39 protein-coding genes and 1 other annotated feature are annotated in these 44,322 nt (G+C 46.4%); of the genes, 38 read left to right on the top strand and 1 reads right to left on the bottom strand.

Going from position 1 to position 44,322, the window contains the following annotated elements; translation table 11 throughout:
• Nucleotides 1-202 precede the first annotated feature (202 nt).
• From NSB28_RS24110 to NSB28_RS24010, 21 genes are all read left to right on the top strand, one after another.
• A complete protein-coding gene (locus NSB28_RS24110; RefSeq protein WP_109627245.1) occupies nucleotides 203-1,528 on the top strand; it encodes an ABC transporter substrate-binding protein in 1,326 nt (441 codons plus the stop codon).
• A gap of 15 nt (nucleotides 1,529-1,543) precedes the next feature.
• Nucleotides 1,544-2,401 (top strand): carbohydrate ABC transporter permease, encoded by an 858-nt coding sequence (locus tag NSB28_RS24105; RefSeq protein WP_109627243.1) that lies wholly within the window; start codon nucleotides 1,544-1,546, stop codon nucleotides 2,399-2,401.
• The gene (locus tag NSB28_RS24100; RefSeq protein WP_109627241.1) at nucleotides 2,402-3,232 is read left to right on the top strand and encodes a carbohydrate ABC transporter permease; all 831 of its coding nucleotides are present in this window, start codon (nucleotides 2,402-2,404) and stop codon (nucleotides 3,230-3,232) included. It begins immediately after the preceding gene.
• Nucleotides 3,233-3,339: 107 nt separating this feature from the next.
• Nucleotides 3,340-5,127: a sensor histidine kinase gene (locus NSB28_RS24095; protein ID WP_109627239.1), complete on the top strand. Its 1,788-nt coding sequence runs from the start codon at nucleotides 3,340-3,342 to the stop codon at nucleotides 5,125-5,127.
• 485 nt (nucleotides 5,128-5,612) lie between these two features.
• Complete coding sequence (locus tag NSB28_RS24090) at nucleotides 5,613-6,212, top strand: transposase (protein ID WP_257497743.1); 600 nt, start codon at nucleotides 5,613-5,615, stop codon at nucleotides 6,210-6,212.
• A 51-nt stretch (nucleotides 6,213-6,263) separates the two neighbouring features.
• Nucleotides 6,264-6,761: a transposase gene (locus NSB28_RS24085; protein WP_257497744.1), complete on the top strand. Its 498-nt coding sequence runs from the start codon at nucleotides 6,264-6,266 to the stop codon at nucleotides 6,759-6,761.
• 550 nt (nucleotides 6,762-7,311) lie between these two features.
• A complete protein-coding gene (locus NSB28_RS24080) occupies nucleotides 7,312-8,274 on the top strand; it encodes an alpha/beta hydrolase (protein ID WP_109627237.1) in 963 nt (320 codons plus the stop codon).
• Between the two features lie 168 nt (nucleotides 8,275-8,442).
• Nucleotides 8,443-8,670, top strand: a complete 228-nt coding sequence (locus NSB28_RS24075) for a hypothetical protein (RefSeq protein WP_109627235.1) — start codon at nucleotides 8,443-8,445, stop codon at nucleotides 8,668-8,670.
• A 437-nt stretch (nucleotides 8,671-9,107) separates the two neighbouring features.
• Nucleotides 9,108-10,346 carry a hypothetical protein gene (locus NSB28_RS24070; RefSeq protein WP_109627231.1) on the top strand — a complete coding sequence of 413 codons (1,239 nt, stop codon included), beginning with the start codon at nucleotides 9,108-9,110 and terminating at the stop codon, nucleotides 10,344-10,346.
• A gap of 10 nt (nucleotides 10,347-10,356) precedes the next feature.
• Nucleotides 10,357-10,905: a histidine phosphatase family protein gene (locus NSB28_RS24065; protein WP_109627229.1), complete on the top strand. Its 549-nt coding sequence runs from the start codon at nucleotides 10,357-10,359 to the stop codon at nucleotides 10,903-10,905.
• 643 nt (nucleotides 10,906-11,548) lie between these two features.
• A complete protein-coding gene (locus tag NSB28_RS24060) occupies nucleotides 11,549-12,622 on the top strand; it encodes a carbamoyl phosphate synthase small subunit (RefSeq protein WP_109627227.1) in 1,074 nt (357 codons plus the stop codon).
• On the top strand, nucleotides 12,622-15,819 hold the full coding sequence (gene carB, locus NSB28_RS24055) for a carbamoyl-phosphate synthase large subunit (protein ID WP_109627225.1): 3,198 nt from the start codon (nucleotides 12,622-12,624) through the stop codon (nucleotides 15,817-15,819). The genes NSB28_RS24060 and carB overlap by 1 nt, the downstream gene beginning before the upstream one ends.
• Before the next feature lie 240 nt (nucleotides 15,820-16,059).
• Nucleotides 16,060-16,659: a zinc dependent phospholipase C family protein gene (locus NSB28_RS24050; protein ID WP_109627223.1), complete on the top strand. Its 600-nt coding sequence runs from the start codon at nucleotides 16,060-16,062 to the stop codon at nucleotides 16,657-16,659.
• 145 nt (nucleotides 16,660-16,804) lie between these two features.
• Nucleotides 16,805-19,063 carry a helix-turn-helix domain-containing protein gene (locus tag NSB28_RS24045; protein ID WP_257497745.1) on the top strand — a complete coding sequence of 753 codons (2,259 nt, stop codon included), beginning with the start codon at nucleotides 16,805-16,807 and terminating at the stop codon, nucleotides 19,061-19,063.
• A gap of 280 nt (nucleotides 19,064-19,343) precedes the next feature.
• On the top strand, nucleotides 19,344-21,002 hold the full coding sequence (locus NSB28_RS24040; protein WP_109627219.1) for a type 2 periplasmic-binding domain-containing protein: 1,659 nt from the start codon (nucleotides 19,344-19,346) through the stop codon (nucleotides 21,000-21,002).
• A gap of 77 nt (nucleotides 21,003-21,079) precedes the next feature.
• Nucleotides 21,080-22,048: an ABC transporter permease gene (locus NSB28_RS24035; RefSeq protein ID WP_109627217.1), complete on the top strand. Its 969-nt coding sequence runs from the start codon at nucleotides 21,080-21,082 to the stop codon at nucleotides 22,046-22,048.
• 12 nt (nucleotides 22,049-22,060) lie between these two features.
• Nucleotides 22,061-22,975, top strand: a complete 915-nt coding sequence (locus NSB28_RS24030; RefSeq protein ID WP_109627215.1) for a carbohydrate ABC transporter permease — start codon at nucleotides 22,061-22,063, stop codon at nucleotides 22,973-22,975.
• 22 nt (nucleotides 22,976-22,997) lie between these two features.
• Nucleotides 22,998-26,174, top strand: coding sequence for a malectin domain-containing carbohydrate-binding protein (locus NSB28_RS24025; protein ID WP_109627213.1), 3,177 nt, complete (start codon nucleotides 22,998-23,000; stop codon nucleotides 26,172-26,174).
• A 141-nt stretch (nucleotides 26,175-26,315) separates the two neighbouring features.
• On the top strand, nucleotides 26,316-26,519 hold the full coding sequence (locus tag NSB28_RS24020; protein ID WP_109627211.1) for a helix-turn-helix transcriptional regulator: 204 nt from the start codon (nucleotides 26,316-26,318) through the stop codon (nucleotides 26,517-26,519).
• On the top strand, nucleotides 26,516-27,004 hold the full coding sequence (locus NSB28_RS24015) for a hypothetical protein (protein WP_109627209.1): 489 nt from the start codon (nucleotides 26,516-26,518) through the stop codon (nucleotides 27,002-27,004). Before NSB28_RS24020 ends, NSB28_RS24015 begins: the two co-directional genes overlap by 4 nt.
• Before the next feature lie 28 nt (nucleotides 27,005-27,032).
• Nucleotides 27,033-27,851 (top strand): sugar phosphate isomerase/epimerase family protein, encoded by an 819-nt coding sequence (locus NSB28_RS24010; protein WP_109627207.1) that lies wholly within the window; start codon nucleotides 27,033-27,035, stop codon nucleotides 27,849-27,851.
• Nucleotides 27,852-28,000: 149 nt separating this feature from the next.
• On the opposite strand, the gene NSB28_RS24005 is transcribed toward NSB28_RS24010, so the two are convergent.
• Nucleotides 28,001-29,638, bottom strand: a complete 1,638-nt coding sequence (locus tag NSB28_RS24005; protein WP_109627205.1) for an ABC-F family ATP-binding cassette domain-containing protein — start codon at nucleotides 29,636-29,638, stop codon at nucleotides 28,001-28,003.
• A gap of 140 nt (nucleotides 29,639-29,778) precedes the next feature.
• Nucleotides 29,779-30,074, top strand: a binding site (T-box leader).
• Nucleotides 30,075-30,174: 100 nt separating this feature from the next.
• Between NSB28_RS24005 and trpE the strand changes: the two genes are divergently transcribed.
• From trpE to NSB28_RS23920, 17 genes are all read left to right on the top strand, one after another.
• Nucleotides 30,175-31,584, top strand: coding sequence for an anthranilate synthase component I (gene trpE / locus NSB28_RS24000; protein ID WP_109627201.1), 1,410 nt, complete (start codon nucleotides 30,175-30,177; stop codon nucleotides 31,582-31,584).
• Nucleotides 31,581-32,150: an anthranilate synthase component II gene (locus tag NSB28_RS23995; RefSeq protein ID WP_109627198.1), complete on the top strand. Its 570-nt coding sequence runs from the start codon at nucleotides 31,581-31,583 to the stop codon at nucleotides 32,148-32,150. The genes trpE and NSB28_RS23995 overlap by 4 nt, the downstream gene beginning before the upstream one ends.
• A gap of 18 nt (nucleotides 32,151-32,168) precedes the next feature.
• Nucleotides 32,169-32,960 carry an indole-3-glycerol phosphate synthase TrpC gene (gene trpC / locus NSB28_RS23990; protein ID WP_109627196.1) on the top strand — a complete coding sequence of 264 codons (792 nt, stop codon included), beginning with the start codon at nucleotides 32,169-32,171 and terminating at the stop codon, nucleotides 32,958-32,960.
• Nucleotides 32,950-33,570, top strand: a complete 621-nt coding sequence (locus NSB28_RS23985) for a phosphoribosylanthranilate isomerase (protein WP_109627193.1) — start codon at nucleotides 32,950-32,952, stop codon at nucleotides 33,568-33,570. The genes trpC and NSB28_RS23985 overlap by 11 nt, the downstream gene beginning before the upstream one ends.
• Entirely contained in the window at nucleotides 33,563-34,744 is a 1,182-nt protein-coding gene (gene trpB / locus NSB28_RS23980) for a tryptophan synthase subunit beta (protein WP_109627190.1), read from the top strand. The genes NSB28_RS23985 and trpB overlap by 8 nt, the downstream gene beginning before the upstream one ends.
• Before the next feature lie 43 nt (nucleotides 34,745-34,787).
• The gene (trpA, locus tag NSB28_RS23975) at nucleotides 34,788-35,585 is read left to right on the top strand and encodes a tryptophan synthase subunit alpha (RefSeq protein WP_109627188.1); all 798 of its coding nucleotides are present in this window, start codon (nucleotides 34,788-34,790) and stop codon (nucleotides 35,583-35,585) included.
• Nucleotides 35,586-35,830: 245 nt separating this feature from the next.
• A complete protein-coding gene (locus NSB28_RS23970; RefSeq protein WP_109627186.1) occupies nucleotides 35,831-36,640 on the top strand; it encodes a class II aldolase/adducin family protein in 810 nt (269 codons plus the stop codon).
• Between the two features lie 12 nt (nucleotides 36,641-36,652).
• Nucleotides 36,653-38,071, top strand: coding sequence for an aldehyde dehydrogenase family protein (locus tag NSB28_RS23965; protein ID WP_109627183.1), 1,419 nt, complete (start codon nucleotides 36,653-36,655; stop codon nucleotides 38,069-38,071).
• An 18-nt stretch (nucleotides 38,072-38,089) separates the two neighbouring features.
• A complete protein-coding gene (locus tag NSB28_RS23960; protein WP_276538796.1) occupies nucleotides 38,090-39,301 on the top strand; it encodes a zinc-dependent alcohol dehydrogenase in 1,212 nt (403 codons plus the stop codon).
• A 13-nt stretch (nucleotides 39,302-39,314) separates the two neighbouring features.
• Nucleotides 39,315-39,620 (top strand): BMC domain-containing protein, encoded by a 306-nt coding sequence (locus NSB28_RS23955; RefSeq protein ID WP_109627179.1) that lies wholly within the window; start codon nucleotides 39,315-39,317, stop codon nucleotides 39,618-39,620.
• Between the two features lie 83 nt (nucleotides 39,621-39,703).
• Nucleotides 39,704-39,979 carry a BMC domain-containing protein gene (locus NSB28_RS23950; protein WP_109627176.1) on the top strand — a complete coding sequence of 92 codons (276 nt, stop codon included), beginning with the start codon at nucleotides 39,704-39,706 and terminating at the stop codon, nucleotides 39,977-39,979.
• Between the two features lie 33 nt (nucleotides 39,980-40,012).
• Nucleotides 40,013-40,309, top strand: a complete 297-nt coding sequence (locus tag NSB28_RS23945; protein WP_109627173.1) for a BMC domain-containing protein — start codon at nucleotides 40,013-40,015, stop codon at nucleotides 40,307-40,309.
• 127 nt (nucleotides 40,310-40,436) lie between these two features.
• On the top strand, nucleotides 40,437-40,712 hold the full coding sequence (locus NSB28_RS23940) for a BMC domain-containing protein (RefSeq protein WP_109627172.1): 276 nt from the start codon (nucleotides 40,437-40,439) through the stop codon (nucleotides 40,710-40,712).
• A gap of 110 nt (nucleotides 40,713-40,822) precedes the next feature.
• Nucleotides 40,823-41,467 carry a phosphate propanoyltransferase gene (locus NSB28_RS23935; protein WP_109627169.1) on the top strand — a complete coding sequence of 215 codons (645 nt, stop codon included), beginning with the start codon at nucleotides 40,823-40,825 and terminating at the stop codon, nucleotides 41,465-41,467.
• Nucleotides 41,468-41,492: 25 nt separating this feature from the next.
• Nucleotides 41,493-41,771, top strand: a complete 279-nt coding sequence (locus tag NSB28_RS23930; protein WP_109627167.1) for a EutN/CcmL family microcompartment protein — start codon at nucleotides 41,493-41,495, stop codon at nucleotides 41,769-41,771.
• A 15-nt stretch (nucleotides 41,772-41,786) separates the two neighbouring features.
• Nucleotides 41,787-43,115: an SLBB domain-containing protein gene (locus tag NSB28_RS23925; protein ID WP_109627165.1), complete on the top strand. Its 1,329-nt coding sequence runs from the start codon at nucleotides 41,787-41,789 to the stop codon at nucleotides 43,113-43,115.
• Nucleotides 43,116-43,218: 103 nt separating this feature from the next.
• Nucleotides 43,219-43,773 (top strand): BMC domain-containing protein, encoded by a 555-nt coding sequence (locus tag NSB28_RS23920; RefSeq protein WP_243134752.1) that lies wholly within the window; start codon nucleotides 43,219-43,221, stop codon nucleotides 43,771-43,773.
• Nucleotides 43,774-44,322 lie beyond the last annotated feature (549 nt).

Raw genomic sequence — 44,322 nt, 5'->3', positions numbered from 1 at the left:
CGCGATGCACAGAAACGGCAAAAACCGCCGTTTCGCGCTGCAGCCCTCGGGATTTTCGTGCAAATACGCACGAAAACACCTCGCGGGATGGTGAAGTGTGAACAGTAACCTGGATATTACATACGGACGGGCTTAATAATCCATGTATACAAAAGCCCTTAAATGTTATTATCATATCATCAAATAAAGGAGGGTTTTTAGTATGAACTGGAAGAAAAATGGGGCGGCTGCGCTGGCAGCAGTGATGGCATTAACAGGAACAGCGGCAATGACAGGATCAGGGATCCTGGCTGAGGCATCTGACGGAGGGACAGCAGGGCAGGAATGGGAGTATAAGGAGGATACGATCACAATGCTGATCGATACGGATACTTCTATGGCAGGGATCCAGGCAGTGTGTGATCTTGCAGAAGAAAAGCTGGGCATTACAGTAGAGATCGAGACGAGAGTTGGAGGGCCTGACGGAAGAAATATTGTGAAGACAAGACTGGCTTCAGGTGATATGGCAGACCTCTGCGGGTTTAACAGCGGCTGTCTGTTAAAGGAGCTGAACCCCTCTGAGTATTTCATTGATCTCTCAGAAGAGGAATGGGCTAAGAAGCTGGATGACACATTTAAGGATGCCGTAACTGTAGACGGGGCAGTTTACGGGATACCGCTGACAGCCACATCGGCGGGGCTGGTGCTCTATAATAAGGATATCTACAGGGAATATAACCTGGAGGTGCCAAAAACCTGGGAAGATTTTATGGCTAACTGCAGGACACTCAAGGATGCAGGAGAGACGGCCCTGATCGGGTCCTTTGGCACAATGTGGACAGCCCAGGTGCCTTATCTGGGGGACAATTATAATGTATTGTCACAGGAGCCGGATTTTGCACAGGATTTTGAGAACGGCTCAGCAAAATATGCAACTACTCCGGCGGCGCTCAGGAGCTTTGAAAAACTGGCAGAGACAAATGAATACTACAATGAGGATTATCTGGCAACCACCTACGATGACGGCTGTGATATGCTTGTAAACGGTGAGGGAGCACACTGGATCATATTGTCTCAGGCTCTTTCTAATATCTATGAGATCTATGGGGATGAAGTAAATAAAATTGGGGCATTCGCTGTCCCGGGAGATGATGCCAATGACAACGGGCTGACTGTCTGGATGCCGGGAGCATGGTACGGAAATAAGAATTCAGAGCACATTGATACCATCAAACGGTTCATGGAATTCTACATATCGGAGGAAGCCATCCATGCGTACAGCGAGGCGATTCTGCCGGAAGGGCCGTATGCCATAAAGGGAATGGAACTTCCGGACAATGTATACGGTGCAGTAAAAGATATGCAGAAATATTATGAAGAAGGAAAAGTGGGGACTGCCATGGAATTCCAGTGCGCTGTCAAAGGAGCCAACTGCGGCGCCATCTGTCAGGAATGTGTGTCAGGTCAGACGGACGGAAAGACAGCGGCACAAAAATATGATGACGACTGCAGAAAGCAGGCGATGCAGCTTGGAATAGACTGGGAGTAAGAGGGAAGTGAGCAGATGAATAAAAAGAAAATATATTCTGCCTGGTTCCTGGTACCCACACTTGTGATCTTTACAGGACTTTTTATCCTTCCCATGGTGACTTCACTGTTTTTCAGCCTGACTGTCTGGGATCTGAAAAATTTCACTTTTGTGGGACTGGAAAATTTTAAGATGTTTTTTTCAGAGGGCTCACTGAATATCGGCATCAGGAATACGCTGCTTTATGCGGTCATCGGATGTTCCCTGAAAGTTACAGCAGGTTTTCTGATTGCGGTATTTCTGACAAGCAATATCAGGACAAAGAATATTCTGCGCTCTGTCATATTTTTTCCCAATCTGGTGAGCACCATCGCTGTGGGCATCACCTTCAAAGCACTCATGCACCCCACAAAGGGGCTGATCAATTCAGCCCTGGGCGCTGTGGGGCTGCGGGGCGCTGACTGGCTGGGAAACGCCCGCACAGCCCTGTTCTCTGTGCTCTCAGTTGAAGCGTGGAAGGGAGTGGGTGTTGCAACGGTGATATTTATTGCGGGAATGCAGGCTATAGACAAGACATACTATGAGGCAGCTTCCATTGATGGGGCGGACGGATGGCAGAAGTTAAAAAACATCACTCTGCCGCTGTGCAGGCCGGCAATGAATTCTGTCATACTTCTTGCTTTTATAGGAGGCATGCGCTCTTTTGACCTGATCTGGTCAATGACAGGAGGCGGCCCCGGTTTTGCCACAGATGTGCTGGCATCTGTCATCTATAAGCAGTATGCCGAGGGGTTTTATGGTTTATCAACAGCGGGAAATGTCATCATGTTTATCTTGATAGCATTTATAGCATTTCCTCTTCAGAAGTTCCTGATGAAAGGGGAGGTGGACTAGATGAAAAACAGAAAACGTCTCTGCCTGCTGGGGGATATTGTTGGAATGCTGGCGGCAGGAATCATATTTATTATTCCGTTTCTTTTCATTTTCTTAAATTCGCTGAAGGGAAGAAGGGAAGCAAACCTTCTGGACCTGTCGCTTCCCTCAGTCTGGGAATGGGGGAATTATAAGGCAGTATTTGAGGCAAATAACCATATTATACTGACGGCTTTTAAGAACAGTTTTCTTATAACACTGGGCGCCATTATACTGCTGATCTCTTTTTCATCAATGTCCGGGTATGTGCTCCAGAGGAGAAAGGACAGACTGACCAGGGCAGTAAATGTGATGATCATGACAGGCCTGATGATCCCTCCGGCTATTCTGCCGACTATCTGGATCATGAAGGGGATACATATCTATAAGACGCTTGCTGGGATCATCCTCATAGAGGTGGCCCTGCAGACACCGTTCACGATCATGCTTTTCAGAGGCTTTATGGGATCTATCCCCACAGAGCTGGAGGAAGCGGGGGTGATTGACGGCTGTTCGCCCTTTTCACTGTTCAGGCAGGTGATCTTTCCCCTCCTGAAGCCTGTGACATCTACAGTGGTCATACTGAATTCTGTCACTATATTTAATGATTTTATGAATCCGCTCTATTTCATGCCGGGCAGCAAAAATGCAACTGTACAGCTGACCCTGTATAATTTTATGGGGCAGTATTCCAGCTCCTATAACCTGCTTTTTGCGGATGTGATGACGATCACGGTTCCCATGCTTATACTGTTTATCATTTTCAATAAAAAAATAGTGGATGGGATGGTTGCCGGGGCTGTCAAAGGCTGAAGCAAGAACCAGAGGCGGCCCGGACGGATGGCGGATGATCACCGGGCCGTGAGCTGAAATGTAATGCAGACATTGTGGATAAATGAAAAAGGGGGAAGGCAGCAGTAATGAAATTCAGGAGAAAGCTTATTATTACCTATACAGCTTTTATGCTGGCAGTTTCAGTGGTGGTGGGTATAGGATATCAGGGCTACAGCATGAAACAGTACAAGTATAATGAATACATGAATATGGAGATCCTGGCACGCCATATGATACAGAATGCAGATTTTACGCTTCAGTCTATGGAAGATGTCATGAGTTATTTCCTTTCAGATATGGAAGTGCTGGGGGCGATCAATACGCTTTCGAATACTGCTGCAGGTGATGGCGGAAGGCTTAGCTACAGGGAAGAAGCCAGAAATATTGTGCGCTCAAAATTAAATACAGACTACATCATAAACAGGTTTTACAGGGTGATCTATTTTAATCAGGCGGGAGATATTATTGCCAGCAACGATGATGGCAGCATGCTGGTTGACAGCGGGAGGGCCATTGAGGACTACCCCTGGCTTAGGTATATAGAGGGGACCAGGGGAAAGCCTGTACTGATTCCGGATCATGAGGATTACTGGGGGTTAAAGCAGAATCCTCATGTTTTTTCGCTTGTAAAAGAGATACAGGGACCGCGTCTGGGATTTCTTGAAATCCAGAAAAAGGACGATGATCTGGAGGAGCTTTTTAAGGCAGAAAAGCAGGGAATGGATGTGGTTGTATTCCACGGAAGTGATCTGTTTTATTCCAGCAGGAAAGATATTTCCCGGGAATTTTATTCGGCAGCAAGAGACTCGGCAGAGAACGGAATACAGGAAGCTGTTAATCCCGGGACGGGGAAAAAGGAAGTGATTTTTGACTATACATCGGACGAAAACGGCCTGACGATACTTGTTGTGGAAGAAAAAGTGAAGATTACAGAAAGCCTGCCTGCTATCCTGCCGGTCACAGTCCTTGTGTCAGGATGTTTCTTTCTGGCAGCCATCTTTATCATTGTAATTTTGTCCAACAGGCTTACAAGGCCGCTGATACAGCTGAAGGAGACAATGGAAAAGACACAGATAGACAATCTTGCAGCCGAGCTGGTGAGCGATGATGTCACCGATGAGATTATGGCAGTTAATCAGGCGTACCAGAATCTGATCGCCAGGCTGAATGAATCTATGGTGCGGGAGAAGCGGCTGTCACTTCTGCAGCTGCAGGCACAGTTTGATCTGCTCCAGACTCAGATCAATCCCCATTTTCTTTATAATGTGCTGAATATCCTGGGTGACAGAGGTGTGGAGAATGAAGATGACATGACTTGTGAAATTTGCGGCAGTCTGGCTTCCATGCTGAGGTATTCCCTGAATACAAAGGAAAGGTATGCTTCTGTGGAGGATGAGCTTGCCTATCTCAGGCAATATTTTTTTCTGCTTAAATGCAGATATGAACATAAGCTGGAGTATACTATAGATGTGGAAAAAAATATTATGAAAGTGATCATACCAAAGATAATCCTGCAGCAGTTTGTAGAAAATGCTGTCACTCACGGATATGAAAATACAGCGGAGATAATGAAAATAGAAGTGAAGGGATGGCAGGAAAATGGTTTCTGGTACCTGCTGGTGAGGGACGGCGGCGCAGGATTCGGGGAGGATATTATTCGCAGGACGGAGCAGAAGATCGGGAAGATCAGATACCAGCTCACCAGGAACAGAAATAATCTGGAGGCTGAGATTGGCGGACTTGGACTTGTAAATACATATGCCAGGCTGTATCTTATCTATGGGGAACAGCTGGTCTTTAAAATCACGGACCTTCAAAAAGGAGCTGAGGTATTGATAGGAGCGCAGATTTCACAGTTACTGTTCACTCCGTGACCATTAACACGCTCCGCGATGCACAGAAACGGCAAAATTCGCCGTTTTGCGCTGCAAAACTCGGGATTTTCGTGCAAAATACGCACGAAAACACCTCGCGGAATGGTGGCGTGTGAACCAATGTCATTTAGATAAGCTTTCAAGATATATGGTTAGATTCCAAAATATAGGGGTCTAACCATTTTTTTAAATTTAACTATTGACATATCACCTCAAATGTGCGGCCGCTCTCGTTAACGATTGTTTTTCGGTAACGAGAGCGGCCCATGATTTAGAACTATATTTTCTAACTCATGGAGGTATCTATTATGTTTCATCATAAAATTAAGTCACTTTTTCAATCCGCTGTCTCTTGTGTTACACGCAACATTTCGGACTACGCTGTCCATCCCGGCAGGGACTTTACACGTAACAAAAAGCTCCCTCCCGATCTGTTCATTTCCTTTCTTGTTTCTCAAGGTTCTTCCTGCACCGGTAACGAGCTTTTGGATTTTTGGCATTTACAGGATTCCTGCCCTTCTGTTTCGGCTTTCAACCAGCAGCGCTCCAAGCTCAAGCCTGAGGCCCTCCAGGCTGTTTTTAAACAGTTTAATTCTCTGGCCCTTCCTTTGGAACCTCCCACAAAATACCGCTTTCTGGCGGCTGATGGTTCTACCTTTGCTTTCTTTAGTAAGCATTCCTTTGCCTCAGACGCTTATTATGTGTCAGAAGGCCATTCTAAAAAGGGCTTTTATAACATGCATTTAAATGCTCTTTATGATCTACAACGCCATACTTACGCTGATGCCATCCTGCAGCCTGTACATGATAAAGATGAGTTCCGTGCTTTCTGCGATATGGTAGACAGGCAGGAGAGCCTTCCCGGCACTAAAAATATCTATATTGGAGACCGGGGATACTGCTCTTACAATAACATGGCCTATGTCATCCAATCAGGTGAGTACTTTCGGTTCCGCACCAAAGATATCCATTCCAAAGGGCTCGTCGGGAATTTTGATCTCCCCGGCGAGGAAGCCTTTGACATGACAGTCACGGTTACCCTGGTACGCAGCCGTTCAAAGAAGCTGGCTGCGGCACAGGGTTAAAAACGTTTTATTGATAAAGCTATTTCCTTTGCTTTTATAACCTATGGTTCCATGGATACTTATGAATTATCCTTCCGGATCGTGCGTTTTCCGCTGCAGGATGGTTCCTGTGAATGTATCGTCACGAATCTTCCCAGGGAGGAATTTCCGGCAGAACGCATTAAGCAGATCTACGGCTCCAGATGGGGGATCGAGACCTCCTTCCGAAAATTAAAATATACGATTAGATTGAGTAACTTTCACGCTTATAAACCGGAATACATCCAACAGGAGATATGGGCAAAACTATTAGCGTATAATATCACGGAGATCATGATCAACCACACGGTCATAGAGAAGAAAGAGACGAAGCATGCATATAAAATAAAGTTTACAGCAGCCGCACATATTTGCAGAATCTTTCTCCGTCTGACCACAGAGAAAGATTCCATAGATGTGATGTCTCTGCTAAAAAAAGAGCTGATCCCGATCCGGGATGAACGCCAATACCCAAGGCTAAAAACAGCTCATTTCAGGAAAACACGATATTTTATATACCGGGCTGCATAAACAGATCCATCCTCCCTATCATACCCTTTTTTGAAGCAGATGTAAATCTGCTTATTTGTAGTACCCAAAAAATCTGTTAACAATGATGATCTCCCTAAAATGGGATTGAAAGCATAACCCACCTTCCACAGTAGGGTGAAAATAAAACTGTTTGTATTGTTATCTAAATGACATTGCGGAGTGAACAGTAACCTTTCATTTGTCCTTAATATCGTACAGGGTTGGGAGTGGTTTGTCAAATAAGAAATAAACAGATATAATAATACAAAGAAAAGTTATTTGCCATGACGGCTTATTTTATAAACCCGTGTGTAGCACGTTTATGGGTGATTCTGGGAGCGGTAAAGAAATTTCAAGATAACTGTTATAAAAAATTTATTTATATGATAATATAAACAATTCTTAAACATTTATCTGATATACTCAGATGGTAATATGGATTATATGTAGAAAATTATAAGATAAAGATATCTGGTGTGGAGGACGATGCAAAACTGAAATAATAGTCGTTCATACTTAGGTGATAACAGATTAAACAAGGAGTATAGTTATGAAGGTTTCCATGGATATGATTGACAGACAATATAGAAGAAACGGGCGTTTTATGAAAGTATTTTTGCGTTATAAGGATGAGAAGGCATTGGTCACAATGGGACGTTTTTTACAAAAAGTTTTAGGAAATAAAAAGAGCCTGAAACTGAATAATGATGTATATTTTATTGAAAGGGAGGACTCCAGAAAGCTTCGTCTTTGTGTGTATTCACCCAAAAAGAAAACAGGCGGCGGAAAGTTGCCGGGTATTCTTTGGCTGCATGGCGGAGGTTATGCGCTTGGCAGTGCAACAATGGCAATACCCTATGCCGAGAGATTGATATTGGCTTCAGAGGGTATTGTAGTATCACCGGATTATACTTTATCAGGGGAAAAGCCTTATCCTGCCGCGCTTGAAGATTGCTATGCCGCGCTTCTGTGGATGAAAGAACATGCGGATGATTTGGGGATATATAATAATCAGTTTTTTGTCGGTGGAGACAGTGCAGGCGGAGGACTGGCGGTTGCCGTTTCTCTGTATGCCCGTGATAAAGGAGAGGTGGGGATTGCGTTTCAAATGCCATTATACCCTATGCTTGACGACAGGATGACCAGTGGATCTATGATAAATAACGATGCTCCTATGTGGAATGAACACGCGAACCGATTAGCATGGAGGCTATACTTGGATAATATGTATGGAAAAGATGACGTTTCCGTTTACGCAGCACCAGCCAGGGAAATGAATTATAAGAACCTGCCTCCTGCATTTTCTGTTGTAGGCTCGCTTGACCCGTTTCATGATGAAACAGTATGCTATATGGAAAATTTGAGAGCCACTGGAATTGAGGTTGAATTTTATGAATATGAAGGTTGCTTTCATGCATTTGATCAGGCAAATGCTAAGGCGGATAAGAGCCAGGATGCATTAACAAAATTGGCGGCCGCTTATAAAAAAGCCGTCCTCAGCATATTTAAATAACAGAAATGTTATTATGAATATACGGAAGGAAACGATGGAAAAGACGCAGATCAATCCGCATTTCCTTTATAATATGTTGAAGATCCTGACTTTGATCGGAGCGCAGATTTCACAGGACAATGTATAAGATATATCCAAGTGGGAAAAACTGATGCTGAGGTGATGAAAATGATAGATAATCAGGAGCTTCCCATTGGCTTTACAATGGAACTGGCTGAACATTCTGATGTGCTGAATTATTTCGCAGGCCTGCCAAAAAGCCAGCAGGACCAGCTGGTGGACGGGGCCAGGAATGTAAACAGCAAAAGTGAGATGCGCAGCTATGTAGAGAATATCGGCAGGACAGCTGGTGTGAGCACAGAGGAAAATCCAGCGGGAAATCCCATGAAGGGATAAAGCCTGAGGGGAGGCAGCGGCGCTGTATCCCCCGGCAGCTGCCGTATGTGAATATTCAACGGTTGTGAATATCTGTCCTTTGAACAAGATTTTCTGATATGGTACATACATTAAGTCATATTTTATTCACAAACATTTTAAGAAATAGTCATGAAAATCTCATATCTGTGTCTTATAGTGATAATTGAACATAGCCAAGAAACTTGTTGCTATAAAATTTTCTTTGTAACTGTTCAGTACCTTCACAGTTACATGCAAAAATCCATTTAAAATCGCTTGCGGCGATAGGATTTTTGTACCCTTGATTCAGTTTCTTACGGTCTGTGCAGTAAATGCACAGACCTGCTGAATAGTTACTTTTCTTTTTCATACTGCCAGTGCTTTTTAGCACTGGCTCTCCTTTTTTAGGGGAAAATATCAGAGAGGGAGTTATTTAGATGAAAACAGCCAGTATGTCTGATCCAGGCGCCCGGTCAGTTCCATTTATTCCGGGCAGTACTGTTTTACATTATGAAGACCTTTTTGATGCAGATAATCTGCTGAGGGGCCAGAATGATGCGTCACAAAAGGTGCTTCTGCCATATCTGCAGGAGACAGGAAGAATGTTTAATGAAGCAATAAAGAAATATGACAGCAGTGAATGCAGCGGCTGCAGGGTATTTCCTTCATTAGACCTGGGATTTCCAAATAATGTATGCCGCCTTGCGGGAGGATTTGCAACAGGGATGCTCCTTGCGTGGAAGTGTGAGGTCCCAGTTGTGCCTGTGGATGCTACTGTTAATGTGTGTACCAGCAGCGTCTTCAGGCTTAAAGAGTTTGATCCGGGGCGCCTGAAGAGGCCGGAAGAATTAAACAGATCCCTGGAACAGATATTCAGAGATGCATATGAGGAAAAGGGATATTCGTTCAGCTTTACTTCAGGCAATCATTTCCTGATGATAGGAAGGAATGAGAGCAGCCAGACAGGGGATGAGTATTATCTTGTCCTCCATTCATCGGCAAATGACCTGAAAAAATCATATATGGGGCTTTATCCGGCAGAGGGAAACTGGTATGCGGACAGATTAGAAAAACTCAATGGAAAAAACGGCCGGTATATCAGATATCTGACGGGTGATGATGCCAGATATTTTATTACTATGGCCCACCATTTTGAGGAGTATAATGAGAAGATACACAGGTGGCTGGCGGATAAAATAGACAACGGCAGGAGTATTTCCGGCGAAGGAGGTCAGGAGTGGGTGAAACATCACTATTATATGCCTACCGACAGCTCTGTCGCAATTGGGACATTTGCTGAACCTCCCGGAACACAGGTACCTCTGTTCTCAGCGCCGGGAAAACCAGTATACATATTTGAGACAGGAAAAGACAACTGGCAGGCAGATCTTGGCGGAAGGAAAGGGAAGGTGTGTCTCGTCCCTCATGGCTGGGGGCAAAAGATAGAGAGAATAAGATCAGTAGGCACAGACGGAGAAAATCTGCTTCTGGGTGTGGGTGAGGGAGTGAAGAAGATCCGCATCGATTCCAAAGCCCGGATAACCTGCCCGGAGAAACAGCTCAGGCAGTTTGGGGATGGAGAAGAATTTCTGCGGATAGGGTCCAGAATGGTACGCGGAGAAATAAAACTGACCCTGACTCCAGTATTCGAGTACTCAGGCAGCAGGGGAAGGTGAGGCGGAAAAAATGACAGAGATATATGCCCTGAGGCACTTCAGGACAGATAATAATATGAAAGATGTGTTAAACGGAAGAAGTATCCGGCTGCCTGTATCAGAAGCCAGACAAGTGGAGTGCGGTGTACAGATAGACAAGGTATATTGCTCAGAAGCTCTAAGATGCAGGCAGACACTGGAAAAATTCCTGGAAACGAATAAAGCCGGGGAAGTTGAATATACTATTGAATTGCTGGAGCGTGATCTGGGAGACATGGAGGGCAGGCCAAGGCAGGAGATGATTTCTTTATATCCTGATAAATTTACAGGCAGCAGGCTTGATGTATTCGCCGCCCCTCCGGGCGGAGAATCATTTGAAGAGCTAAGGGAGCGAGCATCCTCCTTTCTCAGAAGAACAGGTCTGGACAAGGAGGATATAAAAGAAAAAAGCAATATCCTGATCTGTTCACACAACCAGTTTTTAAAAATGCTGTATTTTACCATACATAAAAAAGAGATAAAAAAAGCCGCCTGGAACGCCCTGTCCTTCCCGTTCGGAGAGGTCATTAAAATAAGCTGAAGATATCTTTTCCGGCATTCACTAAAAAAACAGTTGAAAACTGTCGATGTATGTGGTAAAATCTTTTCAATTTGAGAACCTATAGTCATACTGGTCTGCTATACATTAAAATGTACAGCCAAGCAACACAACACCAGTTCAAGGGGGAGCGCACAGGTAAAGAGTTTGCGGCTATAGGCAGCCTGAATTCCTGATGGCGTTCTCTTTTTTTGCGCGAAATCGATGAGCTGTGCGTCCAGGCTCAAAAGGACACCGGCAGCTGCTTGCAGATGCCGGCGCCCTTTTAAGCCTGGACATAGGGCGAACGCCCGCGACATCTAAGATGCTCTGCATCTTAGATGTGCACAGCTCAGGTGTAGTGAGAAGCCACCCAGAAATTAACGTGACTTCCGCCCCCAACCCCCAAAGCACGCTCGAAGAGCCGTGCGGCCTGCAAAATCCAAAGCAGTGTCCCGCCCCCAGCCCCAAAGCACGCTCGAAGAGCCGTGCGGCCTGCAAAATCCAAAGCAGTGTCCCGCATCCAACCGCAAAGCACGCTCAAAGAGCCGTGCGGCCTGCAGAATCCACAGAGCATCCTGCCCCAAGGCCGCGCCCCCCAAAAACAAACCCTCAAAATTTCACCATAGAAAGGAAAAGATGCCCCATGAAAGCATTTCTAATACTAGAAGACGGCACAGTATTCACCGGAACCAGCATCGGTTCCCAAAAAGAGATCATCAGCGAGATCGTATTCAACACATCGATGACAGGATATTTGGAGGTGCTGACCGATCCGTCATATGCAGGACAGGCAGTAGTCATGACATATCCGCTGATCGGCAATTACGGCATCTGCCATGAAGATATGGAATCGGCAAAACCCTGGCCGGATGGTTATATTGTAAGAGAATTATCCAGGATGCCCAGCAATTTCCGCAGTGAAGACACTATCCAGAATTTCCTCACAAAGCACGATATCCCCGGTATAGCCGGCATCGATACACGTGCCCTCACCAAGATTCTTCGTGAAAAAGGTACCATGAACGGTATGATCACCACTAATGAGAATTATAATCTAGATGAAATACTTCCCAAATTAAAAGCTTATACAACCGGAAATGTAGTAGAAAAAGTGACCTGTAAGGAAAAATATGTCCTGGAAGGGGACGGTCCTGCGGTAGCTCTGCTCGATCTGGGGGCGAAGAAAAACATAGCGGGAAGTTTAAATAAAAGAGGCTGCCGGGTCACTGTTTATCCTGCCTTCACTCCGGCTGAAGAGATAATCGCATCACATCCTGACGGCATTATGCTTTCAAACGGGCCCGGGGATCCAAAAGAATGTACAGCTATTATAGAAGAGATACGCAAACTGTACAACACAGATATCCCTATCTTTGCTATCTGCCTGGGACACCAGCTGATGGCCCTGGCAAATGGTGCGGATACCCACAAGATGAAATACGGACACAGGGGGGGAAACCATCCGGTGAAGGACCTGGAGACAAACAGGGTCTATATCTCCTCACAGAATCACGGTTATGTGGTGGATACTGATAAGCTGGATGCATCTGTGGCAGTACCGGCGTTTGTGAATGTAAATGACAGCACAAATGAAGGACTGGCTTATACAGGGAAAAATGTATTCACTGTGCAGTTCCATCCGGAAGCCAGCCCCGGTCCGCAGGACTCAGGTTATTTATTTGACAGGTTTATGAAAATGATGGAGGTGACTAAATAATGCCCAAAAATCCGGATATTAAAAAAGTACTAGTAATAGGTTCAGGCCCGATCATAATCGGGCAGGCGGCAGAGTTTGACTATGCCGGGACACAGGCATGCCGTTCCCTGAAAGAAGAGGGGATAGAAGTAGTCCTCTTAAACTCAAATCCGGCTACGATCATGACAGATAAAGACATTGCGGATAAGGTATATATAGAACCTCTGACAGTAGAGGTGGTGGAGCAGCTTATCTTAAAGGAAAAGCCGGACAGCGTGCTGCCGACTCTGGGAGGCCAGGCCGGGCTGAACCTGGCAATGGAGCTGGAAGAGGCAGGCTTTTTAAGGGATAATGATGTGAAGCTCATAGGCACTACATCTGAGACGATCAAAAAAGCGGAGGACCGCCTTGAGTTCAAGAGCACAATGGAAAAGATCGGCGAGCCTGTGGCAGCGTCACAGGTAGTTGAAAATGTGCCGGACGGCGTGGCGTTTGCGAAAAAGATAGGCTATCCCATCGTTCTGCGCCCTGCTTATACACTTGGGGGCAGCGGCGGCGGAATCGCAGCCTGTGAAGAGGAGCTGGTAGAGATACTGGAAAATGGACTCCGCCTTTCAAGGGTGGGCCAGGTACTTGTAGAGCGCTGTATCGCAGGATGGAAGGAAATTGAGTATGAGGTGATGCGCGACAGCCTGGGCAACTGCATCACAGTCTGCAATATGGAGAATATCGACCCTGTTGGTGTTCATACAGGAGACAGTATCGTTGTGGCCCCTTCACAGACACTGGGGGACAAAGAGTACCAGATGCTGCGTACTTCCGCATTAAATATCATCAGTGAACTGAATATAACAGGCGGATGCAATGTACAGTATGCTTTAAACCCGGACAGCTTTGAGTACTGTGTCATCGAGGTAAACCCCCGTGTGAGCCGTTCATCTGCCCTGGCGTCAAAGGCCACAGGTTATCCCATTGCAAAGGTGGCAGCCAAGATCGCTCTGGGCTATACACTTGATGAGATCAAAAATGCTATCACAGGCAAGACTTATGCAAGCTTTGAACCAATGCTGGACTACTGTGTTGTAAAGATCCCAAGGTTACCGTTTGACAAATTCATCAGTGCAAAGAGAACGCTGACTACACAGATGAAGGCTACAGGCGAGGTCATGAGTATCTGCGATAACTTTGAGGGCGCTCTTATGAAGGCTGTCAGGTCCCTTGAGCAGCATGTGGACAGCCTTATGTCATATGATTTTACCGGACTGACGGAAGAAGAACTGGTAAAGCAGCTGCATAAGGTAGATGACAGGCGTATCTGGACGATCGCTGAAGCCCTGCGCCGGGGGATGACATATGAACAGATACACGAGATCACCAAGATCGACCTCTGGTTCATAGATAAGCTGGCTGTCCTTGTGGAGATGGAGAATGCGCTGAAGACTCAGGAGCTGACAGCAGAGCTTTTAAAAGAAGCTAAACGCATAGAGTTCCCGGATAATGTGATAGCGGACCTGACTGGAAAGACAGAAGAAGAGATCAAGAAGATGCGCTATGAAAACGGCATCGTAGCCGCATATAAGATGGTAGATACATGTGCAGCAGAATTCGAGGCGTCCACTCCATATTATTATTCTGTGTTTGGCAGTGAAAATGAGGCGAAGGAGACTAAAGGCCGCAAGAAAGTGCTGGTGCTCGGCTCTGGTCCTATCCGTATCGGCCAGGGTATTGAGTTCGACTTCTGTTCTGTGCACTGTACCTGGGCATTTGCAAAAGAGGGATATGAGACTATCATCATCAATAACAATCCGGAGACAGTCAGTACAGATTTCGATATAGCAGATAAGCTGTATTTTGAACCGCTCACACCTGAAGACGTGGAAAATGTAGTAAATATTGAGAAACCGGACGGAGCCGTAGTGCAGTTCGGAGGCCAGACAGCCATCAAGCTGACAGAGAGCCTGATGAAAATGGGAGTTCCCATCCTGGGCACTTCTGCTGAAAATGTAGATGCAGCTGAAGACAGAGAATTGTTTGACAAGATACTGGAAGACTGCGGCATCCCAAGACCAGCCGGACATACTGTATTTACAGCAGAGGAGGCCAAGAAAGCTGCAAATGAGCTGGGATATCCTGTGCTGGTAAGACCCTCTTATGTGCTGGGCGGACAGGGAATGCAGATCGCCATCCAGGATGAGGATATAGACGAATTTATCGGTATTATCAACAGGATCGCACAGGAGCACCCCATACTTGTAGACAAATATCTGGTAGGCAAGGAAATCGAAGTGGATGCCGTGTGCGACGGCGAGGATATCCTGATTCCGGGTATCATGGAGCATATCGAGCGCGCGGGGATACATTCAGGTGACAGTATCTCTGTATATCCCGCGAAGAGCATCAATGAGAATGTAAAGAGGACAATTGAGGACTACACAAGGAAATTGGCACGCTCCCTGCATGTTATAGGGCTCATCAATATCCAGTTCATCGTATGCGGTGAAGAAGTCTATGTGATAGAGGTCAATCCCCGTTCCAGCCGTACTGTGCCGTATATCAGCAAGGTTACCGGGATACCTATCGTGCCCCTGGCCACAAAGGTCATATTGGGCAGGAAGATCAGGGAACTGGGATACACACCAGGACTTCAGCCGGAAGCAGAATATTATGCCATCAAGATGCCTGTATTCTCATTTGAAAAGATCCGCGGCGCTGATATCAGCCTGGGACCGGAGATGAAATCCACAGGTGAATGTCTGGGAATCGCAAAGACCTTTAACGAGGCGCTCTATAAAGCCTTCCTGGGCGCGGGGATCAATCTTCCCAAATATAAGAACATGATCATCACTGTGAAGGATGCTGATAAGCCTGATGCAGTGGAGATCGGAAGACGCTTTGAGGCCATAGGCTATAAGATATATGCCACAAGAAGCACGTACAAGGCTCTTCAGGCTGGCGGTGTGCACTGCAGCAGGATCAATAAGATCGAGCAGGAATCACCAAATCTGATGGATCTTATCCTTGGTCATGAGATCGATCTGGTCATTGATACTCCGGCACAGGGGATCGAGCATGCAAAGGATGGCTTCCTGATCAGGAGGAATGCAATAGAGACAGGAGTCAATGTGCTTACTGCCATGGAGACGGCAAAAGCTCTGATCACGAGCCTTGAAAACACAGATATAAAGAAACTGACATTGATCAATATTGCAGAAATTTAAGATATTTTAACAAGATGTTGTGTCCGGGCTTAAGACAATTAATAAATGTGGGATTGAGGAATTGTTAAAAATTCCTTAATCCTGCCGTCAGCCCGGGATTTTTTTGGTTAAATTAAAAGTAAATTCTGCTTGCATTTTGGGAACTGAACGAATACAATGAAGAAGGTGGGTAAAAATTAATAATCCGGTATCAGTTTGGGGAAACGGGATTGCCGGTCATTGTATTTTGGAGGTTTTATATTGAGAAAGAAATCACATATTTCACTGGCGAAGTATATTGTTAATGATATCGATACACTGGAACTGGATAACCACAGGAAAGCATTCTATCTTGGAAGCATCCTGCCGGACTGTAAGCCGTCTTTTCTGACAAAAAAACATGAATTTGCCGGGACCTTTACAGAAGTGCAGAAATCCCTCAGGAATCTCACAGTTGACTGTGACCTGAATGAGCGGAATGAGAGAGTTTACTGGAGAAGACTTGGAGAGGTCATCCACTATGTGGCGGATTACTTTACATTTCCTCATAATACCACATATGACGGCAATCTGAAAGACCACTGCATGTACGAGAAGGAGCTGAAGCTCCGTTTGAAAGAATATATCAGAAGCGGTGAAGCTCAGGAAAACCAGCCGGAGATCATGAAATTTTATACAGTGGAATCATTGATTAAATTTATAGAGAATTCTCATGCAGAGTACTTAAAATTCAAACGCAGTGTGGAAGAAGATGTGAGATATATCGTTGACCTGTGCAGACAGGTGGTGGCAGCAGTAGTGGAGCTGCTCTACAGAAGGATCGCATCCCTCAGCCTGATTCAGCAGGCAGTATTTGCATAGAAATTATAAAAACATAAAATTGAAAATAATGGAGCCTTTTACAAAAGGCTCTTTTTTGTTGCACCATTTCAGATTTTATTTTACAATAGTATTATTGAGGATGGCTGAATTACAACAAAGTACAGGCGGGATGGTGTGTCAGAAGATGAAGAATAAAAAACTGTTTTTAAAATATCTTGGAAGGTACTGCGGAATATTTGTAATTGTATTGATCAGCAGCCTTTTGCTGGTAATGCGTGCATACCAGATCACAGAGCGGAATGTGATGGAGGAGAATACCTGGAGGCTGCAGAGCGGTCTGGATAAGCTGGAGAACCAGCTGACAAGAATGAGCAGCATGACGGAGACCCTGAGGCAGGTCACCAGCCTGAATTATTTGAAATCAGTTGAAGGTGAACTGAAGATCTCAGAGTATGTATATCTGAATGCACTGGAAGAGCAGCTAAAAAATATCAGTATCCTCTATGATTTTGCGTCCATGGAATTTATGATGTTTCAGAATAATGACTGCTATATCTCCAATACCCAGGTGACGGATGCCTTCCAAAACTATTATGGGGAATTTTTTCAGTTTGAGGGCATAAGCGCCCGGGATTTCAAACAGATAGTATTCGGACAGGAACAGAAAATGTATCTGATGCCGGGAGAGTATTTAAAATATAATAAGTATGGGATTATGACTGAAACAGAAAATCCCATCCTCTGCGTGATCAGACCTTCTCTGGGCGGGCAGGCCAGCCTTGTGGATGAAAGTGTGGCAGTTGTATTTGTCATAGAGCAGGAAAAGATACTGGATCTGCTGCTTGGAAATGAAGGGGACAGGAAGGCCGTCCTTCAGCTGTATGATTCCGGGGATAATCTGGTGTTTGGCAGCGGGGCAGCCCAGGATGGCGACGGGCAGCGGGCTTTCAGTGAGGGAGATAAGAGCTACCGCTATGCAGTCTACGAAGGTTCAGAAAAGATACTGAAGGTGAGGGCAGGATTTTCAAGTGAGACAGTGCAGCGTTATATCCTGGAGCTGATGGGCATGCTGATCCTCTATGTCTTTCTGGGACTGGGTGCGGCAGTTGTCCTCTCCCTCATTCTGGCGGGCAGGGAGTACCGCAGTATGCATGGTCTGATCACTGATGTAGTATCAAAGAGTGACGCAGAGGTCACCACAGCGAAAAATGAGTACGACCTTTTGAGCCAGTCTTTCAGCCAGATGGCTCAGACGAGAGAGGAGTACAGGACTAAGGTAACTCTTCTGGAAAACCAGATGAAAAACAGTATACTGGAAAATGCTCTTCTGCAGGGACTCTATACAGAAGAGAGCAGGCAGAGGTTCAGACAGGTGTTTTCTGTGGATATTGAGTATTATTGTGTGGCTGTGATGAAGATAGATGCAGAGTGTGCAGGACTTTCACCTGAGATATCCCTGGAAGCCAGGACAAGGATGGATGAGCTGCTGGGGCTGGAGCATCCATTTATGAGTGTCCTTTCAGGAAGCAGCCAGGAGATATTTCTGATACCCCGCAGCCTTAATGATGTGACAAATGTAAACCAGCTCCAGGAGAAATTTGAGAAGCTGATAACCGGCCTGTCGGCAGAATATGGCATAACATTTCCGGCGGGCATAAGCGCCATAGGGAAGGGGCTGGAAAACCTGCACTCCTGTTACGTTCAGGCTATCCAGGTGCTTCAGGCCTTTGAGGTGGAGCACACAAACACAGTGGGAAATTATTATCTGCTGAAAGGGGAGAGCCGCCTTCCGGCATTGGTGGATCTGGAGTTTATGCAGAAGCTGACAAATCTTGTGCTGTGTGCTGAAGAGGAAGCTGCAGGGCAGCTGTTTGATAAAATAATTAAAAATTTCAGGAGGAACGCCCCGCTGTATGAGATACACAGGGAAGAGGCTTTTTACGCAGTCAGAAATGTGGAAGCCGGGCTGCTGGAACAGCAGATCTTTTCGGGCTGCCAGCTGAAGCTTCCTGAATACAGGGCTGATATAAAGTTCGAGGTCCTGATGGAATCCTTAAGAGAGCTGGCCCTGAAGCTGTGTGAGGTAGTCAGGAATAATAAAAAGAGTAAAAACGTGGAATTGAAGGAGTCCATCATCGGTTATCTGGAATCTAATTTCTGTGATCCGGGTTTGACGGCCGCCCGGCTGAGCCAGGATATCGGGATATCGGAGAAATACCTGTACCAGTTCATCAAGGAACAGACAGGGACCACATTTGCGGCATATCTGGAGCAGCTGCGTATGGGGCGTGCGGAGGAACTTCTTCTGACCACCGGGCTTTCTAATACGGCAGTAGCGGAAAAATCCGGCTTCGGGTCGGCGAATACATTTTACAGGGTCTTCTCAAAAAATAAAGGCATTTCACCTGGAAAATTCAGAGAAAATTTTAAAAAAGATGAGTAGGAGATTCCGGCGCATTTATCTGTGACAAGAAAATGGCGCCGGAATTTTTATTCCTGCGGGCAACGGGCCAAAGCCAGGCGGCGAATCGAAAAGCCGCCCAGACCCCTGAAAACCTCAGTAAATCCGGGGATCTGGGAGTGCGGGAGGAAAATGGGAGTGTGGAATTCTTACCATGTGGGAACGAATTGGGGAAGTGAAACTTTACGTTTAAGTTTAAAACTGGCATTATAATGGCATCACCGGTGCACACCGGATAACCAAATCAATAAGGAGGGTAATTATGAAGAAACACAATGGTATGAGAAAGGCTACGGCTTTTGCACTTGCACTTGCAATGACAGCAGGACTGTTCGTTCCAGGTACTCAGGCGGAGGCAGGCGAGGAAAAGGAGACTCTTACAATAGGTCTTGCACAGAACAGTAATGTAGAGGATTATGAAACTAATTATCTGACACAGCTGATTGAGCAGGAATGTAACGTGAATCTGGAATTTGTCTATCTTCCAAGTGCAGTTGATGATGCAAAATCCAAATTTGCGATCATGGCATCCTCAAATACAACGCTTCCTGATGTAGTGGTAGTCGCAAATAATCAGTTTACTGACCTGGAGATAGCTGATTATGGAAGCAAGGGGATATTCATTCCATTAAATGAATATCTGGAAAATAAGGATCTGGCAGTAAACTTCTCCCAGATTCCTGAGGAGGACCAGGAGAAGATGATAAGTGCATCAACCAGCCCGGATGGGAATATCTACTGCCTGACCCAGAATACTCCTGAGGACTGGAATATGACACCGTTCAGGTTCTGGATCAATAAGGCATGGCTGGAGAAACTGAATCTTGAGACACCTACGACTACAGATGAGTTTTATGAAGTTATGAAAGCGTTTGTTGAACAGGACCCGAATGGAAACGGAACTGCCGACGAGATCGGAATCACCGGCTGTACAGACGGCTGGGGATGTAATCCTGCTTATTATATCATGAATTCCTTCGTATTCTACAACGGAGACCAGTCTAACGGCGGGCTTGCCTTAGATGAGGATGGAACAAAGGTAACTGCTCCGTTTGCATCAGAAGGATGGAAGGCAGGGCTTGAATATATGAATAAGCTCTGCAGTGAGGGGATCCTCTCTCCTGCAATGTTCACTCAGGATGCTACACAGTTTACAAGTGTGCTGAGCAATGAGACACAGATCACTGGCTCATGTGCTGCCGGCGGGTTTGGATATTGGAGCGGTGCACAGGAAAATGCAAATTTCCAGGAAATGGAGCTGCTGGCGCCTCTTAAAGGGCCTGAAGGAATTGCATATGCTGCATACAATGAGTATACGCCAACACCGGCCTACCTGATTACGAAAGACTGTAAAAATCCGGAACTGGCATTTAAGGTAGGAGACTTCTTCTATAGAAATGATGTATCTCTCACAGTACGCTATGGTGAGGAAGGGGTAGACTGGACGACTGATGCAGAAAAATGTAAAGAGTACAAGGGTCTCTATGAAGATCTCTGGGATATCCCATGTTCACTTGTACAGCTCAACACAGTGTGGTCAAGTGTACAGAACAAACACTGGTATAATGTAGGACCCCGCTACACAAGCCTGGAGGATTACCGCGGAATCAACAGTGACCAGATGGCAGGTTCAGATGCAGTGGATTATACATCTCTTACAAGACAGCAGTCTGCAGAGTATTATATGGAAGCCCATCCTGAGAAAGTGCTTCCTGTTCTGAAGTATACAAATGATGAAGCTGAGAAGCTGGCAGAGATCCAGGAAAATGTTCTGACATATGTGAAACAGAGCCTGGCAGAATTTGTCACAGGAAACCGTCCGTTAAGCGATTGGGATAATTATCTGAGTGATCTGGAGAACATGGGGCTCCAGGAATGGCTGGATGTAGCTCAGACAGCTTATGACAGGATAGAGAAATAAGGTACTGAACAGTAAAAAATAGCAGATCAGGGAGGGGAGCCAGTAAAACGGTTCCCCTTTCAAGAAGGAGGATATAAATGAAAACCTGTGCGGTTACGGCAGTTGATAAAAAGCGGCGGAAGGCAGCCCAGAGGGATCTGCTTAAAAAGCAGATAAAAGCGAGGTGGCAGATTTACCTTCTGTTACTCCTGCCTTTGGCCTATATTCTGATTTTTGCATATATTCCCATGGGCGGACTTGTCATGGCTTTCAAAGATTATGATATGACTAAAGGGATATGGGGAAGTGATTTTGTAGGTCTGGCCAATTTTCAAAAATTCTTTTCTTCATACAAGTTTACCCAGGTCCTGAAGAATACGCTTACAGTATCTGTATACAGCCTGCTTATCACATTTCCGGTCCCGATTATATTTGCGCTCATTCTGAACTCATTTCCGGGGAAACGCTTTAATAAAGTGGTGCAGACTACTACTTATATACCATACTTTATTTCTACTGTAGTTATGGTAGGGCTTGTAATGCAGGTGCTCAATTACAGGACAGGCATATACGGCGCCCTCTATTCCCTGTTTACAGGAAAAGTGGCGCCCGATATTCTGGGAAAAGCCTCATCCTTTAAACATGTCTATGTATGGTCCAGCGTCTGGCAGACAACAGGATACAGCGCAATTATCTACATCGCTGCGCTTGCAAATGTAGATCCGTCACTCCACGAAGCCGCAAAGATCGACGGTGCATCCAGATTCCAGCGGGTGCGCTACGTGGACTGGCCAAGTATCATGCCTACAGCAACTATCATGCTGATACTGGCAGCGGGAAATATTATGAATGTGGGATTTGAGAAGGTGCTCCTCCTGCAGAACGACTTAAATATTGCTTCCAGCGAGGTTATCTCCACCTATGTATACAAAGTGGGACTTGCAAGGGGAATCGGTGATTTCTCATTGTCTACGGCGATCGGTATGTTTAATTCCGTGATAAATTTTGTTCTGCTAGTCTCTGTCAACTGGCTGAGCAAGAGGCTGAGCGGAAATGGGATCTTTTAGAGGAGGAGTATGATGGAGAATAAATCAGTGAAAAAGAAAAGACTGCGCGGGACAGGGGGAAGCGACAGGACCTTTTATATAATTTCAGGGATCGGTCTGTCCCTCTTTCTTCTGGCAGTGCTGTACCCTATTGTCTTTGTGGTGGCGGCATCATTTTCATCAGGCCAGGCAGTGTCTGCCGGAAAAGTATTTCTCTGGCCTGTGGATTTCAGCCTGGAGGGATACAAGACAGTATTCCACAATAAAGATATTCTGATCGGCTTTAAAAATTCAATCGTGTATACAGTAGTAGGTACACTGATAAATCTTGTAATGACTATGATATCAGCTTATGCGCTTTCCAGGGACGATGTGCCGGGAACGAATAAGATCATGCTTATATTTACTTTTACCATGTTTTTCAGCGGCGGTATGATACCTACATATATGCTGATACGTTCCCTGCATATGCTGGATTCTATCTGGTCCATGGTTATCCCGGGAGCTGTAGGGGTCTATAACCTTATAATAGCCAGGACATTTATTAAAAACAGTATCCCGGGTGAACTGCTGGATGCAGCAAAGATCGACGGGTGCAGCGACATCAAATATTTTACAATGATCGTGCTGCCGCTGTCCAAGGCTATCATCGCCGTGCTTGTACTTTTTTATGGGGTGGGACACTGGAACTCATATTTTAATCCCATGCTCTACCTGAATTCCCGGGAGCTGTTTTCACTGCCTATCTTCCTGAAGGAGATCCTCATAGCAAATCAGATAGATCCGTCTACTGTCACAGACCCTGAGCTGCAGATGCAGATCGCCCAGATAGCAGATGTAATAAAATATGCCCTGATCGTAGTGAGTACAATACCGGTGTTAGTGATATATCCATTTATACAGAAATATTTTGTGAAAGGAGTCATGATCGGATCTGTAAAGGGCTGATCATGGATGCAGGATACATACTATGGAATACAGAGAAAAGCAGTACATAAACGAGGGCTGGCGTACCAGGTTTGAGTCTGTGCCTTGTGAGGAATTGCAGGGCAAAGCATTTAAGGATGAAGACTGGGACAAGACAGTGGATCTGCCCCACAACTGGGAGGATTACCAGGGATACCGCCGTCTCTCTCACGGAAACCTGCACGGCACGGCCTGGTATAGCAGGAAGCTTGAGATCCCGGAAAGCATGAAATACGGCGGAGAAGAGAAACATACATTTCTGGAATTTGAAGGCGCAGGCTCCTATATGTCGCTCTGGGTGAATGGAAAATATATTGGCGGGCACAAGGGAGGCAGGACATGTTATACTGCTGACATTACCGGGGCGCTAAAATGGCAGGGGGAGAACCAGATCCTTGTGAGGACTGACCATCCGGAAAAAATCGATGACCTTCCATGGGTGTGCGGAGGCTGCTGGGGCACGCCGAATACAGAAGGCTCCCAGCCGCTGGGGATTTTCAGGCCTGTATCATGTTATCAGACAGGCAGTGTACGAGTTGAGCCGTTTGGCGTGGCCGTCATCTGTGAAAAAGAAGAAGACGGTCTTGTAAAGATCACAGTCACCACAGAAATATGCAGCTTCAGGGAGCAGGAGGCCGAGGTTACTATTGTCCACAGGATCAAAGGGCCGGACGGCAGTCTGTGTGCCGGGCTTGAGAAAGAGATAAAACTGGAGGCGAAAGGCAGTAAGACAGATGTACAGTCAGTAAAGCTGGATAAATATGAGCTGTGGGATTTGGATAATCCGGCTGTATATGAGGTCAGTACAGATGTCATTGTAAAAGACGGCGTATCAGACCATGTCAGGAACAGTTTTGGGATCAGGTTCCTGGAGTGGGAAAATTTTGGGGATGATGAAGGACAGGTACTTGATCAGGAGCTGCTGACAGCCAGACCCGGCAGAGAGAACCACTACTTTAATGAAGTGGTAAAATGCAGCAGCAGCCCAAAAGTCCGTATCACGGACGGAGGAGTCAAAATAAGGATATCTGACCTGGCATCGGAGGATACTGTCATTGAAATAGAGACAGAGGTGGAGAATCTGGATACTGTCCCCCACCGGGTGGAACTGGAATCCTTTGTCCAGACATATAACAGGACGAAGTCCATCGCGGATCTGAAGCAGAGTGCTGCGCTGCAGCCGGGAGAAAGAAAAGTGATTTTCCAGAAGACAGAGAGCCTGCAGTTCCTTGACAGATGGTCGGAAACGGCACCTTATTATCATCAGGTGGCAAGCACCCTGAGGGATTTGGAAGGACGCCTTACCGAACCTATGCAGGTAAAGACACCCTTTGGAGTGTATAGGACTGCGGAGACAGCCAACAAGGCATATCCCTATAAGCAGCCGGCCAGGGCCGGGGAGAAGCCCCACCGTTTCTTCCTTAACGGAAAGCCCGTCCTGATAAATGGTACATGTGAATATGAGCACCTTATGGGGAATGACCATGCATTTGATACAGAGCAGATAGAAGCCAGGATGCGCCAGATCAGGGCCGCCGGGTTCAATGCTTTCAGAGAGGCACATTGTCCGCATAACCTGCGGTATATGGATTATTGTGACAGGAACGGAATACTCTACTGGGCACAGATGGGGGCACATCTCTATTTCGATACGGAAGAATTCAGAGAGAACTTCAGGAACCTGACAAGAGAATGGGTGAGGGAGAGGCGCAACAGTCCCAGCCTGATCCTCTGGGGGATCCAGAATGAGTCTATGCTGCCGGAATCTTTTACTGCTGAACTGACTAGAGAGATCAGAGAGCTGGACCCAACCACATCAGGGCAGAGGAAGACTGCCACATGCAACGGGGGAAGCGGAAGCGACTGGAATATTCCACAGAACTGGAGCGGCACTTATGGGGGAACCGTATCTGATTACGGTGCTGATATCAGAAGACAGAAGCTGGTAGGTGAGTACGGCCAGTACAGGGTTCTGGGGAAACATGAGGAAGGCAGCATGGAAGAGCGCCAGAATACAGGCGGGGATGTGAGTGAGGAGCTTTTCTGTTACTGCCTGCAGAAGAAGGTGGAGGAGATAGAAAAACAGAAAAATTATGTGGCAGGTCATTTCCAGTGGATATTTAACGCACATGCCAATCCCGGAAGAGAGACGCTCTACTGTCTGGACGGCAGGGGCAGCAATGCAGTGGGGGTAGTGAACAGCAAGGGTCTGCTGACCAGCTGGGGAGAGCCCACAGACTGTTTTTACATGTACCGCTCACATTATACAAGCGGCAGGTGTGAGCCTATGATCTATATTGTCTCCCATACATGGCCTGACAGGTTTATAGATGGACCACGTACATGCGATGTGACTGTCTATTCCAACTGCGATGAGGTGGAACTCTATAACGATTATGAGAGCAGGCTTCTGGGAAAGAAGAGGAGAGGAAGTACAGGTGTACCGTTCCTGTTTGAGAATGTCAGTGTGGAGAGGGGGATGCTGTATGCCGTCGGGTATGTGGATGGACAGCCGGCAGCCCGGGACACTGTTCTGCTGGAAGGGCTTTTGGAGCCTGAAAATGCAGGAAGGCTTTATGAGGGGGCGCTAAATCTGACGCTTCCCGATGAGGGCAGAGAAGACGGATATCTCTACAGGGTCAACTGCGGAGGCAAAGATTATGAGGATGTCAACGGCAATAAGTGGTATTGTGACAGAAAATGGACCGGCAGAGGATATGGGTGGACTTCCTGGGGAATGGAGTATGACAATGTGGAGGATGAGATTGGAAGTGAAGGAAGGACATATGATCCAATCATAAATTCCCGGGATCAGGAATTATTCCAGTCCTACCGCTATGGCAGGGAAAAGCTGGCTTATCATTTTGAGGCAGAGCCTGGCGAATACGAGCTGGAGCTGTACTTTACAGAACCCTGGTATGGTATCGGCGGAGGCATGGACTGCAGAGGATGGCGGATATTTGATGTGGCCGTTAATGGCGAAAAGGTCATAGAGAATCTGGATATCTGGCAGGAAGCAGGATGTCTGAAGGGTCTGAAAAAGTCTGTAAAGGTAAAGATAAAAGAAAAAGAGCTTGTTCTGCATTTCCCAAGAATAAGAAGCTATCAGGCAGTTATCTGTGCTGTGGCTGTCAGAAGATGCCTGGAGCAGTCCAAAAACGCCGCAGGCAATGAGATATAAAATATATTAAAACGCCCGGAGTGTGCTTTGTGCACCCCGGGTAATTTTTTTTGTTTTAATGGAAAGCTTACTTGACATTCTGCGGATCTGTGGTATACTCAAGATATGGAAAGCAAACTTTCCATAGAAGGAGGTGGCTGTGTGAAAAATCGATTGGAGGAAATCAGGAAACAGCGGGGGATCAACCAGGAAGAATTGGCTGCAGCCCTTGAGGTATCGAGACAGACGATCGGTTCACTGGAAAACGGAAGATATAACCCGTCAATCATACTTGCTTTTAAAATCGCACGTTTTTTCGGAACGACCATTGAGCAGATTTTTATTTATGAGGAGGAGACAAAATGAAAAGGTATACACCTACGTGCATCCCAAAATTCAGATCCTTACGGATGGGCGTGCTTCGCACGAAAAGGTATAAAAATTATCTTATTACTGCAGCCGGGCTGATTCTGATCATTGGCGGGCCAGCCTTATCTTACATCGAGTTTTTCCAGGAGTCGCTGAAGGGCCTGCCCTATGGCCTTATCGGTATTGGCTGCGGGATGTTCGGCTATGGATTCGGGGAGTTGTATACAAAGCGCGTATACAGGAAACATCCTGATATAGAGCATCAGAATGAAATAAACAAAAATGACGAGAGAAATATTACACTTGGAAATATCGCAAAAGCAAAGGCATTTAATATCATGACATATGTTTTCGGCGCAGTTATTCTGGCGTTTGGGTTTATGGGGATATCTCCAGAAATCGTGCTCACCCTGGTAGCGGTTTATCTGTTTGTGGAAATATATGCAGTATACAACAGGATCAGGCTGGAAAAAGAATTATGAAGATTAAGAAGAAAAAGGAGATCAGAGTATGAAAATTGGTGTACGGGCACATGATTATGGAAAAATGGAAATAGAAGATCTGGCGCGTGTCCTTCATGAAGAAGGATATGATGCGGCGCAGCTTGCGCTTCCGAAGGCATTTACGGGAATCGACAGCTATGAGGATATCACGCCTGCTCATCTGGAACGGATCAGACGGGCATTTGAATCCCAGAAAGTGGAGATTCCGGTGTTTGGCTGTTATATGGATCTGGGCAATCCCGACGATGAGATCCGTGCAAATGCACTCGCAACGTTAAAGAAGTGTCTGGCATACAGCAAAGAGGCAGGAGCGAATGTTGTCGGCACAGAGACTGCGTATCCGCATCTGGATGCCCAGCAGAAGAAAATCTGGTATCCGCATATGCTGGACAGTTTGCAGCGCGCGGTGGAAGAGGCGGCCAGGCTGGAGGTAAAGCTTGCGGTTGAGCCTGTATACTGGCATCCCCTTGAAAGCCTGGAGGTACTGATGGAGGTGCTGGAAAAAGTAAATGACGAAGCACATTTGCGTGTGATTTTCGATGCCTCTAATTTACTGGAATTTCCGGATACCACAGACCAGGAGAAGTACTGGAGCGGGTGGCTTTCGCATATGGGCAAATATATAGAGGCCATGCATATCAAAGATTTTGTATTTGGGGAAAACGGGGAATATCAGCCAACCCTGTTAGGTGAAGGCTGTATCCAATATGATGCAATAGCTAAATGGCTTCGTGAAAATGCGCCGGATATGTATCTGCTCCGCGAGGAAATGAATCCGCAGACAGCGCAGCATGACATCATGTTTATGAAAGAAGTTCTGTGTTAAGATTGTGGAAAGGTATACTGCCTGAATCCTGAAAAGGAGAAACTGTAAAATATCAGGGGAGCCAATGACTTGCACGAGTCATTGGCTCCCCTCTTTAAGTCTGCCTGTTTCCGGCAGCCTCCTTTTTATAGGAATATCCTGTCAGTACATTAATTATCTTCCAGAGAGGCATCTGCAGTATAGACCTGGCGCTTTCTGGCCATCTCGTCACTTGCAAGATACTCATCGTAGGAAGTGATCTTATCGATCAGGGCGCCGCCCGGCATGATCTCCATAATGCGGTTGGCTGTCGTCTGGACAAACTGGTGGTCATGGGAGGCGAACATCAGCACACCTGGGAATTTTATAAGCCCGTTGTTGAGGGCTGTGATTGATTCCATATCCAGATGGTTGGTCGGCTCATCCAGGATCAGTACGTTTGCCCCTGAAATCATCATCTTGGAAAGAAGGCAGCGCACTTTCTCACCTCCGGAGAGGACTTTGACCTTCTTCACTCCGTCTTCACCTGCGAAGAGCATACGTCCCAGGAAACCGCGGACATATGTCACATCCTTGATTTCAGAATACTGGGTGAGCCAGTCCACGATGATCAGGTCATTGTCGAATTCAGCAGTGCTGTCCTTGGGGAAGTAAGCCTGGGTGGTTGTGACTCCCCATTTATAAGTCCCTTCATCCGGCTCCATCTCACCTGTCAGGATCTTGAAGAGAGTAGTTTTTGCAAGTTCATTTCCGCCCACAAATGCCACCTTATCCTCATGGCCAAGGGTGAATGTGATGTTGTCCAGGATCTTCACACCGTCGATAGTCTTAGAAAGGCCTTCAACAGCCAGAACTTCATTTCCGATCTCGCGGTTTGGACGGAAATCAATGTAAGGATATTTTCTGCTGGAAGGACGGATCTCATCAAGCTGGATCTTCTCAAGGGCTTTCTTACGGGAAGTAGCCTGCTTTGATTTTGAAGCATTAGCGCTGAACCGGGAGATGAAGTCCTGCAGTTCTTTGATCTTTTCTTCCTTTTTCTTGTTGGCTTCCTTCATCTGTTTGATGAGGAGCTGGCTGGATTCATACCAGAAATCATAGTTTCCGGCATAGAGCTGGATCTTGCCGTAATCAATATCTGCTATGTGTGTACATACCTTATTCAGGAAGTAACGGTCATGTGATACTACGATAACAGTATTTTCAAAATTGATCAGGAACTCCTCCAGCCATTCAATGGCATCCATATCCAGGTGGTTGGTAGGCTCGTCCAAAAGAAGGATGTCGGGATTTCCGAAAAGCGCCTGTGCCAGAAGAACCTTCACCTTTTCGCTTCCGTTGAGCTCTGACATCATGGAATAGTGGATGGAAGTGTCGATCCCAAGGCCGTTGAGGAGCTGTGCTGCGTCAGATTCTGCCTCCCAGCCGTTCATCTCTGCAAATTCGCCTTCCAGTTCGCTGGCTCGGATACCGTCTTCATCTGTAAAGTCTTCTTTTGCATAGATAGCTTCTTTTTCCTTCATGATGTCATAAAGGCGCTGGTTTCCCATGATGACAGTGTCAAGTACTGGGAATGAATCATATTTGAAGTGGTCCTGCTGCAGGAAGGAAAGACGCTGTCCGGGAGTGATCACCACATCGCCGTTCGTAGTTTCCAGCTGCCCGGAAAGAATTTTCAGGAAAGTAGACTTGCCGGCACCATTGGCGCCGATAAGGCCATAACAGTTGCCCTCTGTAAACTTAATATTTACATCCTCGAACAACGCTTTTTTGCCGACCCGGAGGGTCACATTGTTTGCACTAATCATATCTCAACCTCATTTTCTTTGTTTCTTATCGGTAATTATCAGCATAGTCCCTTATATTGTAACCGAAAAATAAAAAAATGCAAGGAAAAAATTGCTTGACATCATAAAATTCCTATGCTAGAATTTATCCAATTAAATAGCTAAAGTCTAAGAACAAAAGGAGTACTGACGGAAGGTACATTACAGAGAGCCGGTCATGGTGGAAGCCGGCATGGAGAGCTGTCAGGAATGGATTTGGGAGATGCAAGGTGAAATTTCAGTAGCTGCAGCCGTGTCCTCACGTTACAGAGGGAAGATATCGAGAGCGGATGCTCTCCGTATTGGAAATGAGCCGGCTTTTATCACAGCGGGAACAGTTTCTGTGAACAGGTACTGTAACCGGAAGTGGATAAGAATCGGGAAAAAGGGTGGCACCACGTTTATATACGTCCCTGGTCAGAGAAGACCAGAGGCGTTTTTTTGTTCAGCTAATCAGCCAAACAAGTCCCTGGTCTGAAAGCAGATGTTAATAGTAAAGAGAAAACAGGAGGAACACTATGAAACGAATACTCAGAGCTTATAAGAAGACTGTCAGCATTGTAAATGAGACCGCAGTGGGACTGTATGAAGGGCTGGCGCAGGGAAAAAAGGGCTTTCTGCTGGAGAGCTATGATAAAAATAATGGAAGATACACTTTTTTTGGCGCAGAACCACAGGAAATCATCACTTCCAAAGGAAACAGCCTTGTTATTAAAAAATCTGATGGGAGTGAAGAGGTGAGGGAAGGCAATCCCCTGTCCCTTCTGAAAGAATATTATGATTCGTTTGAAGTAAGAAAAGATGAAGGGGAGCTGGCGTTCACAGGAGGACTTGTAGGCTGCCTCGGCTATGATTTTATACGGTATACGGAAGATCTGCCGGACAATAATTTTGATGAGATAGGGATCGAGACAGTCCAGTTTATGCTGGCAAAGGAATATATTGTGATCGACCATGTGGCAGAAACGCTCACGGGAGTCTGTCTGGAGGAAGACAGCCAGGAAGGGCGTGTAAGCGGCCTTGCAAGGGCGGAGGAGCTGATCAGCACTGCCAGGGTGAATATGACAGATGGAAGCGGGAGCATGGAGCATGACGGCATAATTGTAAATAAATCAGACGGACCCTGCCAATATGGTGAAAAGGTGGAGCGGATCAAACACTATATCAGGGAAGGGCATATTTTCCAGACAGTGCTGTCCCAGCGGTGGACTCTTGAGACGAAAAGAAAAGGGATCGACCTGTATAAGGAGTTGAGAGTCTTAAATCCCTCACCATATCTTTATTATTTTAATTTCGGAGAATTTGAAGTTATCGGCAGCTCACCTGAGATGCTGGTCAAGAAGACAGATAATAAAATATATACATGCCCGATCGCTGGAACAAGGCCGAGAGGGGCAGATGCGAAAGAGGATGAGAGGCTGAAAGAAGAGCTTCTGGGAGACGAGAAGGAGAGGGCAGAGCACGTAATGCTGGTAGACCTTGCCAGAAATGACATGGGACGGATCTCAGAGTTTGGAACTGTCAAGGTGAGCCAGTTCATGGATGTACAGAATTATTCTCATGTGATGCATATCGTGTCGCTTGTGGAAGGCAGATGCAGGAAAGGAATAAAGCCGCTGGACCTGGCAGCGTCGTTTCTGCCTGCGGGGACTCTCAGCGGGGCGCCCAAGATCAGGGCAATGGAAATCATTGATGAGCTGGAGGATATGAGGAGAGGGCTGTACGGCGGGGCTACGGGATATATTGACTTCAACGGCAATATGGACCTGTGCATTACCATCCGCACTATGATAAAGAAGGGCGAACTTGTCTATCTGCAGGCTGGCGCCGGCATTGTGGCAGATTCAGTGCCTGAGAAGGAATATCAGGAGTGCTGCAATAAGGTGATGGCGCTTGCCAAGACACTGGAAAGGGAGGAGAAATTATGATATTATTAATTGACAACTACGATTCATTTACTTACAACCTCTATCAATACGCAGGCACTTTTAATGATGATATCAAAGTTGCCCGGAATGACATGATCACAATTGAAGAGATAGAAGAAATGGCGCCGGAAAAAATCATTCTCTCCCCCGGTCCTAAAAGCCCTAAGGAAGCGGGAATCTGTATGGAAGTGGTAAGGCGTTTTTACAGGGAATTGCCGATCCTGGGCATCTGCCTGGGACACCAGTGCATCGGTGAAGCCCTGGGCGGGAAAGTTTCCTACGCAAAGGAACTGTTCCATGGAAAGCAGTCAGAGATCTGTCACGATATGACGAGTGTGTTTACGGGAATAGACACACCTATAAAGGCAGCCAGATATCATTCCCTTGCTGTCCAGGCTGAGGGACTCCCGGAAGAACTTAAGATCCTGGCCAGGACAGAGGATGGAGAGATCATGGCCATGAGGCACAGAGATTACCCGGTGGTGGGTCTGCAGTTTCATCCGGAATCTATTTATACAGAGCATGGGAAGAGGATCATTGAAAATTTTGTGAATGGGATAATATAATATAGAAGGAGTACCTGTATGATATTAGATGAGATTGTGCAAGATAAAAGGAAGAGGCTGCCGGAACATAAAGCCCTTGTCAGCCCTCAGAGGATGAAAGAGGAAGCGCTGGCCTGCACCAGAAAGCCTGTAAGCTTCCGGGAGGCCATAAGAAAGCCGGGGCTTTCTATCATCGGAGAATTTAAAAAGGCCTCCCCCAGCATGGGCGTCATTGAGCAGAAGATAGAGCTCACCGACAGGATCGGCCAGTACAACGCTTCAGTGGACGCGGTATCTTGTTTAACGGAGGAGGATCATTTCCTTGGAAATGTGGATTATTTAAAGCAGATAAGGAGGATTTCCCCGCTGCCCATCCTGAGGAAGGATTTTGTGATAGATGAATATCAGATCTATGAGGCAAAGGTCATCGGGGCTGACGCGGTCCTGCTCATAGCGGCCATTCTGGATGACAGTCAGCTGAGGCGCTTCTATGACCTGGCGCATACGCTGGGGCTGGATGTGCTTACGGAGGTGCACGATGAGTGTGAAATGGAGAGGGCGCTGAAACTGGATGTGGATATTATAGGAATCAACAACAGGAATCTGAAGGATTTTACTATCTCCCTGGAGACGACAGGAAGGCTTTCCAAGATGGTGCCGGAGGGCAGGCTTCTTGTTTCTGAAAGCGGAGTGGGTGAGGATGGGGACATTCTTTATCTGAAGGAATGCCATGTTGATGCCCTGCTGATCGGGAGGGCGTTTATGGAATCGGTAAATCCCGGGAACCTGGCCACAAGGTGGAAGGAGATATATTTGGGACATGAAGGATGAAAGTTTGGTAAAAGTTAAAATATGCGGTCTGACCAGCACAAAGGAAGCTTCCCTGCTCTATAAAAGCGGGGCGGACTATACAGGCCTTGTTTTGTTTTATGAGAAGAGCAGACGCAATAATACTGTGGCGAATGCCTGGCAGATACTGAGGTATGTACCCCGCGAGATACAGAGGGTAGCGGTCACAGTATCGCCTACTTTGGAGCAGTTAAAGCTGATTGAACAGATGGATTTCCATATCCTGCAGGTACACGGAGAACTGCGTGAGGAGGTGGCCAAAGCCGCAGGGCTGCCAATATGGAGGGCTTATAACATTTCAGGAGGCGAAATTCCTGCGCCTGGTGCATATGATGAAAAAATCACGGGCTATGTGCTTGACGGAGCAGTTCCGGGTGCCGGCAGAAGCTTTGACTGGAGCGCGCTGGCTGACTTTGACAGACGCGGCAAAAAACTCATCCTCGCAGGCGGTCTGAAGGCGGATAACGTATGCCAGGCCATAGAGGCGCTTCACCCTGATGTGGTGGATGTGAGCAGCGGGGTTGAAACAGATGGCGGAAAAGACGCTGCAAAGATAAAAGAATTTGTGAGGAAGGTAAAACAATATGGATAAGTATTATGGAAAATTCGGCGGTCAGTATGTATCTGAATCGCTTATGAATACACTTGATGAACTGGAAAAAGCATTTGATGAGGCAATGGCTGATCCCTCATTTATTGAAGAATACAATTATTATCTGAAGGAATATGTAGGGCGTGAGACACCGCTGTATTTTGCACAGAGGCTGAGCAGAAAGTACGGCACTAAAATATATCTGAAGAGGGAGGATCTGAACCATACAGGCGCCCACAAGATAAATAATGTGATCGGACAGATCCTGCTGGCAAAGAGGATGGGAAAGAAAAAAGTGATTGCTGAGACAGGGGCCGGTCAGCATGGCGTCGCAACGGCTACAGGAGCGGCACTCTTTGATATGGAGTGTACAGTATACATGGGCGAGGAGGATATCAAACGCCAGGCCCTCAATGTGATGCGCATGGAGATGCTGGGGGCAAAGGTGGTCAGTGTGAGATCAGGCAGCAATACCTTAAAGGATGCCACAAATGAAGCCATCCGCACCTGGGCAAAGACGGCGGAGGATACTTTCTATATTATTGGTTCGGCTGTGGGCCCGTACCCTTATCCTAAAATGGTAAAAGAATTCCAGAGGGTGATCAGCAGGGAATCTAAGAGGCAGATACTTGAAAAAGAAGGACGCCTGCCTGATGTGGTGATGGCATGTGTGGGCGGAGGCTCTAATTCCATCGGCATGTTCGCTGATTTTATAGATGACAGGGGTGTTGAACTGATCGGGGTGGAGGCTGCCGGACTGGGGATAGAGACAGGAAAGCATGCCAGCGCCATGGCGCTGGGACAGCCGGGGACTCTCCACGGCATGCGTTCCTACCTGCTGCAGGATGATGACGGGAACGTCCAGCTGGCCCACTCCATATCCGCAGGTCTGGATTATCCGGGAGTAGGTCCTGAGCATGCTTATCTGAAGGATTCCGGCAGGGCCAAATACGTATCCATCACAGATGCGGAGGCTATGGATGCACTGATGGAGCTGTGCAGGCTGGAAGGGATCATCCCGGCAATTGAGAGCGCCCATGCTCTTGCATATGCGTTCAAAAAGGCAGGCAGTATGAAGGAAGATGATATCATGATAGTCTGCCTGTCCGGCAGAGGAGATAAGGATGTGAACACCATCGCGGATTATCTGGCAGGCAGGGGTTATCTGAATTAAGGAGAATATGTTGGCGCAAAACAAAAGCAGGAGGAGAAATGTCATGAACAGAATCGAAAATGCGATGGCTGCCCTTAAGGAAAAGGGTGAAAAAGCTTTTATTACATATATGACGGCAGGTCTTCCGGATATGGAGAAGACAAAGGAGATCATAAAGGTGCAGGAGGAGGCAGGGACAGACGTTATTGAACTGGGCGTCCCGTTCTCAGATCCGGCGGCGGACGGGCCTGTCATCCAGGATGCTTCATACCGTTCTATACAGCTGGGGACGAATATACATAAAATATTTAAGGCGGTGGAGGAAGTGAGAAATGAGGGATGTGAGATCCCCATCGTGTTTATGCTCTATTACAATACGATACTTCACTACGGAGTGGATGCGTTTGTGAAAAAATGCACCCAGGCCGGAGTGGACGGAATGATCATCCCGGACCTGCCTTTTGAAGAGCAGGGAGAAATAAAGGAAGCTCTGCGAAATACGCCTGACGCGCCGGTCCTGGTGCAGCTTGTATCGCCGGTGTCAAAGAAAAGAGTGCCCATGATACTGGAAGACGCCAGAGGGTTTGTTTATTGTGTTTCATCCATGGGTGTCACTGGACAGGCGGCTGATTTCCACAAGAATGTAATCAGCTACCTGGAAGAGGTGAAAGCAGTTTCAAAGATCCCTGTGATGATGGGCTTTGGCATCAGGACTGCTTCTGATGTGGAGCCTATGAAGGACATCATCGACGGGGCTATCGTAGGGTCACATTTCATCAGGCTCATGGAAGAGAGCGGCTATGATGCGGAAGCTGTGAAGGAGTACTGCGGTTCGTTTAAAAGTGAACTGAATCAGAAATAAAACCCGGTTCCGGTCCGGGCTTCCCGGTATGGAATACGGTAAATTTGGTATTGGTTGGAATTATGTGGCTTTCCGGTACGGAATGGCCGCGATCCGTCTAAAATGCGCTAAAGCCTTGAGTTTTCAAGGCTTTTCTGCGTTATAAAAATCTTGAGAAATATGTTGATTTTTAAGATGAATCGTGGTAGAATAAATTAAACCAAAAATAAAACAACACAAACAAACATGTAAGGAGGATATTTTTCATGGCTAACGAGTATGAAATCAAAAAATTGATGTGTGACATTGGTAAAAGAATCTACGACAGAAACATGGTAGCTGCTAACGACGGAAACCTTTCTGTTAAGCTGAATGACAACGAATTCCTTTGCACACCAACCGGTGTATCAAAAGGATTTATGACACCAGAATATATCTGTAAAGTAGATGCAAAGGGAAATGTGATCCAGGCTAACGGAAACTTCAGACCTTCATCTGAGATCAAGATGCACATGAGAGTTTATGAAAAGAGACCTGATGTCGGAGCAGTTGTACATGCTCATCCTACATTTGCAACAAGCTTTGCAATCGCAGGGATCCCTCTGACACAGCCGATCATGCCGGAAGCTGTTATCGCGCTTGGATGCGTTCCTATCGCTGAGTACGGCACACCTTCTACAGTTGAGATCCCGGACGCAGTTGAAAAATACCTTCCGTATTATGATGCAGTTCTTCTTGAGAATCACGGAGCGCTTACATGGAGCACAGACCTTCTGGCAGCTTACCTGAAGATGGAATCTGTTGAATTTTATGCAGAGCTGTTATACAAATCAAAAATGCTTGGCGGACCGAAGGAATTCGATAAAGAGCAGATCGCTAAGCTGTACGAGATCAGAAGAAAAATGGGACTTCCGGGAAAACATCCGGCAAATATCTGCGCAGAGCTGAACGGACCTTGCAAAGGATGTCATTCTACAGACGGACAGTGCAGCTGCGGAAGCAAAGATGCTGACAAACCAGATGTTGAAGCTATTGTAGCAGAAGTTACAAGAAAAATCCTTTCCCAGATGAAATAAGGAGGCACCATAATGGCTATTAACGAACAAGATATTCAAGACATTGTTCGGAGCGTCCTCAAAAACATGGTTACAGCCTCAGATACTTCTAAACCTGCCGGAACAGACAAAAAGCTCCTGGGCGTATTCGATGATATTGAAGATGCCATAGCGGCAGCGAAGGCAGCTCAAAAGGAAATCCAGCCAATGCCGCTTGAATTCCGTGAGAAGATCATCTCCAACATCCGCAGGAAGACTCTTGAAAACGCAAAATTATTTGCGGAACTGGGAGTGGAAGAAACCGGAATGGGCAATGTGGGACACAAGATCCTGAAACACCAGCTGGTGGCTGAGAAGACACCTGGCACAGAAGATCTTTCAACTATTGCCTGGTCAGGAGACAGAGGACTTACACTTGTTGAGCAGGGACCGTGGGGAGTGATCGGGGCCGTATGCCCGTCTACAAATCCCACAGAGACAGTCATCTGCAACAGTATCGGTATGATCGCAGCTGGAAATACAGTTGTATTTATGCCGCATCCGTCAGCCAAGAATGTTTCAAATCTGGCCATTGATATGGTGAACAGAGCCAGTGTGGAATCAGGCGGACCGGAAAACATCGCTGTTGCGGTGAAAGAACCGACAATGGAAGTAAGCAATATTGTGTTTAAACATAAAGATGTCAGCTTATTAGTGGCAACCGGAGGCCCGGGAGTAGTTACCAGCGTGCTTTCCTCAGGGAAGAGGGCGATGGGAGCGGGTGCAGGAAATCCGCCTGTACTGGTTGACGAGACAGCCAATATTCCAAAGGCTGCCGAGGACATCATCAACGGATGTACATTTGACAACAACCTGCCCTGCATAGCGGAGAAGGAAGTTGTAGCTGTGGATATGATAGCGGACGAGCTTATCTATCATATGGAGCAGGTTGGCTGCTACCATGCCAGCGAAGAAGAAGTGCAGAAGCTGATCCAGACAGTTTTCATTGAAAAGAATGGAAAGAGGACTCTGAACAGGAAATGTGTTGGCCGCAGCGCCAAGGTCCTTCTGGAGAAAATAGGCGTAGCTGTGGGCGATGAGATCCGCTGCATCATCTTTGAAGGTGAGAAGACAAACCCGCTTATCTGGGAAGAGCTGATGATGCCTATCCTTGGTATTGTGAGGGTGAAGAATGTAGATGAAGGAATCGCAGTTGCAGTCGAACTGGAACATGGGAACAGGCATTCCGCTCATATGCACTCTACAAATGTCAACAATCTGACAAAATTCGGAAAAGCAATCGACACGGCAATCTTTGTAAAGAATGCTCCGTCTTATGCAGCTCTGGGATTCGGCGGGGAAGGATATCCGACCTTTACGATCTGCAGCCGTACAGGTGAAGGCCTGACATCAACGAAGAACTTTACTAAGATCAGAAGATGTGTCATGGGCGATGCACTTTGCATCAGATAAGGAGTGATAGACGTGGAAATGAATATAGAAGCAATCGTTAAACAGGTGCTTGAAGAAATGCAGGGCAAGACACCGTCAGCTGCTCCGTCAGCACCGGCTGCATCAGCAGCTCCGGCAGCAGGCAGTATCCCGAAAACTTCAAGGGTTGCAATGCTGACAGCATTAGAGCACTATGATATTAAAGAATATCCCATCCCGGAGATCGGTGATGATGACATTCTTGTAAAAGTTGAAGGATGTGGTGTCTGCGGTACAGACGCACATGAATTCAAGAGAGATCCGTTCGGACTTATCCCGGTTGTTCTTGGCCATGAAGGAACAGGCGAGATTGTCAAAATGGGTAAGAATGTTAAAAAGGACAGCGCAGGAAAAGCACTTGCACTTGGTGACAAGGTTGTAACCTGCATGATCTTTAAAGATGATCCTGAAATTACAATGTTTGATTTGAATAAGCAGAACGTTGGCGGCGCTGATGTATATGGTCTTCTTCCAGATGATGATATCCATCTGAACGGATGGTTTGCAGATTACCTGGTAATCCGCGGCGGATCCAGCGTATTCAACGTAAGTGACTTAGATCTTGACAGCAGAATCCTGATCGAGCCGTGTGCCGTTCTGATCCACGCTGTTGAAAGAGCTAAAACTACAGGCATCCTGAGATTCAACAGCAGAGTTGTTGTTCAGGGATGCGGACCGATCGGCCTTATCTGTATCGCTATTTTAAAGACAATGGGCGTACAGAATATCGTTGCAGTTGACGGAGAGCAGAAACGTCTTGACTTCGCAATGGAGCTGGGCGCCAGCGCTACAGTAAACTTTAAAGATTTCAAGGGCACCGAAGCACTTGCAGGCGGAGTAAAAGATGCATTTGGCGGACATCTGGCAGATTTTGCATTCCAGTGTACAGGTTCACCTGTGGCTCATGCAAATATCTACAAATTTATCCGCAACGGCGGAGGACTCTGCGAGTTAGGCTTCTTCATCAATGGCGGAGACGCTACGATCAACCCGCATTTCGATATCTGCTCCAAAGAAATCACCATCGTAGGCTCCTGGGTATACACTCTGAGAGATTATGCTACAACATTTGATTTCTTAAAGAGCGCCAAAGCAATAGGACTTCCGTTAAATAAACTGATTACACATAAATTCCCGTTAGATCAGATCAATGAAGCTCATCAGACAAACCTGGCTATGTCAGGACTGAAGATTGCTATCGTAAACGAATAAGGAGTGAGGACCCATGCAGGAAGCAGCAGGAATTTTAGAAGTGTTTGGATGTGTGGCGGCATTTGTGGCAGCAGATGCAGCGGCAAAAGCAGCAGACGTCCGGATTGAATCTATAGATAAGAACAAGCCTGCCAATGCCGATTCATTGCCGGTTCCGCTCATCACCTGCCTGAAGATCAGGGGCAGCGTGGCAGCAGTAGAAGCTGCTATGGATGCCGCCGCAGAGGCAGCTAAGGGAGTCACAGGTGTCATCACGAGACATATCATTGCGGCGCCCACAGAGGATACGGAGAAGATGCTCCGCATCAGTGCCATCTAAGCGATAATTATTTACAATGACGCCCGGATGGTGTAAAATTAAAAATAGTTGAAGGTAAGCGTATATTAAGGAGGATTATAAAAATGACACAGGAAGCTTTAGGAATGGTTGAAACAAGAGGTCTGGTTGCAGCAATCGAGGCATCTGATCAGATGGTAAAGGCAGCAGACGTTGAATTAGTAGGAACAGAAAAAATCGGATCAGGACTTGTAACTGTTATGGTTCGCGGAGATGTGGGAGCTGTTAAGGCAGCTACAGAAGTTGGCGGAAACGCTGCAAGCAGACTTGGCGAGCTGGTAGCTGTACATGTGATCCCGAGACCGCATTCAGATGTAGAAAAGATTTTACCGACCATCTAATTTTAGTGGCGGCTTAAAGCAAAGGGAACGCGTATGAAATCGATAGGATTAATTGAATTGCCTAATATTACAGATGCGATTCAGGCGCTGGACGTTATGATGAAAACAGCGGAAGTCAAATTTCTTACTTGGGAGAAGAAATTGGGCGGGAGGCTTGTCACGATTATTGTTCAGGGAGAAGTTTCTGCGGTGACGGAAGCTGTGGAGGCTGCTAAGAGAAATGCAGTCGGCAATATCGTGGCTTCAGCAGTAATTGCAAATCCGCATGAAGAAACAATGAAGCTTGTGGCAGTAAGTGCGAGAAAATACGCATTCCTGCAGGAAAAATAAGCGTTCATCGGTTATTGCATGTGGAAGCCTGTAATAGCAGACTTATAGTTACTGTGACTGAGTGGACAGTAACGGTTTGTATGGTAACGCAGTAGAACAGTCAGGAAATATGAAGGAGGAATTCATAATGGATCTTCAGGCATTAGGTATGATTGAAACCAGAGGTCTTATTGCCTCTATTGAAGCAGCTGACCAGATGTTAAAGGCTGCTAATGTAGTATTGATCGGAACAGAAAAAATTGGTTCCGGGCTTGTAAGTGTTATGGTCCGCGGCGATGTAGGAGCTGTTAAATCAGCTGTTGAAGCCGGAAGCGCAGCAGCAGGCAGGCTTGGAGAAGTGATTGCTGTACATGTAATCCCGAGACCGCATTCAGATGTGGAGAAAATTCTTCCGCAGCTGTAATCAGTGAGTGAGACATAGGGTGCCAGGCGCGCGTCTGCACGCCAGGCACCCTTTCTTCTGTGAAAAGCCCTGCGGGGCTTTTATAAGAGCGGGATGAGAGAGGGAAAATCATGCAGGAACAACAATTAGTAGATGCGATTGCGAAACTTGTGATTGAGCAATTGAAGAATGTGGATGTATATAATCCGGAAGACAAGATTCCGGTGGGGATTTCTGCAAGGCATGTACATTTGTGCAGGGAAGATCTGGAGACACTGTTCGGTAAAGGCTATCAGCTGAATAAGAAAAAAGATCTCATGGGAGGCCAGTTCGCAGCCCAGGAATGTGTCACCTTAATAGGCACAAAACTCCGCGCAATAGAAAATGTCAGAGTTCTGGGACCGGAAAGAAGCAAGTCTCAGGTGGAAATATCCAGGACAGACGCAATTAAGTTAGGACTTACCGCACCGGTACGCCTTTCAGGTGATCTGGCCGGTTCTGCACCGATTGCCCTTGTTGGGCCAAAAGGTGTCGTTTATTTAAAAGAGGGTTGTATCATTGCTAAAAGACATATCCATATGTCCCCGGCAGATGCAGCTAAGTTTGGCGTTGAAGACAAACAGGTTGTAAAAGTCAGGTTTGAAAGCGGAAGAGGAGGCATATTGGAAGATGTGCCGATTCGTGTGGATGATTCATTTACGCTTGAAATGCATATTGATACTGACGAGGCAAATGGTTTAGGTATCGGCAAGGACATGGGTATCCTGATTAAGTAGTCAGGACCCTGGAAAAGAGGAAGACATGATTATAGGCAAAGTTGTAGGAACAGTAATTTGTACAAGAAAGAACAGTGATCTTGTAGGAAGCAAATTTCTGATTATAGATCCCATGGAAAAGATGAAAGCGCCGGATAATGAGCGCCTGGTGGCCGTGGACAATGTAGGGGCAGGTATCGGTGATATCGTACTGGTAACTACAGGGAGCTCGGCAAGACTTGGATGTGGAGATCAAGAATCGCCGATAGATGCCTGTGTTGTAGGTATTGTAGATGACCCACAAAAAATAGTCATAGTAGAATAGGTTGGAGTGAACTCAATGAACTTAGTAGATATGAAAAAAGCTTTATTCGATGGCGGGATTGTAGGAGCGGGCGGCGCTGGCTTTCCAACTTACGCAAAGCTTTCAGACCAGGCGGAGACCGTGATCCTTAACTGTGCGGAATGTGAACCTTTGATCAAAGTTGACAGGCAGCTGATGACGGATCATGTAATCGAGGTTCTTTCCGGAATGCAGATGCTGGTTGAGGCAATGGGCGCTAAAGAAGGAATCATTGCCGTTAAAAAATCCTACACAGCCTCAATTGAAGCTATAAACAGCAATATTGGAAGCTATAAGAGTCTGCGTCTTCATATCTTACCGGATATCTATCCGGCGGGTGATGAAGTCGTATTGATTTATGAAACCACAAAGAAGATCGTTCCCCAGGGAAAGATACCTATTATGGTAGGCTGTGTGGTTGTCAATGTGGAGACAGTGCTCAATACATATAATAAAGTCACAAGTGATACAAATGTTGTATCTAAATTTGTGACTGTTGCAGGTCTTGTAAACCATCCGGTGACAGTTGAGGTCCCGGTGGGCATTACAGTGAAAGATCTGATCGATATGGCCGGAGGAGTTTCCACAGAAGAGCATGTCCTGCTTATGGGCGGACCGATGACAGGGCGTATCTGCTCCCAGAATGATATTGTAACAAAGACAACAAAGGCGCTTCTTGTTCTGCCTCCCACATGTCCGCCAATTGAAAAGAGACAGAGAACAATTAAGCATAATCTGAGAAATGCCATGTCAGTCTGCTCACAGTGCTCGATGTGTACAACGCTCTGTCCGAGAAATCTGCTTGGACAGTCCATCAAACCTCATGAGTTCATGAGAGCGATCGCAAATGGAATAACAGACAATGTGGAACCATATCTGAATTCCTTCTTCTGCTGTTCATGCGGACTCTGCGAGATGTATTCCTGCCATCAGGATCTGTCTCCGAGAAGACTGCTGGATGAGTACAAGGGACGGCTACGTGCAAAGGGTGTGAAGATACCTGATAAACAGGGCAAGGGTGTTGCCGACAGTATGCGTGAGGAACGCCGTGTACCGGAACATCGTCTTGTTAACAGGCTGGGCCTTCATTCTTTTGATATCCCGGCACCGATGTCAGGATGTCCAAAGGAGATTCAGGAAGTGAAGCTGATGCTCCGCCAGAATATCGGGGCGCCTTGTGTGCCGGCTGTTAAGGTGGGAGACACCGTGACAGTGGGACAGCAGGTGGCAGCTCCGCCCGAAGGTGCACTTGGAACCTGTTTACATGCAAGTATCGCCGGAAAAGTTACGGCAGTTACAGACAATTACATCAGTGTCCATGCATAATGGAACTGATCAGCCTGCACGTCAGGCTGTGTGGCCCAAAAACATTACTGTTCACTCCGTGACCAGTAATCTAAAAACCACATAAGAAAGTCATGAGATGGAGATGAAAACGATGAAGGCAATTGGAATGGTAGAATATAAGACTGTTTCCACAGGTATTAAGGCCGCTGACCTTATTGTGAAAACAGCAGAGGTTGAGCTGATTCAGGCTCAGACAGTCTGCCCCGGTAAGTTTATCATTTTATTTACCGGCGATTTAAGTGCGGTCAGAGTTTCCGTTGATGCTGCCAAGAGAGAGTATCCGGAAAGCATGATTGACAGTTTTGTGCTGGGCAACCCGCACGAATCTATTTTCAAAGCACTTACATGTACGGCAGAGATCGATGATGTACAGGCATTAGGTGTTGTAGAGACATTTACAGGCGCTTCTGCGATCGTGGCAGCAGATCACGCTGCAAAGACTGCACAGGTGGATATTTTTGAGATCCGTATCGCGCGTGGTATGTGCGGAAAATCATATCTGCTCCTGACAGGAACAGTAGCCGCTGTCTCAGAGGCTGTTGAATCGTCAGTCGCATTGATTAAAGAAGAAGGACTTGTCCTGGATTACGCTGTAATTCCTAGTCCGTCAAAAGAGTTTGTAAAGACTTTGATTTAATCCTTAATATATGTTTGTTGATTGAAGGGGGCGCTGCGGCGTCCCCTTTTTGTGTTGCGGGTTGAGGGGGGACAGAACCACGGATCTCTCCGCGGATCCCGCAGCCTAAGATTTTCATCTTCCTCACTATAGTCCTTCACAACGAACCCCACCGCTCCCCTTCCTGACGGCGCCAAGTTTATCGGCACAAAGCTGGCTGTTATAAGCAGACTTGGGTTGGGGCGGAAAACTACTATGTATACGAATGAGTTTAGTTGAAATAGAGTACCCTGTCTATTTTAAATATGCCAAATAACTGATTCCACCATGTTCCGGGAATCCAATAAGGTAGTGGTTTCACCCACACGCCACCACCCGCTGATTCACTGCCTACAATGCAAAGCGTCCTCCCCGCTTCTAATCATCTAAACAGCTATTTTCCTCAAAATCATTCATAACCCAAATTCTTTAAACAGCTTCTTCTGCCATTCTTTGTCACTTGCTGCTTTGACAATATCCGCAGTTCTGTTTTGAAGGGCGAGAAGTTTGTTTAACTGGTTTATTCGCGCT

This window comes from Murimonas intestini (assembly GCF_024622195.1).
Taxonomy (GTDB): domain Bacteria; phylum Bacillota; class Clostridia; order Lachnospirales; family Lachnospiraceae; genus Murimonas; species Murimonas intestini.
The sequence above is the reverse complement of the archived record's forward strand: the minus strand, read 5'-3'. Positions and strand labels throughout refer to the sequence as shown.

What these genes read in the sequence shown, in the direction of transcription:
- NSB28_RS24110 (WP_109627245.1), top strand. Translation starts at nt 203, where the DNA reads ATGAACTGGAAGAAAAATGGGGCGGCTGCGCTGGCAGCAGTGATGGCA.
- NSB28_RS24105 (WP_109627243.1), top strand. Translation starts at nt 1,544, where the DNA reads ATGAATAAAAAGAAAATATATTCTGCCTGGTTCCTGGTACCCACACTT.
- NSB28_RS24100 (WP_109627241.1), top strand. Translation starts at nt 2,402, where the DNA reads ATGAAAAACAGAAAACGTCTCTGCCTGCTGGGGGATATTGTTGGAATG.
- NSB28_RS24095 (WP_109627239.1), top strand. Translation starts at nt 3,340, where the DNA reads ATGAAATTCAGGAGAAAGCTTATTATTACCTATACAGCTTTTATGCTG.
- NSB28_RS24085 (WP_257497744.1), top strand. Translation starts at nt 6,264, where the DNA reads ATGGATACTTATGAATTATCCTTCCGGATCGTGCGTTTTCCGCTGCAG.
- NSB28_RS24080 (WP_109627237.1), top strand. Translation starts at nt 7,312, where the DNA reads ATGAAGGTTTCCATGGATATGATTGACAGACAATATAGAAGAAACGGG.
- NSB28_RS24075 (WP_109627235.1), top strand. Translation starts at nt 8,443, where the DNA reads ATGATAGATAATCAGGAGCTTCCCATTGGCTTTACAATGGAACTGGCT.
- NSB28_RS24070 (WP_109627231.1), top strand. Translation starts at nt 9,108, where the DNA reads ATGAAAACAGCCAGTATGTCTGATCCAGGCGCCCGGTCAGTTCCATTT.
- NSB28_RS24065 (WP_109627229.1), top strand. Translation starts at nt 10,357, where the DNA reads ATGACAGAGATATATGCCCTGAGGCACTTCAGGACAGATAATAATATG.
- NSB28_RS24060 (WP_109627227.1), top strand. Translation starts at nt 11,549, where the DNA reads ATGAAAGCATTTCTAATACTAGAAGACGGCACAGTATTCACCGGAACC.
- carB (WP_109627225.1), top strand. Translation starts at nt 12,622, where the DNA reads ATGCCCAAAAATCCGGATATTAAAAAAGTACTAGTAATAGGTTCAGGC.
- NSB28_RS24045 (WP_257497745.1), top strand. Translation starts at nt 16,805, where the DNA reads ATGAAGAATAAAAAACTGTTTTTAAAATATCTTGGAAGGTACTGCGGA.
- NSB28_RS24040 (WP_109627219.1), top strand. Translation starts at nt 19,344, where the DNA reads ATGAAGAAACACAATGGTATGAGAAAGGCTACGGCTTTTGCACTTGCA.
- NSB28_RS24035 (WP_109627217.1), top strand. Translation starts at nt 21,080, where the DNA reads ATGAAAACCTGTGCGGTTACGGCAGTTGATAAAAAGCGGCGGAAGGCA.
- NSB28_RS24030 (WP_109627215.1), top strand. Translation starts at nt 22,061, where the DNA reads ATGGAGAATAAATCAGTGAAAAAGAAAAGACTGCGCGGGACAGGGGGA.
- NSB28_RS24025 (WP_109627213.1), top strand. Translation starts at nt 22,998, where the DNA reads ATGGAATACAGAGAAAAGCAGTACATAAACGAGGGCTGGCGTACCAGG.
- NSB28_RS24015 (WP_109627209.1), top strand. Translation starts at nt 26,516, where the DNA reads ATGAAAAGGTATACACCTACGTGCATCCCAAAATTCAGATCCTTACGG.
- NSB28_RS24010 (WP_109627207.1), top strand. Translation starts at nt 27,033, where the DNA reads ATGAAAATTGGTGTACGGGCACATGATTATGGAAAAATGGAAATAGAA.
- NSB28_RS24005 (WP_109627205.1), bottom strand. Translation starts at nt 29,638, where the DNA reads ATGATTAGTGCAAACAATGTGACCCTCCGGGTCGGCAAAAAAGCGTTG.
- trpE (WP_109627201.1), top strand. Translation starts at nt 30,175, where the DNA reads ATGAAACGAATACTCAGAGCTTATAAGAAGACTGTCAGCATTGTAAAT.
- NSB28_RS23995 (WP_109627198.1), top strand. Translation starts at nt 31,581, where the DNA reads ATGATATTATTAATTGACAACTACGATTCATTTACTTACAACCTCTAT.
- trpC (WP_109627196.1), top strand. Translation starts at nt 32,169, where the DNA reads ATGATATTAGATGAGATTGTGCAAGATAAAAGGAAGAGGCTGCCGGAA.
- NSB28_RS23985 (WP_109627193.1), top strand. Translation starts at nt 32,950, where the DNA reads ATGAAGGATGAAAGTTTGGTAAAAGTTAAAATATGCGGTCTGACCAGC.
- trpB (WP_109627190.1), top strand. Translation starts at nt 33,563, where the DNA reads ATGGATAAGTATTATGGAAAATTCGGCGGTCAGTATGTATCTGAATCG.
- trpA (WP_109627188.1), top strand. Translation starts at nt 34,788, where the DNA reads ATGAACAGAATCGAAAATGCGATGGCTGCCCTTAAGGAAAAGGGTGAA.
- NSB28_RS23970 (WP_109627186.1), top strand. Translation starts at nt 35,831, where the DNA reads ATGGCTAACGAGTATGAAATCAAAAAATTGATGTGTGACATTGGTAAA.
- NSB28_RS23965 (WP_109627183.1), top strand. Translation starts at nt 36,653, where the DNA reads ATGGCTATTAACGAACAAGATATTCAAGACATTGTTCGGAGCGTCCTC.
- NSB28_RS23960 (WP_276538796.1), top strand. Translation starts at nt 38,090, where the DNA reads ATGAATATAGAAGCAATCGTTAAACAGGTGCTTGAAGAAATGCAGGGC.
- NSB28_RS23955 (WP_109627179.1), top strand. Translation starts at nt 39,315, where the DNA reads ATGCAGGAAGCAGCAGGAATTTTAGAAGTGTTTGGATGTGTGGCGGCA.
- NSB28_RS23950 (WP_109627176.1), top strand. Translation starts at nt 39,704, where the DNA reads ATGACACAGGAAGCTTTAGGAATGGTTGAAACAAGAGGTCTGGTTGCA.
- NSB28_RS23945 (WP_109627173.1), top strand. Translation starts at nt 40,013, where the DNA reads ATGAAATCGATAGGATTAATTGAATTGCCTAATATTACAGATGCGATT.
- NSB28_RS23940 (WP_109627172.1), top strand. Translation starts at nt 40,437, where the DNA reads ATGGATCTTCAGGCATTAGGTATGATTGAAACCAGAGGTCTTATTGCC.
- NSB28_RS23935 (WP_109627169.1), top strand. Translation starts at nt 40,823, where the DNA reads ATGCAGGAACAACAATTAGTAGATGCGATTGCGAAACTTGTGATTGAG.
- NSB28_RS23930 (WP_109627167.1), top strand. Translation starts at nt 41,493, where the DNA reads ATGATTATAGGCAAAGTTGTAGGAACAGTAATTTGTACAAGAAAGAAC.
- NSB28_RS23925 (WP_109627165.1), top strand. Translation starts at nt 41,787, where the DNA reads ATGAACTTAGTAGATATGAAAAAAGCTTTATTCGATGGCGGGATTGTA.
- NSB28_RS23920 (WP_243134752.1), top strand. Translation starts at nt 43,219, where the DNA reads ATGAAAACGATGAAGGCAATTGGAATGGTAGAATATAAGACTGTTTCC.